Source organism: Corallococcus terminator (assembly GCF_049194865.1).
Lineage (GTDB): Bacteria > Myxococcota > Myxococcia > Myxococcales > Myxococcaceae > Myxococcus > Myxococcus terminator_A.
Genome location: NZ_JBLZWL010000093.1, coordinates 1 through 43,187, shown reverse-complemented (window position 1 = coordinate 43,187; position 43,187 = coordinate 1). Strand labels below are relative to the sequence as shown.

The 43,187-nt window shown below is 69.1% G+C and carries 35 protein-coding genes and 1 pseudogene; 27 read left to right on the top strand and 9 right to left on the bottom strand.

All coding sequences use genetic code 11. The annotated features are described in order from the left end of the window. From ACN469_RS29030 to ACN469_RS29000, 7 genes are all read left to right on the top strand, one after another. The coding region (locus ACN469_RS29030; protein ID WP_498772986.1) for a hypothetical protein at positions 1–1,049 on the top strand (1,049 nt) is incomplete at its 5' end. A gap of 33 nt (positions 1,050–1,082) precedes the next feature. After that, positions 1,083–2,195 (top strand): XdhC family protein, encoded by a 1,113-nt coding sequence (locus ACN469_RS29025; RefSeq protein ID WP_498772984.1) that lies wholly within the window; start codon positions 1,083–1,085, stop codon positions 2,193–2,195. Between the two features lie 107 nt (positions 2,196–2,302). Further along, positions 2,303–2,884 (top strand): nucleotidyltransferase family protein, encoded by a 582-nt coding sequence (locus tag ACN469_RS29020; protein WP_498772982.1) that lies wholly within the window; start codon positions 2,303–2,305, stop codon positions 2,882–2,884. A gap of 94 nt (positions 2,885–2,978) precedes the next feature. Next, positions 2,979–3,209: a hypothetical protein gene (locus tag ACN469_RS29015; RefSeq protein ID WP_498772980.1), complete on the top strand. Its 231-nt coding sequence runs from the start codon at positions 2,979–2,981 to the stop codon at positions 3,207–3,209. A gap of 61 nt (positions 3,210–3,270) precedes the next feature. After that, positions 3,271–3,846 (top strand): YqgE/AlgH family protein, encoded by a 576-nt coding sequence (locus ACN469_RS29010; RefSeq protein WP_498772978.1) that lies wholly within the window; start codon positions 3,271–3,273, stop codon positions 3,844–3,846. A 183-nt stretch (positions 3,847–4,029) separates the two neighbouring features. Next, positions 4,030–5,292, top strand: coding sequence for a hypothetical protein (locus tag ACN469_RS29005; RefSeq protein ID WP_498772976.1), 1,263 nt, complete (start codon positions 4,030–4,032; stop codon positions 5,290–5,292). Between the two features lie 119 nt (positions 5,293–5,411). Continuing rightward, entirely contained in the window at positions 5,412–6,995 is a 1,584-nt protein-coding gene (locus tag ACN469_RS29000) for a sensor histidine kinase (protein WP_498772974.1), read from the top strand. Here ACN469_RS29000 and ACN469_RS28995 read toward each other — a convergent pair. Then, the gene (locus tag ACN469_RS28995; RefSeq protein WP_498772972.1) at positions 6,992–9,745 is read right to left on the bottom strand and encodes a winged helix-turn-helix domain-containing protein; all 2,754 of its coding nucleotides are present in this window, start codon (positions 9,743–9,745) and stop codon (positions 6,992–6,994) included. The genes ACN469_RS29000 and ACN469_RS28995 overlap by 4 nt on opposite strands. 407 nt (positions 9,746–10,152) lie before the next feature. On the opposite strand from ACN469_RS28995, the gene ACN469_RS28990 reads away from it, so the two are divergent. Further along, positions 10,153–10,521 carry a hypothetical protein gene (locus tag ACN469_RS28990; RefSeq protein ID WP_498772970.1) on the top strand — a complete coding sequence of 123 codons (369 nt, stop codon included), beginning with the start codon at positions 10,153–10,155 and terminating at the stop codon, positions 10,519–10,521. A 30-nt stretch (positions 10,522–10,551) separates the two neighbouring features. Here ACN469_RS28990 and ACN469_RS28985 read toward each other — a convergent pair whose 3' ends face one another. The 3 genes from ACN469_RS28985 to ACN469_RS28975 form a co-directional block, all read right to left on the bottom strand. Beyond that, on the bottom strand, positions 10,552–11,400 hold the full coding sequence (locus ACN469_RS28985; protein ID WP_498772968.1) for a hypothetical protein: 849 nt from the start codon (positions 11,398–11,400) through the stop codon (positions 10,552–10,554). A gap of 137 nt (positions 11,401–11,537) precedes the next feature. Then, entirely contained in the window at positions 11,538–12,359 is an 822-nt protein-coding gene (locus ACN469_RS28980; RefSeq protein WP_498772966.1) for a TIGR02452 family protein, read from the bottom strand. Positions 12,360–12,513: 154 nt separating this feature from the next. Further along, a complete protein-coding gene (locus ACN469_RS28975) occupies positions 12,514–13,365 on the bottom strand; it encodes a hypothetical protein (RefSeq protein ID WP_498772964.1) in 852 nt (283 codons plus the stop codon). 193 nt (positions 13,366–13,558) lie between these two features. Between ACN469_RS28975 and gstA the strand changes: the two genes are divergently transcribed. From gstA to ACN469_RS28940, 7 genes are all read left to right on the top strand, one after another. Beyond that, positions 13,559–14,167: a glutathione transferase GstA gene (gstA, locus tag ACN469_RS28970; protein WP_498772962.1), complete on the top strand. Its 609-nt coding sequence runs from the start codon at positions 13,559–13,561 to the stop codon at positions 14,165–14,167. Beyond that, positions 14,164–14,523, top strand: coding sequence for a VOC family protein (locus ACN469_RS28965; RefSeq protein ID WP_163870362.1), 360 nt, complete (start codon positions 14,164–14,166; stop codon positions 14,521–14,523). The genes gstA and ACN469_RS28965 overlap by 4 nt, the downstream gene beginning before the upstream one ends. A 229-nt stretch (positions 14,524–14,752) precedes the next feature. Beyond that, on the top strand, positions 14,753–15,811 hold the full coding sequence (locus tag ACN469_RS28960) for a UvrB/UvrC motif-containing protein (RefSeq protein ID WP_498772959.1): 1,059 nt from the start codon (positions 14,753–14,755) through the stop codon (positions 15,809–15,811). Between the two features lie 151 nt (positions 15,812–15,962). After that, positions 15,963–16,247: a hypothetical protein gene (locus ACN469_RS28955; protein WP_498772957.1), complete on the top strand. Its 285-nt coding sequence runs from the start codon at positions 15,963–15,965 to the stop codon at positions 16,245–16,247. 150 nt (positions 16,248–16,397) lie between these two features. Next, positions 16,398–17,792, top strand: a complete 1,395-nt coding sequence (locus ACN469_RS28950) for an ammonium transporter (protein ID WP_498772955.1) — start codon at positions 16,398–16,400, stop codon at positions 17,790–17,792. Between the two features lie 221 nt (positions 17,793–18,013). Next, the gene (locus ACN469_RS28945) at positions 18,014–20,554 is read left to right on the top strand and encodes a hypothetical protein (RefSeq protein WP_498772953.1); all 2,541 of its coding nucleotides are present in this window, start codon (positions 18,014–18,016) and stop codon (positions 20,552–20,554) included. A gap of 78 nt (positions 20,555–20,632) precedes the next feature. Continuing rightward, entirely contained in the window at positions 20,633–21,673 is a 1,041-nt protein-coding gene (locus ACN469_RS28940; RefSeq protein ID WP_498772951.1) for an alpha/beta hydrolase family protein, read from the top strand. A 3-nt stretch (positions 21,674–21,676) separates the two neighbouring features. On the opposite strand, the gene ACN469_RS28935 is transcribed toward ACN469_RS28940, so the two are convergent. Next, complete coding sequence (locus tag ACN469_RS28935) at positions 21,677–22,354, bottom strand: GNAT family N-acetyltransferase (protein WP_498772949.1); 678 nt, start codon at positions 22,352–22,354, stop codon at positions 21,677–21,679. A gap of 162 nt (positions 22,355–22,516) precedes the next feature. Between ACN469_RS28935 and ACN469_RS28930 the strand changes: the two genes are divergently transcribed. The 8 genes from ACN469_RS28930 (at position 22,517) to ACN469_RS28895 (ending at position 33,059) form a co-directional block, all read left to right on the top strand. Further along, positions 22,517–24,547, top strand: a complete 2,031-nt coding sequence (locus ACN469_RS28930; RefSeq protein WP_498772947.1) for a serine/threonine-protein kinase — start codon at positions 22,517–22,519, stop codon at positions 24,545–24,547. A 60-nt stretch (positions 24,548–24,607) separates the two neighbouring features. After that, positions 24,608–25,411 (top strand): hypothetical protein, encoded by an 804-nt coding sequence (locus tag ACN469_RS28925; RefSeq protein WP_498772945.1) that lies wholly within the window; start codon positions 24,608–24,610, stop codon positions 25,409–25,411. Between the two features lie 17 nt (positions 25,412–25,428). Continuing rightward, a complete protein-coding gene (locus tag ACN469_RS28920; RefSeq protein ID WP_498772943.1) occupies positions 25,429–26,253 on the top strand; it encodes a hypothetical protein in 825 nt (274 codons plus the stop codon). Positions 26,254–26,397: 144 nt separating this feature from the next. Further along, positions 26,398–26,865 carry a nucleoside deaminase gene (locus tag ACN469_RS28915; protein WP_498772941.1) on the top strand — a complete coding sequence of 156 codons (468 nt, stop codon included), beginning with the start codon at positions 26,398–26,400 and terminating at the stop codon, positions 26,863–26,865. Between the two features lie 60 nt (positions 26,866–26,925). Beyond that, a complete protein-coding gene (locus ACN469_RS28910) occupies positions 26,926–28,242 on the top strand; it encodes a hypothetical protein (protein ID WP_498772939.1) in 1,317 nt (438 codons plus the stop codon). Positions 28,243–28,316: 74 nt separating this feature from the next. Beyond that, positions 28,317–29,252, top strand: coding sequence for a vWA domain-containing protein (locus ACN469_RS28905; protein ID WP_498772937.1), 936 nt, complete (start codon positions 28,317–28,319; stop codon positions 29,250–29,252). Continuing rightward, complete coding sequence (locus ACN469_RS28900) at positions 29,252–30,223, top strand: vWA domain-containing protein (protein WP_498772935.1); 972 nt, start codon at positions 29,252–29,254, stop codon at positions 30,221–30,223. Before ACN469_RS28905 ends, ACN469_RS28900 begins: the two co-directional genes overlap by 1 nt. Positions 30,224–30,248: 25 nt before the next feature. Then, positions 30,249–33,059: a heavy metal translocating P-type ATPase gene (locus tag ACN469_RS28895; protein ID WP_498772933.1), complete on the top strand. Its 2,811-nt coding sequence runs from the start codon at positions 30,249–30,251 to the stop codon at positions 33,057–33,059. Between the two features lie 471 nt (positions 33,060–33,530). Here ACN469_RS28895 and ACN469_RS28890 read toward each other — a convergent pair whose 3' ends face one another. The 4 genes from ACN469_RS28890 to ACN469_RS28875 form a co-directional block, all read right to left on the bottom strand. Further along, entirely contained in the window at positions 33,531–33,869 is a 339-nt protein-coding gene (locus ACN469_RS28890) for a hypothetical protein (protein WP_498772931.1), read from the bottom strand. Positions 33,870–34,543: 674 nt separating this feature from the next. Continuing rightward, positions 34,544–34,921: a hypothetical protein gene (locus tag ACN469_RS28885; protein ID WP_498772929.1), complete on the bottom strand. Its 378-nt coding sequence runs from the start codon at positions 34,919–34,921 to the stop codon at positions 34,544–34,546. Positions 34,922–34,938: 17 nt separating this feature from the next. Next, positions 34,939–35,190 (bottom strand): hypothetical protein, encoded by a 252-nt coding sequence (locus ACN469_RS28880; protein WP_498772927.1) that lies wholly within the window; start codon positions 35,188–35,190, stop codon positions 34,939–34,941. A gap of 91 nt (positions 35,191–35,281) precedes the next feature. Beyond that, a complete protein-coding gene (locus ACN469_RS28875; RefSeq protein WP_498772925.1) occupies positions 35,282–36,031 on the bottom strand; it encodes a DUF5953 family protein in 750 nt (249 codons plus the stop codon). Positions 36,032–36,354: 323 nt separating this feature from the next. Between ACN469_RS28875 and ACN469_RS28870 the strand changes: the two genes are divergently transcribed. The 4 genes and pseudogenes from ACN469_RS28870 to ACN469_RS28855 form a co-directional block, all read left to right on the top strand. Beyond that, entirely contained in the window at positions 36,355–37,968 is a 1,614-nt protein-coding gene (locus tag ACN469_RS28870) for an SNIPE associated domain-containing protein (RefSeq protein ID WP_498772923.1), read from the top strand. A gap of 285 nt (positions 37,969–38,253) precedes the next feature. Continuing rightward, positions 38,254–39,666, top strand: a complete 1,413-nt coding sequence (locus ACN469_RS28865) for an L-serine ammonia-lyase (RefSeq protein WP_498772921.1) — start codon at positions 38,254–38,256, stop codon at positions 39,664–39,666. A 123-nt stretch (positions 39,667–39,789) separates the two neighbouring features. Continuing rightward, positions 39,790–42,549, top strand: a complete 2,760-nt coding sequence (locus ACN469_RS28860) for a TonB-dependent receptor domain-containing protein (RefSeq protein WP_498772919.1) — start codon at positions 39,790–39,792, stop codon at positions 42,547–42,549. Between the two features lies 1 nt (position 42,550). After that, a pseudogene (locus ACN469_RS28855) lies at positions 42,551–43,187 on the top strand (hypothetical protein); the annotation flags it as partial.

The following is a 43,187-nucleotide window of genomic DNA, read 5'->3' as shown; positions in this document are numbered from 1 at the left end:
CGGCGACGGTGACGCTCGTCTTCACCTGGGTGTATCGGCTGGCGGGCAGGACGGCCGCCATCATCGGCGCGGTGGTCGCGGCGCTGCACCCAGGGGCCCTCGCCTTCGCCACCCTGCTGGACAGCACGGCGGCCAGCGCGCTCGCCTTCCTCTGGTTCTGCTTCGAGCTGTGGCGACTTCAGCGGGAGGAAGGCTCCATCGCCCGGCTCGCCGCCGCGTCGCTCCTCCTCTTCTTCGTGCGCTCCATCTTCCAGTGGCCCTTCTTCCTGCTCGTGGCCCTGTGCCTCGCGCTGAGGAGCGTCCCCCTGCGGCGCGTGGGAAGGTACCTCGCGGTGGTGGCGCTCTTCGCGGGCCCCTACGTCGCCAAGCAGGTGGCGCTGTTCGGCACGTCGATGACGTCCACCTTCGACGGACTCAACTTCTGTCGAGCCATCGGCCAGGGCGAGCCCGACCTCGGCGGCGTGCGCCTGCCTCCGAACGTGATGCCCACCTCCCTGCCCTCTCCATCGAGCGCCGCCGTGCTGCGCCAGGACGAGAAGCTGGGGGGGTACTACAACTACAACCACCTGGATGCCCTGCGCTACTCGGTGGGCTTGAAGTACGTGTGTCGCCGGGCGCTGCTCGAGCAACCCCTCTCCACGACGCTCGCTTCCTTCGCGGAGAATGCCTCGCTGTATGGCGAGCCCTCCAGTCGCTACCAGCCCCACGTCCTGGTGGACCGGCTGCCGTGGCGCGAGCCGCTCGACTTCGTCTTCTCCTCGCCCGTGCTCTGGTTGCTGCTGCTCGTCACCGGGGTGCCAGCCTTGAGGAGACTCGAAGACCGGGCTGCGTGGCTCCGCGTAACCGGGCTGGTGCTTCCCGTGCTGTTCGTCGTCACGGTGAGCATCCTGTTCGAGAAGGGCGAGAACATGCGGTTCAAGTACTTCATCGAGCCGGTGCTCTTCGTCTTCCTCTGCGTGGAAGGCTCTCGACTCGCCGCGCGGGTTCTCGCACGGTTCTCGACAGACTCCGTGCCGGTGAAGCCCCACGACAGCTCCGCGGTCCGTTGACGCCCGCGCCTCTGCTAGGATGAGCGGCGGAACATGAAGGACCTGGACGCCATCCTCCGCGCCCGCGCGCACTCGCGAGGCCCCTGGGTACTGGCCACGGTGGTCGCCGTGTCCGGTTCGTCGTACCGCAAGCCCGGCGCCCGGATGTTGATGGGCGAGGACGGCTGGCTCGCCGGTGGCGTGAGCGGCGGCTGCCTGGAGGCCGACATCGTCCGCAAGGCGTTCTTCTGGACGAGCACCGGGCCGCGCGTGCTGCGCTACGACTCCACGGGCGAGAGCCCCGAGGACGAAGGAAGCCTGTCCTTCGCGCTCGGCTGCAATGGGGTCGTGGACGTCCTGCTGGAGCGCAGCGAGCCGGGCCCCGTGGATGCGCTCGCGTTCGCGGCCGAGGCCCGGAACCTGGGGCGCCGCGCCGTCGTGGCCACCGTGTACCAGGGACCGACCCATGCCGTGGGTGCTCGACTGCTGCTGCGCGATGACGGGCTGGAGGCCGGGCACCTCGCTGGCACCCTGGGTGAGGCCGTTCGCGAGGCCGCTCGCGAGGCGCTGGACGCAGGACGCACCTGGAGCGGTCCGTGCGGAGGAGCCGACGTGCTGGTGGAGGTGGTGGAGCCACCCCATGCGCTGGTGCTCTTCGGCAGCGGCTTCGATGTGGCCCCTGTCGTCGCCCAGGCCGCGGGGCTGGGCTGGCAGGTGACGGTGGTCGCGGACCGTCCCACGGAGACGTTGCGGCGTCGCTTCCCGCTGGCGCACGCGGTGGTGTCCGCGAAGGCGCGCGAGGCCGCGACGACGGTGCCGCTGTCGCCCCGCACGCTGGCGGTGTTGATGACGCACAGCCTGCCCCAGGACCAGGAGCTGCTGGCGGGCCTGCTGCCCCGGTCCTTGCCCTACCTGGGTGTGCTGGGGCCTCGCTCTCGCACGGACAGGCTGCTCGCGGCGCTCTCCCCTGCGCCCAGCGCGGCGATGTTGGAGAAGCTCCACGCGCCGGTGGGCTTGGACCTGGGCGCGGAGGGCGCGGAGGAGATTGCCTTGTCCATCGTCGCCGAGCTCCAGGCCGTCGTCGCCGACCGCGAGGGTGGGAAGCTGCGCGAGCGACAGGCCCCCATCCACACGGCGGCGACGCCTCCCGTGCGGAAGCTCGCGTGACAGGTCCGGAGCGAGAGGCTTCACCCGACGCTCGTGACTCGGCCTCACTCCCGGATGTCTGTGTAACCGGACAGGTTGAGCGCGCCGACTCGGGTGTAACCGTCGGTGTGGTGTTGCTGGCGGCGGGCGGCTCCTCTCGCCTCGGGCACCCCAAGCAGCTCGTCGTCCATCGAGGCCAGACGCTGATTCGCCGCGCCGCGGAGGCAGCGCTCTCCCTCGGCGGGCCCGTGGTCGTCGTCCTGGGGGCTCACCGAGAGGCCATCGCCTCGGAGCTCACGGGGCTCCCCGTCCAAAGCGTGACGCATCCGGACTGGGCGCTCGGGCCGGGCGGCTCCCTGACGGCGGGGCTCGCCGCGCTGCTCGCTACACCCGACACCCACGCGCCGCCCGCCGTGGACGCCGTGCTCGTCATGCTGTGCGATCAACTGCGCGTCGAGGCCGCGCACCTGGAAGCGCTCGTGGCCACGTGGCGAAGCACCGGTGCTCCCGTCGTCGCCTCCGAGTACGACGGGACACGCGGCGTGCCCGCCTTGTTCGCTGGCTCCGTGTTCGACGAACTGGCGTCACTCTCCCCCGAGCAAGGTGCGCGTGGTGTGATTGCCCATGAGCCCTCTCGCGTCGTCACCGTCCCACTGCCGGGCGGCGACGAGGACGTGGACACGCCCATGGACCTGGCCCGACTGAAGTAACCGGTCTTACAGTCGCCCGCCGTTCAACCTATGCTGTCCCGTCACGGTACGCGGAGCGCGGCTCGCGTTCGCTGTCGGCACTGGGGGAGGCTTCATGGAGCGGAAGGACAAGGAGACACTCGTCAAGGTGGGCGTCGGAGCGCTCGCCTTCAAGTGGCTGTCGGGAGAGTTCATCTTCCTCCTCTCCGTTGGCATCCTGCTCGCCATTGCCACCATCGGCATCCTCATCGGACTGGCCGTTGACCCCGCCGTGGCCCTGGCCCGCTTCAAGGCGGAGCATCTGGCGGAGCTGCCACAGCCCACCCCACCACCTCGCAAGCCGTGAAGATGGACGCCGCGACAGCCCCGCTCCCGCGTCCACACGTCACCCGCGCGAGTGCGGCGTCGTGAGGACCCTGGTCCGAAGACATGCGGCGCTGTTGTGGCTCCTCGCCGCGCTGTCGATGCTCGTGCTCTTTCCCCGCTTCATCGACGTGCTCAAGGCGCTAGAGCACGAGCCCGTGGAGCTGAAGCCGGGCTCACTCCTCGTCTCCAGACCCGGTCGCGTGTCGGGCGCCTTCGACGAGACGGTGGTGTTGCTGCTGGATGCGGGGCCGGCGCGGAGCACCTGGGGACTGGTGCTCAACCGCGTGCGCACCCACCAGGACCAGCGACTTCCCGAAGGCGTGGACCGCTGGGGTGGCCCCGTCACTCCCGGACACCGCACCACGCTCACGCTGGACAGCCCACCACCCGGAGGAGCCCACCCCCTGCTCACTGGCCTGTCCTGGTACGAGGGGAGCCGGGAGCCCCGAATGCCCGTCGGCAGCTCGCTCACCTTCGAGGGCCTGTCGGTCTGGTCGCCTGGACAGCTCGAGGAGGAGCTTGCCCAAGGAAGCTGGTGGGTCACGGAGGCACACGCGACAGATGTCTTCACCGCGCCCGGCTCGCTGTGGGTGGAGCACGCCGCCAGACACCTGTGAGGGCTGACGCACCCACGCCTGCTCTCGCGCGACAGCCCCGCTCATGGCCCGCATGGGCATCACACGGCCCGGATTCGTCGTCCTCCGGACACTGATGCAATGCGGCGAAGCCAGTATGGCTTGGAAGATCCTGGACAGTGACTACCTCCCCAGGGCCCCACACCTGTCCCCGCCGGTGTCCCCATGCGCCTCCTCCGCTTTTCTTCTTCGTCCCGCCTCTTCTCCGTCCTGGCGCTGGTCACCACACTGACGTCCATGTCGACCCAGGCTCAGCCCGCGGCCACGCCGCTGGAGGACAACCGCCGCATCACCCTGGGCTACATCGCCCTCGCCTATGAAGTGGGCGCGGTGCTGGACCCGACGCTCCAGCCCGGTGGCGCCAGCGCCGTGCGCCCCAACTGGTTCGCCTTCGCGCCCCATGCCTCGCAGACCGGCGGCGAGGGCCTGTTGGGCACGGCGCTCGCCCGACGCGTCATCGCCGCCGCGCGCGGACAACCTTCCTTGTCGGTGCTCCATGCGCTCCAGCGCGTGGGGCTCGACGCCCAGCTCCGCGTCGCGCCCGAGCAGCTGGGGCTGGAGCTGGTGCTGCGTGGACTCCCCACCGACGTGGCCGCCTCGCTCGGCGCGCTCATCACCTCCCTCAACGGCGCGGCGCTGCTGGACGTGCGCACGCTGGCCGCCACCGCCACGCGCTTCGCCGCGCTCTACGCGAGCGCCCCGGGCTTCTGGCCACTCGACAAGGCGGAGAGCATCGTCTTGACGCTGGAGCACACGCTCCACGAGGGAAACCTCGCCATCTTCACGGACATCGGCGGCTCGGGCCGGCTGTACATGGACTGGCGCCAGGGCGCGGGCGCGGTGACGCCGGAGCGCGTGCTGGCGGAGTTCACGCTGGTGGGCGCGGTGCCCGCGCAGTCCTCGCAGGCGTATGCCTATGCGCTGGCGCACGTGAACGACGTCCCGCGGCCCTACCTGTTCGACCAGGTCTTCCCGGGCATGCACTACAAGAGCCTGCTGGTGGCCGCCTTCGCCCTCTACGAGAAGGCCCGCGTGGCCCCGACGGCGACCGAGCGCGACGCGCTGGTGGCCCTGGGCAACAACTACATCGCCTGGCGCGAACAGCACGACATGGCCCAGCCTGTCTTCTCGCCCTCGGTGCAGCGGCCGGACGAGGTGTCGCGTGTCGCGCTGCTCCAGATTGTCACCCCGCTGCTCCGCACGGAGTTCGGCACGGTGGTCTGGAACTACGCCGACTATGCGTACAGCCAGCCGGACCGTGATGGAAATCCCCTGACGTCTCCGCCCACGGAGTACAACTGGGCCGTCTTCCTGGACCGGTGGAACGGCATCCTCTACGCCTTCGACCAGGCGTACCTCCAGCCCACGGGCCTGTGGGTCATGCCGACACCCATCGAAGACCCGACCGCGCTTTCAGGCGGGCCCTGAGTCGCATGTCCCGTCCTCGTCGCGGAGCCAGCCGGAAGAGGGGCCGAGGCAAGGGCCGGTGGATGGCCCGGCGCGCGGACGCAGGGCCGCGTCATGATTCTCCAACCGGAGGAGGCGACTTGACGCATTTGGAGCGTCAGGGGACGGTTCAGGTCTACATGAACTCCGCGCCGTCCCCCGTGTCCGGCCCCCCGCAAGACACCTCCCACGACACGCGAGTGTTGCCTGCTGTCGCCGCCGACGAAGCAGGGCTCTCCGCCGACGCGCGCCTGTGTGTCCTGCGGGAGATGATGAGCGAGGCGTTTCTCTCCCTCGATGCCCAGGGGCGCATTCGCGAGGTCAATGGCCGCGCCGCCGCGCTGCTGGGCCTCCCCGCCGACGAGCTCCGAGGCCAGGAGCCCTGGGTGGCGGAGCCCGCGCTGGCGGGCACCTCGCTGCATGAGCGGCTGATGGCCGCGCTCGCCACCCGCGAGGGAGGACGCTTCCTGGCGGAGCTGCCCTCGCGCACCTGGCTGGATGTGAATGTCCAGGTCGTGGGCGAGGAGACGTGGGTGCTCGCCGCCGACATCACCCGCCGCCAGCGCGCGGAGAACGAGGTGGCCCGGACCGAGGAGCGCTTCCGTCAGCTCGGCGAGCGCTTCCAGGTGGCCCTGGACTCGGCGCAGATGGCCGTCTGGGAGACGAACCTCGCCACCGGGCAGGTGTTCCGCTCGGAGGGGCATGACCGGCTCTACGGCTACCCCCATCCGCTGGCGGAGTGGACCCACGAGCGCTTCATCGAATCACTGCATCCCGACGACCGCCCGGGTGTCCAGGCGCAACTGGATGACATCTTCGCGGGCAAGATGGATGCGTACACCTCTACCTTCCGGACGTACTGGCCGGACGGCTCGTGGCACTGGCTCACCAGCCGGGCCCGGGTGTTGCGCGACGCGACGGGCAAGGTGGTGGTCTTCCGAGGCGCCATCCTGGACATCACCGCGCTGAAGGAGACGGAGTCCGCGCTCCAGGAGGCGGTGCGCACGCGCGACGACTTCCTCTCGCTGGCCAGCCACGAGCTGCGCACACCGCTGACGTCGCTGCGCCTCCAGGCCCAGTTGCTGCAACGCATGGGGGAGAACACGCCCATGGAGACGCTCGGCTCCCCCAGGGTCCAGGCGAAGCTGGAGGCCACCGAGCGCCAGCTGCGTCGGCTGAGCGCGCTGGTGGACAACCTGCTGGACGTCAGCCGCATCCGCACGGGCAAGCTGGACTTCCACTTCACCGAGGGAGACCTCGCGGCCGTCGTCGCCGACCTCGTCGCGCGCTTCAGCGATGAGGCTCGTCACATGGGCGTGCAGCTCCACTCCTCGATGGAGGGGCCGATGATGGGCCGCTTCGACCGGCTGCGGATGGAGCAGGTGGTGAGCAACCTGCTGTCCAATGCCCTGCGCTACGGCTCCGGCAATCCGGTGCACCTCTCGCTCACGCGCTACGGCGGCACCCTGCGACTCCAAGTCAGGGACAGCGGCCAGGGCGTCCCCGAGAAGGACCGCGAGCGCATCTTCGAGCGCTTCACCCAGGGCGACAACGCGCAGCGCAGCGGGGGCATGGGGCTGGGCCTCTACATCGTCCGGCAGATTGTCGAGGCGCACGGCGGACACATCCGCGTGGAGGAATCACCCGGCGGTGGCGCGACTTTCGTGGTGGACCTGCCGCTCTAGGTCGCGCCGGGCTCGTCGCGCACGAAGGCGAAGCCCCGAGGCACCTCGAGCCGATAGCCCGGGTCCTCGAACACGAGGCGCGCGCCGGTGCTCTCCAGCATCTCCCGCAGGTGGCGCACGTGGACGCGCAGCGCGTTGTCATGCAGGCGGGGGTCATAGTCCGCCTCCCACATGGCCCGCACGCACGCCTCCTTCGACAGCGTGCGCCCTGGCTGCCGGGCCAGCGCATACAGCAGGCGGCGCGGCAGCACGCGCTTGGCCAGCGAGACGGTGTGGCCTCCCGCGCGCAGCGCATGGTCTCTTGCGTCCAGCACCACTCCGTCGGACGCGGAGGACGGAGCCTCGGCGGCGAGCCGGGAGCCGTCGGACGTGACCACCCGCAGCGAGGCGAGCGTGCGCGCCAGCGCGGGAATCAGCTCCGGGTCCGCCGAGCCCTCCGACGCGGAGCGCGCCGCCGCCTCCAGTGAACCCCGGGCCTCGTTCGCGCGCTCGGAGAGCCGGTGCAGCAGGGCCCGGGACAGGTGGGCCAGCGCACGCTCCAGCGCGAAGTCCTCTCCTCGCGCGAGGGGCTCCAGCGACGCCAGCAGCCCCTCCGCGCGCACGCTGTCGCCCGCCGTCGCCGCCGCCAGCGCCGCCAGCGCACGCTGTCGAGCCGCCACGCCCGGACGCACCTCGCGAGGCTCCACGGCGGAGGGCCGCTCCACCTGCCGCAGCACGTCCGAGGCACAGGCCGCCTCGGCCGCGCGGGCCAGCCCCTCGGCGCCACGAGCGCGCGCGGCGGCGGCCGCAGCCTCCAGCAGCGCCAGTCCCTCCGCGCGCCGCCCCAGCTCCAGCAGCATGCGGCCCGCGCCGACGCGGGAGAGGTGGTGGACGAAGAGATAGCCACCCTGCTCCGCCCGCGCGGCCACCTCTCGCAGTCCGGCCAGCGCGGCGCGCCGCTCACCCCGCTCTCCGAGCACCAGCGCGGCGATGCAGTCCAGCTCCAGCGCGAGCCTCGGCGCGCCCAGCTCTCCCAGCCGCTCGCGCGCGCCATCCAGCGCGGCCTGCGCCTGCGTGAAGCGCCCCAGTCGACTGAGGATGCCCGCGGACATCGCGGCCACCAGCGGCCCGCGCGAGTTGAGCGGCGCGCCTTCCAGCAAGGACAGACACTGGCTCAGCGGCTCCTCGAGCCCCTCGTCCCGGCCTTCAATCCAGCACATCAGCGCGCGGGCATAGGCGCACCAGCCGAGCACGCGCTTGTCCTCGGACGCGGCGCCCGCGGCGTCGAGCATCTCCAGGGACTCGTCCAGCCGGCCCTGGAAGAAGCGCAGCGCGGCCCAGGCGAGCAGCTGCTGGAGGAAGACCTCCGCGTCGCGCGGCATGGGCATGGCCCCCAGCGTCCGCTCGCACGCGTCCAGCTCCAGCGAGAAGAGGGCCACCCGCACCAGCACCGTGCCCACCTGCTCGCGCAGCGCCGCGTCCTCCCCGTCCCCGAGCGAGGCCCGCAGCTCCAGCAGCTCCGAGTAGGCACGGCGCAAGTCCAACAGCCGCACCTGGGCCCGCGCCCGGGCCAGCCCCACGTCCGGCGTGCGCGGCGCGGGCGGCAGCGAGCCCAGCAACGTCAGCAGCTCACCCGCCGCGCCCTGCCGCACGAGCGCCTCCGCCTGCTCCACGATGAAGGCCCGGCGCTGCTCATGGCGCCCCAGGGCCTGGAGATGGCGGCACATCGCGCGCACCCGCACCACCTCTGGCAGCGGCTCGCGCTCGAGCAGTCGCAGGAGCGCCTCGTGCGCGGCGCGCGCCTCGTCCGCGTTCAGCAGCGTCTGGAACGCCTCGCGCACCAGGTCATGCACGCCGTGGCGGCCCCGCGCATCCGTCTCGACGAGGAGCCGCGCGCCCAGCCTCCGCAGCGCCTCGCCCGCGGCCTCTCCAGGCAGCACGTCGCGAAGGGCGGAAGCCGGCAGCGGCAGCTCCGACAGGGCCAGCACCGCGGCCACGTGCCGCTCATCCGGAGGCAGCGCGGCGAGGGCCGCTCGCACAGGCTCTTCCACGTCCGCGTCATTCGCATGGGCGCGGCGCAGGAGGAACGGCGCACCTCTCGAACGAGCCCACGCCGCGGCGAAGCCCTCCCGAGCGCCATACAGCGTGTCCAACTGCCGCCACAGCAGCTTCGCCGCGGCCTCCGGCAGCCCGTCCAGCCGCAGCTCGAAGCGGTCCGGGCTCGCGGCATGGCGCGGCACCTCCTCGCGTGAGGTGGCCAGCAGCGCGCCGTGGCGCAGCCGCCCGCCGAGTCCCTCCACCAGCGCCAGCCGCTCCTCCGGCCGCAGCACGTGGAGGTCATCCAGGACGAACAAGGCCCGGCGCGCTTCCAGCTCCCGCGCCAGGTCCTCCAGGCGCGAGTCGTCCGACAAGGCCTGGGCCACCGGCGCCTCGCGAAGGAGGCGGCGCGCGTCGTCGACCACCGCGTCCAGCGTGTCGCCAGGAGCGATGCGGCGGTGGACGACGGGTCCCCGGTGGCGCGACGCCACGGCCGCCACCAGCGCGGACTTGCCCACGCCCGGCAGGCCATAGACGACGCCGGTGCGCACCTTGCGCAGCAGCGTGCTCAGCCGCTGAAGCTCCTGCTTGCGCCCCACGAAGACGGCGGGCGGCCCCAGCCCTCGCGGCGTGGCGACCCGCACGCCCTCCTCACGCGACACGCGGCCCGCTCGCACGGGGGTGCCCGTGGCGCGCCTGCGACGACTGCGGGGAGAGGGCGTTCCGGTGGGCATGATCGACCTCGGACCGACTCAGGAAACGCACCCCGCGCACCGCGCCCGCTCGCCCTCACGCGGGGTGAGAAGCGTCGGAGTCAGCGTCTCGGGCGTCACCGGGCGGGCAGGTCTCATGTGCCCCAGCCTGACATACCCTCCTGTCGTATCCCTATGTCCGCCCGTGGACAGGTGAGGGCTTGCACCTACGCGGAATCCACCCACCCCGTGGGACAAACACAGACATCGTGTGTTTCAGGGTCACTCCGATTTTTCACAATTTGTCGCCCTCCGAGAAGGAATTGGCGCGCGAAGAGAAACAACTCGAAGTGAAATCGCGCATCATTCTCCAGCTTCCCGATGGCCAGAGAGCAAGCAACCTCACCTGGTCAGCGCGCCATTGGGTTTTCCGTCCGGAGGGCGCTCCGATGTGGATTGAGACCATCATCATGCCCCGGGAAGAGCGGGGGCCTCGAGCGGCCCCGCCCCCCCGAGACAGGCGGGCTGTCCTGCAGGCCGCGGGAGAGGAGAACCGTGCCTTGCGGGACGCGGTGACGGGCTTCTTGAGCGCACATCACCTGCTGGGTGCGGTGAAGTGGATGAGCGAGCCGGGCTTCCTTCCCCTCATCACGCTCCACTGTACGGAGCGAGCGCTGGAGAAGCTTCGCGAGGCCGCGGAGTTCGTCGTCGGATGCGCATCACCCGTGGATGCCTATCAGCCGCTCACCAGCACTGAGCCGGAGCTGTCCACGGATTCAGTGTCCATGGCCGTGCCCGTCTTCGCTCGCTATCCCTGACGTCGCGGCGCCGTCTCCGGCGCCCACCCCTTACGCCTGGGCCGTCGCCGCGTCCGACTCCAGGAGGAACGCTCTCAGCTCCAGCACGCGCTCCGCCACCCGCGCCGCATCGCTCGCGGAGGTGAAGAGCCAGGTGACGGCCTCCTCGGAGGACTCCGCGCCGGCCAGCCGCCGCACCCACTCGGGCGTGCCATCCTCACCGGGCGGGTGTCCTTCCTCCGCGGCCTGCACCCAATCACGAGCGCCCTGACGAAGCCGCTCGGCCTCATCCGCCGTGAAGATGAGCACCGCCGTGTCGCCATGCGCCGCCGTCCTCGGGTGCACCCGGCGCAGCGCCTGCACGAGCTGATGGGCCACACCCGTCAACGTGACTTCATGAATCTGGCTGCTCGTGTCTCCCACCTCACCCCGGCTGCGCAGGACGAGGTTGCCCAGGAGCGCGGTGTAGTGGAAGCCCTCGCGCCCGGTCTTCTCGTCGGTGGTGAAGACACTGGCCTCCTGGCCGAGCCACGTCTCCGTGCGCTCCGCGCCCACGAAGCGGGCCTCCCCCACCGCGACCTGAAGCGTCGCCATGGAGACGCCGCGCGCCTCGCACACCGCTTCCGAGAGCGCTCCGGTGGAGAGGAACTGGTGGTACGCCGCCAGCCCCTCGCGCTGGGTGACATCGAAGTCCACCTGCCATCCCGACCAGCGCAGGACGTCTCCCACGATGCCCGGACTCGCGGCGGCGCCCCCCACGCCGCGCGCGAAGTCCTCGAGCACCGACAGCATCCTCGTGGGGCCGACGAGGACACGAACGGTGCGAGCATCCCGCTCGCGAGAGACCCATGACAGCCCTCTCGCGTGCGCGGCGACGTCCGACGCCCTCGCCACACCCACCGACGATTCCCCCGGATCGCCCCAATCCCCTCGCATCGGCTTCCCCCTGAAGTGAACGCTTGGGGAGTTGTCGTCCAAACCGGGGCGGAGGTGGAATTAAACCGAGTTAAATCCGCGCTCGCGCCCCGGGCTCCGCGTCACGCGAAGTGCTCGCGGAAGGCGCGCAGGTTGGGCCCGTCTCCGCCCCGCTCGTACACCGCGAACACCACGCGCTTGAAGGCGCCGGGCAGCGCCGCCAGCGCGAGCGAGAAGGCGCGGGCCGCCTCCACCGGTTCGTTGCGAAAGACGCCGCAGCCCCACGCGCCCAGGACGAGGACCTCGTGGCCCTGGTGCGCCGCCACCTGGAGCACCTTCAGCGCCCGCGCTCGCAGCACCGCGTGGACCTGGGGCCGCACGAGAGGGTCCGCGCGGAGCGCCTCGCCGGCGTTGGGCGCGGGCGCGGTGAGCACGGAGAGGCAGAAGGGCCGCTCCAGCAGCTCCAGCGAGTCGTCCCGGAAGAACGGCACGTCCGGCGAGTAGATGAGGTGGTCGGTGTACAGCATCGAGCGCTCGGCCCGGTTCGTGTCGTAGTAATCCCGCTGCGACATCAGGCACGGATAGAGCGCCGAGCAACGCGCCAGGTCCTCCTCCTGCGCCTTCGCGCCACCCAGGAAGCCTCCTCCGGGGTTCTTCGCGGAGGCGAAGTTGAGCGCGGCGACCCGCGTCTCTCCTTCCTCTTCCACCAGGCGCCGCGCGGCCTGCCCCGTCTTCTCGCCTGTGACTTCCAGGCGAAGCGCGGGAAGCTCCAGGCCCCGCTCGCGGGGAACGAGCCGCTCGAAGTCGCCGGGGCGATACAGCACCGTCCCGCTCACGGCGCGCTCCACAAGGCTCCCCAGCGAGACGTGCCGCCCCGAGGGCGCCACATACGTCCCCTGCTCCGTGATTCGCACCGTTTGCCGCGCCAGCTCCTTCAACGACATGACCCGCTCCTGACAGACCGCCACCGCGAGAAAGCGGTGAGGCTTCGTGTCTAAATAACACGAACACTGCCAGCCGGTCCTGACATCCGTCGCGTGGAGGAGTCAGGCGAGCCGCCGGCCCAGGGAGCACCCGGGCCGGCGGGGACGACGAGCGCTACTCGCAGCCGACGCGCTGGGTGCGGCTGACCACCAGGTTGTCGATCCACGTCTCGGAGGCGGACGGCCCCTGGGGGTGCACGAAGCCGTAGCCCACCCAGAAGTTGTTGAAGGAGCGCATGCCGATGCTGGTGAAGTCGTGGGCCAGCGCGCCGTCCACGTAGACGCGCGTGTTGCCGTGGGTGCTGGTCGCGGTGGGGCGGCGCACCTCCCACTCCAGGCAGACCCAGCGGCCGGTGGACATGCCCAGGTTGACGGGCGGCCCCTGCCGATTCCAGCCCTGCCCGTTACGCGCGGACCAGTCATCGAGCGCGAACCCCGCGTCGCTGATGACCTGAAGCTCGATGCCGCCGAAGTCCGAGTTCGTGTCGGAGAAGAGCACGAAGTAGGTGCCCATCTGCCCGAACAACCCGGGGAAGGACTTCATGAACACATGCGCGCGCACGAAGAGCTGGGTCTCGAACGGGGGCATGCTCTTCATCCACCGCGCGATGGCATCGACGTCGGCGGTGGCCTCGTTGACTCCGTCCTCCGTCACCACATGCAGCGAGCGCGCGCCGGTGTGCGGCTTGGTGCCGTCCGCCTCGATGGTGGAGTGCTCGTGCCCGACATCCCAGCCCGCGGAGCCGTTCTCGAACGTCTCACAGATGAGGGCGCCGGACGGACAGGACGCGTTGCCCGTGCCGCCGTCGCCCGGGGTGCCACCGGCGTCGGTGCCCGAGTCGGTGGGGTTGGAGCCGCCATCCTCGGTGCCGGAGTCGGGCTTGTCGTCGGCATCACCGGAGCACGCTGGCATCACGCCCCACGTCAGCAACGCGACGGGCAGCAACAGAGCGACTTTGAAACGCATGGAGGTCCTTCCAGGTCGAGCCCAAGGCCCGGCCATGTCTGAGCGAAAGAACTACCACTCCAAGCAAGCCCCCGGCAGCGGGGCCCCCCGGACCCAGGAGCCAGGCGGCCTGCCCGCTCGAAACGGTGGAATCCCTCCTCGGGAAGGTGCAGAACTGCGCGCCTCGAACCCCACACGTGAGGAATACGCTCCCATGAAGCTCTTCTACTCGTCCGGTGCCTGTTCCCTGTCTCCGCACATCATCCTGCGTGAGGCGGGCCTGAAGTTCGACTTCGAGAAGGTCGACCTGCGCTCGAAGAAGACGGAGACCGGCGCGGACTTCTTCGCCGTGAACCCGAAGGGCTATGTCCCCGCCCTCCAACTCGACAACGGCGCGGTGCTGACGGAGGGCCCCGCCATCGTCCAGTACATCGCGGACCAGGCGCCCGAGGCGAAGCTGGCCCCGGCCAACGGCACCCTGGAGCGCTACCAGCTCCAGGAGATGCTCAACTTCATCGGCACCGAAATCCACAAGTCCTTCAGCCCCCTCTTCAACCCGGCGTTTCCGGACGAAGGGAAGAAGATCTACAAGGACCGGCTCGCGACGCGCTTCAAGACGCTGGACGCGCTGCTCTCCAAGCAGTCCTTCCTCCTGGGTGAGCAGTTCACCGTCGCGGACGCGTACCTCTTCACCGTGCTGAACTGGGCGAAGCCCATGCAGCTGGACATGGAGCCGTTCCCGGCGGTGCGGGCCTACCACGCGCGCGTCGGTGCTCGCCCGCACGTGCAGGCCGCGCTGGCCGCCGAAGGCCTCACGAAGTGATTCCCGCCTTCGTCAAGCTGCTCGTCTCGGACCTGACGCGCTCGCTCGCGTTCTACGAGGCGCTCGGCTTCGAGCGAACCCAGGCGGAGCCGCCCTTCGTCCGCCTCCAGTGGGCGGGCGCGGTGGACGTCTACCTCGTCGCGCCTCCGACCCAGTTGCAGTTGGAAGGCCGACGGGGGCTGGGCGTGCTCGTGGGCTTCCGCGTCGAGGGCCAGAGCGGCCTGGACGAGCTGCTCCTGCGGGCGCAGGCGCAGGGGGCCGTGGTGGAGGGCCCCGCCATCCAGCCCTGGCACACCCGGGAGGTCATCGTCACCGACCCGGACGGCTACCGGCTCAACTTCATCGAGCCCGCGTAGCACCGCCTGACCTGGAGGGTCCGCGAAGGCCCTCCAGGCTCGGGGCGAGCAGCTCCGTCATGGCCAGCGAGGTGCGCGCCACGAGCCCTCTCTTGCTCGCCTGCGTCGTGCTTCCTGGCAGGCCCGTCAGCTCCCCGGTCAGGCACGGAGCGAGTGCGGCATGGCGCCCTCCCCCAGGTGTACGGTGGGCTGTCGTCCGGCGCGCTCAGGGCCGGGCCTTCGCTTCACGATGTCCTCCCGCGTCGCCTCACTCCTCGACCACGTCCGCGCGAACGCGGAGAACCGGCCCGGCATCTACCGGATGCTGGGGCCCTCGGGCGAAGTGCTCTACGTGGGCAAGTCCGTGCGGGTGCGCTCGCGGCTGCTCTCCTACTTTCGCGCGGAGCCCGGCGACAAGGCGGCGGACATCATCGCCCATGCGCATCAGGTGGAGTGGGAGCACACGCCCAGCGAGTTCGCCGCGCTGCTGCGCGAGCTGCGCCTCATCAAGTTCCACCGCCCGCTCTACAACGTGGAGCACAAGCGGGACCGCGGCCAATGCTTCCTCCACCTCACCAAGGAGGCCGTGCCCCGACTGCACGTCGTGGGGCGCGTCACCGGCGCGAGCGGCGACTACTACGGCCCCTTCCAGGGACAGGGCGCTGTCTCCGACGTGGTGCGCGCGGTGAATGATTTGCTCGAGCTGCGCGACTGCGCGGCGGACACGCCCATGCGCCTGGCCAACCAGGGACAGCTCTTCCCGCTGAAGCAGGAGCCCCTGTGCATGCGCGGCCAGCTCTCCCGCTGCCTCGCGCCCTGCGCTGGTGGCTGCACCCACGCCGAGTACCACGCGCGCATCGCCCAGGCCCGCGCCTTCCTGGAAGGCACCTCCGACGCGCCCCTCACCCTGCTGCACGAGCGCATGGCGCTGGCCGCGCGGCGCCTCCAGTTCGAGTACGCGGCGGAGCTGAGAGACCGCGCGGAGCGCCTGAAGAACCTCCGTGAGTGGATGGTCTCCCTGGGCCGGACGATGAAGCGACTATCCTTCGTGTACACGGTGCCGGGCCACGCCGGAGAGGACCGCGTCTACGTCCTGCGCCGAGGCAGCGTGCGCGACGAGCGACCCGCGCCGCGCACGTCCGAGGAGCGCGAGGCCCTGGAAGCTCGTGCCCGCGAAATCTTCGAGCGCCCGGAGCCCGAGACGCTCGGCCTGCGCGCCCACGAGGCCCAGGAGGTGATGCTCATCGCCCGCTGGTTCCACCTCCACCCCGAAGAGCTGGAGCAGTCCACGCCAGCGCCGCCCGCGTGAGCCGCGCGCACGCGCTGACTCGTATGTCCGCGTAGGACTCCACGCGGGGACGAAGCGTGCCGCGTCGGCGGGTACGTCCGTCGCGCATGACGAGCGCGCGTCAGTGCCACCGGGTATGACTGCGCCCATTTCCTTCAAGGGAGGATGGGACATGAAAGCCAGGCTCTCGATAGCCACCCTCGCGGCCGGCCTGCTCGCGTCGTCGGCCGCGTGGGCCGCCGTCACCGTGCGCTACTACAACCGCGACTCGCGCGACTACACCTGGACAGCGGTGTGCAGCGGCGTGAGGACCACCGTCTCGTTCGGCAAGAGCCAGACGGCCTCCGTCACCATCCAGGGCTCACGCCCCTGCACCATCCAGGCGGACGGCGGCGACGTCATCCTCAAGGGCGGCGAGGACCTGGACATCAAGGATGGCCGCATCATCGTGAAGTAGACGAACCTACACAGAGGCCAGATTTATCAAGCTTTAGCTCAATTCCTCCTGTTTTTAACCCTGGCGACCGACCATTAAGACCCCAGGGCGTTGAATCTGGCCCACACCGGCCCCATACTGCATTGCGTCAGTCTTCCTTGGGGTGACGTGATGAAGAAGTGGTTGGCACTGGCCCTGCTGGTGGGAGTGGGCGTGGCGGGCATGTTCGTGACGCCGGCGGCGCAGGTGAAGCAAGGGGGGCCCATCAACCCAGCGGACACGGCGTGGATTCTCACCGCGACGGCGCTGGTGCTGCTGATGACGCCCGGCTTGTCGTTCTTCTACGGCGGCATGGTGCGGCTGAAGAACGTCGTGTCCACGCTGCTCCAGAGCTACATCGCCATGGCGGTCATCAGCCTGCTCTGGGTGGTGGTGGGCTTCAGCCTCTGCTTCGGTGACAGCTTCCACGGCCTCATTGGCGACCCGCGGACGTTCTTCATGTTCAGCGGCGTGGGTGGGGAGACGCACCCGGACCTGGCGCCCACCATTCCCCTGCTGCTGTTCGCGCTGTTCCAGCTCAAGTTCGCCATCATCACCCCGGCGCTCATCACCGGCGCCTTCGCGGAGCGGGTGCGCTTCAAGGCGTATGTGCTCTTCATGGTGCTCTTCACGCTGGTCATCTACGCGCCGCTCGCGCACTGGACGTGGCACCCGGAGGGCTTCCTGCGCCAGCTGGGCGTGCTGGACTTCGCGGGCGGCACGGTGGTGCACATGTCCGCGGGCTTCGCGGCGCTGGCGGGCGCGCTGGTGCTGGGGCGTCGGCAGGTGCATCTGGAGAACACGTCGCACACTCCCGCCAACCTGCCCTTCGTGATGCTGGGCACGGGCATGCTGTGGTTCGGCTGGTTCGGCTTCAACGCGGGCTCGGCGCTGTCGGCCTCGTCGCTGGCCACGCTGGCCTTCGCCACCACGAACACGGCGTCCGCGGCGGCGATGCTGGGCTGGATTGCCTTCGACTGGCTGCGCAATCGCAAGCCGAGCGCCATGGGCGCGTGCGTGGGCGCGGTGGTGGGTCTGGTCGCGGTGACGCCGGCCGCGGGCTTCATCACCGTGGGGCAGAGCATCATGGTGGGCCTGGTCGCCAGCTTCGTGAGCAACGCGGCGGTGCACTTCAAGAGCCGCACCTCCATCGACGACACGCTGGACGTCTTCCCCTGCCACGGCCTGGGCGGCGTGGTGGGCATGGTGCTCACCGGCGTGCTGGCCAAGGACGTGGGGCTCATCCACGGCCAGACGAAGACGTTCTTCATGCACATGGTGGCGCTCGCGCTGGTGTCCGCCTTCTCGTTCATCGGCTCGTACCTGCTCTACAAGCTGGTGGACCGCATCGTCCCGCTGCGCGTCACCCGCGAGCAGGAGGAGCAGGGGCTCGACTTGAGCCAGCACGGCGAGACGATGGGCGAGTCGACCATTGCCCCCGCGCCCCACGCCACCGCCAGCGCGGCGCCGGCCACGCCTCCCGCGACCGCGACGACACAGTCCTCCACGGAGCCGTTGCCCGCTTGAGCGGAGCAAGCGCGCGGACCCACCGAGGCGGGCACGCGCCGCGACTGTTGACCACCGGGTGCGCCGGGGTGAGTTGCTCCCCCGTCCACCCGGGCATCCGTACGGTGTCCGACGCTCCCCGCACGTCCCCTGGGATGGCGTGGGAGCGCGCCTCCTAGGCTCCCCGCATCGCGAGCGCCCCATGAGATGAGGCACGGCGCCGCGAGTCCCGGGGGGACACCATGCACCAGGGTATCGCGGTCCACGCCGCGCGGGTTGTGGTGCTCGTGGTCCTGCTGACGGGCTCCGGCGACGCGAGCGCCTCCGGGCCCCCGACGCGCGAGGAGTACTTCCGCTACGTGCCCCTGGCCTACCCGCGCATCGTCCGGCAGACGACCGCGAGCCAGACGCTCACGCTCTACGGCGACACGGCGGACCCGTCCTACCGCGACGAGGCTCCACGCGACGGAATGGACGACCAGCGGTTCCGCGTGCTGCAGGCGCTCGCGGTGCGCTTCGCGCCCATCCTGGTGAAGAACACGTACACCTTCCCCATGGACCACAAGGCGTTCCGGAACCTGCCCGGAGGCCTGCTGCTGAGCCTGGACACGTGGGACCTGGCGAAGCCGGGCTCGGTGTTGATGCGCAGCGACTCCATCAACTTCTCCTCGCTCGGCCATCAATGCCCCGAGGATGGCGCACCCGAAGTCGCGCTCCAGACGGAGCAGTCCGGGAGGGATGCGCGCGACGACTGCCGCCTCATCGGGCTGCTGCGGGAGTTCCACCCGGACCACCCCACCATCCCCCGACTTCGCCAGGACGCGGTGGCCGCCGAGCAGGCGCCCTTCACGGTGATGTACTTCGACTTCCCGGGCTTCGACCCCTCCTCGTGGCACGAGGCATACGCCAGCCCGATTCCAGACGAGATTGCCCGCCGCTACCTGGGCACGGAGAAGGTCTACGCGCATCCCTTCCTCGCGGAGGTGCGCGACGCGGAGCGCGGACTGCGCGGCTACGAGCTGCTCATCCAGTATTGGTTCTTCTATCCATTCAACGCCGGAGGCAACAACCACGAGGGCGACTGGGAGCACGTGAGCGCCGTCATCTCCCCGCTGTCCGCCGTGGAGCGCGCGCTCACCGAGGACGAGGTGCGGCGCATCCTCGATGGCGGCCAGGCCGCCGACGGCCCCGACCCCCTGGTCCTCAAGCGCACCGAGTACTTCTTCCACCGCAACTCCATGGTCTTCGACTTCGCGCACCCCAACGCGTACCTGCCCCGCGAGCGCTGGGAGGAGCTGCTGGAGCTGCGCGGCGAGGACCACCCCGGCGAGAAGAAGCTGCTGGCGCGGGTGCGCAGCTACGTCTGGGCGGACGAGAAGGAGACGCGCATCAACACGCATCCCATCGGCTACATCGGCGCGGACTCGAAGGGACTGGAGCAGCTGCTCGCCTCGCCCGGCCCTCACGCGCGCGAATCCCACGCCACGTATCCCTTGCCCGGCGTCTTCAAGGGCGTGGGCCCGGCGGGCTCCACGGAGGCGGTGCCCAAGCACTTCGACCACCAGGAGTACCTGTCGGACCCGACGCGGCCCCTGCCCGAGGACGTGGTGCGCTACGACATGGCGGAGCGCATCGACCTGGTGCCGGACTGGGAGCGCGTCTACGACCTGGCCATCGAAGACCCCCACGTGCGGCGTGAGTGGTCCTGGCTCATCCTTCCGCTGCGCTGGGGCTACCCTTCCGCCGCCTCGCCGCTGGCGGGCATCGTCGCGCACTCGGACATGGGCAACCTGTCCATCACCGGCCCCGCCTTCAGCGAGGGCTGGAACCGGCCCGCGCCCAACGCGGGCTTCGTCCGCTACGCCCCCGGAGAGCTGCCCTGGTTCTTCCCGCTGGACGTGCAGGACAACTTCTCCAACAACCTGGGCTTCCTCAACGGCCCGGTGGCCATCATCATCAGCCTGCCTCCGTTCGACTTCCTCTACCGGGTGGTGGGGCTGCCCATCCGCGCGCTGGTGGAGAAACACGAGCCCGTCTACACGCCCCAGAAAGAGCTGCCCCGGCGACGCGCGAGCGTGGAGGCGGGCATCAGCATCGGGCTGCTCGACAAGGACTTCGCCGCGCTGCTGCTCAACGACAGGCAGTTCGCCGAGTGGCAGCCGCAGCTGCTCGCCATGGACCCGACCATCAGCGAGCAGCCGTCCCGGTTCATCCAGCCGGTGGTGGACACGGCCATCTCCCCCACGCTGAAGGTGAGCTTCTACCTGGGCAACCGCTTCACGTCGGAGAACACCCTGCTGCACTCGCGCAGTGACGTGGGCCTCGACGTGCCGCTGGCGGGCGAGACGACCCTCTTCCAGCTCCGCGCGAAGCTCAACCTGTGGGAGTACGCGGGCAGCATCCGCTACAACATCCTGCCCGGCGGCTTCCAGCCGTACGTCAAGGTCGGCTACGGGCTGACGTGGTACCGGCTGGAGGAAGGCAACATCAACGGCGTGGGGATGGCCAATCCCAACTCGTACTGGATTCGCCTGCCCGGCTTCTTCCGCAACCTGTGGCCCAACACGCTGCACCTGGGCGCGGGCCTGGATGTCATCCTCGTGAAGGGCTTCTTCCCCGGGCTGCGCGGCCTCGACGGCGGGCTGCGCGCCGGCTACGTGTTGTCCCGCCACGAGCTGGGCATCCGGGACCTCACCACGCCCGGCTCGCTGGAGGGCGCGGTCAGCGAGCCCGTGCACGTCTACCGCAACACCTTCGAGCTGCTCGGCACGCTGAGCTTCTGACGGCGCTACCGGGCGCGTGTCGTCCAGCGTCATCCTCGGGCCGTGCAATCGAAGCCCGGCTCGGACGATAAGGATGCCATGAAGACTTCCGGACGACCCGGCACCGCGCTTCCCAGGGCCCTCGCGCTCGCCACCCTGCTCGTGGCGGCCTCGGCTTCCGCGTCCACCAGCATCCGAGGCGTGGGCTACCGCGAGCTCGCCATGAAGGACCCGGTGAATGGCGGGCCCCTGCGCGGCGTGGTGCTCTATCCCTCCACCCAGCCCTCCAAGCCCGTCCCCATGGACCTGCTCCAGCTCGACGCGGGCAAGGACCTGCCGCCCGTCTCCGGACGCCATCCGCTGGTGCTCATCTCTCACGGCCACATGGGCACGCGCTGGGGACACAGTGATTTGGCCTCGGCGCTCGCGCGCAAGGGCTTCGTCGTCGCCTCGTTGGACCACGCGGGCAACACGCACAACGACGGCGCCCGCTCGGGCACGGACGAGGTGTTCCTGGGACGCGCGTGGCAGGTGCGGACGCTGCTCGACTCGGTGCTCGCGGACCCGACGCTCGGCCCGCTCGTGGACCCGGCGCGCGTGGGCGCCATGGGCTTCTCCCTGGGCGGCTACACGGTGCTCCTGCTCGGGGGCGCGTCACCGGACTTCGACAAGCTCGCGCCGTATTGCGCGGAGGCCGCGCACCAGCAGAGCGTCCTGTGCACCGAGATGAAGGCCGTGCGCGCCGTCCGTCCCGAGCTGCGCGGTGGCACCCAGGAGCCGCGCATCCGCTCCCTCTTCGTCATGGCGCCCGTGGGCGTCTTCTTCGACGGGGCCGGGCTCAAGGACGTGAAGGTGCCCGTCCGGCTGTACTCGGCGGAGAAGGACGAGGTGCTCGACGGCGCCGCCCAGGCCCTCCAGGTTCGCGACGCCCTGCCCCAGCAACCCGAGTACACGCAGGTGCCCAAAGCCGGGCACTTCGTGTTCCTCGCGCCATGCCGACCGGAGATGGCGAAGCACACCCCCGAGATTTGCGTGGATCCACCGGGGGTCGACCGCGTGAAGCTGCACCGCCAGCTCAGCCAGGACGCCGAGCGCTTCTTCAGCCGCACCCTCGCGAGCCCCACCGCGAAGGCGCCGTGACGCTCAGCTGCCCTTCTTCGCCGCGGGAGAGCGGCCCTTGCGCGCGCCACCGCGCGTCGCGGGGGTCTCCGGCATGGGCCCGGTGTTCGGCGAGGTGGCCTCGCCGTCAGTCGCCTTCGTCCGGCGTTTGATGCGACGCGGCGGAAGCAGGTCCGGCTCTCCCGGCACCTTCTGCGCGAGGAAGATGGCGGCGTCGAGCTTGTAGAACGTCCTCGCCCGGTACCACGCCAGCGCGGCCTCGTTGTTCTCCGCCACCTCGAGCACCAGGTGGGTGCAACCCCGGGTGCGGGCCAGGTGCTGGAGCTGATCCAACATGAAGCTGCCCACCCCGCGCCCCTGGTAATCCGGGTGCACCGCGAGCTCCTCCACGAAGAGGGGCCGCATGCCGCGCTTCTCGAACCAGCGGGGGTTCACCCAGTTGTCATCGCCGGTGGCCTCGAAGGCGCACTCGGAGTAGCCGACGATGACCCCGTCCACCTCGTAGACCAGCTGCTCTATCCACTCGGAGGTGTAGACCTCCATGAAGCGGCGCTTGGAGCGGGGGCGCTGGTATTCCACCGTCTCGCGGTTGACGTCGCGGAAGACGAGTTTGAGGAACTCCCAGGTCCGGTTGAGGTCCCGGCGATGGATGCGGCGGACGCGGACCTCGAGCAAGTCCTTGGGCGGCGCGACTTTCGTCATACAGGCTGCCTCCTTAGCAGGCTGGCGGAAAGCCACCAGGGGTTCTCACCGCTCAAGACAGCCTCCGTCCGGAATCCCGCCTCGGAAAGGTTGCCTCATGGTGGGGTGGGAGGATGGAATGGGGAGGAACACCCCTGAGAATCCCGTGCGAGCCACAGCCCCATGAATCGACCGTCCGACGGTGACCTGTCCATCGATACGGTCCTGCGCAATACCTACAAGGTCCTGTCCATCCTGGGGCGAGGAGGAATGGGCTCGGTGTACCTGGCCCAGCACCTGCGCCTCCCGGGCAAGCAGGTCGCGGTGAAGGTGCTGCGCGGTGGAGACCACCTCACCGCCGAAATCTTCGCGCGCTTCCGTCGTGAGGCGGAGATCGCCTCGCGGCTGGGCCACCCCAACATCGTCGAGGTGCTCGACTACGACACGCTGGAGGACGGCACCCCGTTCCTGGTGCTGGAGTTCCTGCGCGGAGAGAGCCTCCAGTCGCGACTGGAGCGCGGGCGGCTGCCGCTGCACGACGTCTACTCCTTCACGCGACAGATGGGCTCCGCGCTCCAGGCCGCCCACGGCGCGGGCATCGTCCACCGTGACTTGAAGCCGGCCAACGTCTTCCTCGTTCCCACCGACTCCGGGGGCGTGGTGGGCGAGCGGCTCAAGCTGCTCGACTTCGGCATCTCCAAGGTCCTCGACTCCGCCACCGTGCAGACGCAGGAGGCGATGCTCATCGGCACGCCGCAGTACATGTCGCCCGAGCAGGCCCAGGGCCGCAACCGTGAGATTGACGCGCGCACGGACATCTTCGCGCTCGGCTGCATCGTCTACGAGATGATGACGGGCATGCCCGCCTTCGGCGCGGGAGGCATCGCGCAGATGATCTTCCGCGTCGTCTACGAGCCAGCGGCGCCGCTCGCCCCGCTGTGTCCGGAGGCCCCGGCCCACGCCATCGCCGCCGTGGACAAGGCCCTGTCCAAGCGCATCGAGGACCGCTACCCGGACGTCGCCTCCTTCGTGGAGGCCCTCACCGGTAGCCCCCTGCACACGCTCAGCCCGGCCGCGGGCTCATACGCCGGGCAGCCACGTCCCACCGGCTTGCCGTCCGGCATCGCCCTGCCCTCCGAGGGCCCGCCCTCGCTGTCCAACACGCTGGCGCCGGGCAGCGGTCGCAAGGGCCCCGACACGGGCCGCATGGGCTTCGAGGACACGATGGCGCCGGGCAGCAGCGGGAGCATGGGCGTCGTCCAGCCCGCCGCGCCGTTCGCCTCCGGAGGCACCGGGCAGATGGGCGTCGTCCATGCCTCGGCGCCGTCGGGCGCGTTCGCCTCGGGAGGCACCGGGCAGATGGGGCTCGTCCAGCCCGCGTCGCCTCGGGCCGCGCCCTTGATGGACCCACCGGGGTTGGACCCCACGCTCATCTCCCAGCAGACGCCGTCCCTGCCGCCGCCCGTCGCGCCCCAGAGCTACCTCACGCCGTCCCCCACCCTGCAGCCCGGGGCGGCCGTCCAGCCCGCGAGCGCCGCCGCCGTGGTCCACCCCGTGGCCACGCAGCCCGCGCTGGCGCCCAGGAGCCGCGCGCCGGTGGCCGCGCTCATCGTGGTGGCGCTCGTCGCCGTGGCCGGTGGCGGCTGGTGGCTGACGCGGCCCAAGGTGCCGACCCCGGGCACCACGCCCCCGCCGGTACAGCCCGTCGCCACGGGCAACCAGGGCACCGCCGGAACCACGGGCACGCCTCCGACCGTCGTCGCCACGGGCACCCCTCCGACCGTCGTCGCCACGGGCAACCAGGGCACCACGGGGACCCCGGTGGTCCCTCCGCCCAATGGGACGCAGACGCCCACGCCGGTGGACCCGCCTCCGGACGACCCGGCCGGTGTGGCGACGAAGAATCCGCCCCCCTCCACGCGTCCTTCCACCCGACCCGAGCCTTCCGAAAAGCTGTCTGACGAGGTGCGGCAGCTTTTGGCGGACGCGGAGCGCGCTTTAAACGGGGGAGACACCCTGGAGGCCATCCGTCTGGCGCGCAGCAGCCAGCGGCGGGAACCCAAGGTCATCCCTCTGGCGTCTTATTCGCTGCTCACCCGGGCCTTCTGCCGGCAGGGGGACTTGAGCAACGCCAAGGCCCAGTGGCCCAAGGTCCCCCGGCTGGAGCAGGCCCGGGTCCGGAAGTTTTGCAAGCAGCACGACATCGAGTTCTGACACATGGCGCCGTCCAGATGGGACGGGCCCCTGCCTCATGAGGTGAATCGCTTGAGAAACATGGTCGCGGTATTCGTCACCACGCTGCTGCTGGGGGCCACCTCCAGCCTCGCGGCGGCCCCCGTTGAAGCCGGCAAGGTCTACTCCGGCGCCGAGGGCGAGGAAGTGGCCGTCGTCCCCCTCTCCCCGCGCTCGTCCAAGAAGTACATCCTGCGCGTGCAGGGCACGGGCTCCGAGATTGACGGCAAGGTGCTGCCCTTCGATTTGAAGGACTGGAGCACCAACAGCAGCGAGCAGCACAACTACGTGACCCAGTGGAAGGGCCGTGGCTACACCGTGCTGTACATGCGCAACTCGAACTACGAGATGTACGTGCCGGGGCGCGGCAAGGAGATTCGCGTCTCCTTCGACGAGAAGCGCACCAAGGCCCTCAAGTCCGAGGAGGTCTACGAGCAGCACCAGAAGCAGCAGAAGGACGGCACGCTGACGAAGCTGATGGCGTTCGACCGCAAGGGCGAGATGGCGCGCCACGACAAGGACTACGGCGACCTGCTCCAGGAGATGAACAAGGCCTGTGGCACCTCCGTGGCGGCGAGCATCGACTGGAGCAGCATCAACGACGACCTGCTCAAGGAGCTGAGCATCAGCGGCTACTGTGAGCCCTCGCTCAGCGTCCTGAAGGACCTGTGCGCCGTCTCCAACGTCGCCAAGCAGACCGTGAAGGAGAAGGTGAAGCAGGTGAGCTGCCGCCTGGGCGAGAGCCTGGAGCCGAAGCTCGACGCCCAGCGCCTCATCTGGACCACCTCGAAGGACGCCTCCAATCAGGAAGCGTTCGCCAAGAAGTTCTACAAGACGACCCTCTAGTCCCGAGAGACCCTCAGATGAACTTCCAGCGTATCGCCGCCGTGGCGGCGTCACTCGCCTGTAGCGCGCCCTTCGCCGCCGAGACCCTCCAGCCCCCCTGGGGCAAGGAGGAGAACCTGGGCCAGAAGATGATCATGGAGGCCACCACCGTCTGCACCGACGGCAAGGGCCACTACTCCGTCGTGAGTCCCGACGACGATGGGCGCGGCAGGGACGTGCTCTATTACGGCGACGGGAAGGCCTTCTTCGAGGTGCCCGCGCTGCCGTTCACCTCCGGCACCAGCTTCCTGGAGCCGCGCTTCTTCCGGAAGGACTCCAACCCCAACTTCCGGGGCCAGGACTGGCGCGTCGTCTCCGAGGTGGACTTCGACCGCAAGGAGAAGACCTGCGCGGTGCGGTGCGGCGAGAAGAACGTGCCGCTCACCATCATGGAGCCTGGCCAGGCCGCGGAGCTGCTGCGCAAGGCCACGTACTCCCCCAGCCCGCAGCAGTTCGCGCCGTACGCGCTGCTGCGTGACACCAAGGGCAACTACTACTTCGTGGACAAGGGCATCAGCACGACGGACCAGAAGAACTACCGCGTCTTCATCGGTCCGCGTGGCGCGCTCAAGCCGCAGAAGATGACCAACGTCATCTCCGACTCGGAAGGCGAAATCTTCTCCACCAAGAAGGGCGACCTCCGGCTGGTGCTGGACAAGGCGAAGTCGTCCGTGTGGATTGAGAACACGAAGAAGTCGCTCGAGCTGCGTCAGGTGCCCGTCGAGGAGAACCTGCCGCTCATCTACAACGACCTGGGAGTGTACGAGGGCATCCGCCTGGGCACCCCCTGCGACGACCAGTAACCGCTGAACGTGCCCGGGCAGCTGGACTCGCTTCCAGGTGCCCGGGACACGGCGCGGGTCGAGGAGCCGACGTTCCTCCCCGTGGAGCCTTGGCGCTGTCCCGGGTGCATCGTTAGGTTGCCTCCCCGAACCGGAGGCTGGCCCATGCGTCCCGAGGAAACCCGATTCCTGCTGCGGTCCATCGAAGCGGCGCGTCGTGCCAGGGCGCGCGGGGACCAGCCCTTCGGCGCGGTGCTGGTGGACGCCCAGGGCAACGTGCTGCTGGAGGGCGAGAACACGGTGGCGACGCAGCGCGACTGCACGGGCCACGCGGAGTCCAACCTGATGCGGGACGCGACGAAGCGCTTCACGCCGGAGGTCCTCGCGGGCTGCACGATGTACGCGAGCACGGAGCCGTGCGCCATGTGCGCGGGCGCCATCTTCTGGGGCGGCGTGCGGCGGGTGGTGTTCTCGCTGTCGTCCGCGGAGTTCGCGAAGCGGGTGGGGACGGCCCGGGGCGGGCTCGCCATGTCGTGCCGGGAGGTCTTCGCGCGGGGCAGCAGCCCCACCGAGGTGGAGGGCCCCATCGCCTTGCAGGAGGCGCTCGACGTCCACGAGGGCGCCTGGGACTGACTCGGGGCCCGTGCCGAGCTTGCGTGGTCCGCGCGGTTGCGGGAGCCTGACGCCGCCGCCGTGAACCTGCCCCGCTACTTCATCCCCCACGCCGCCACGCCACCGGAGCCCGTCCAGTCGGACGCCTCCGAGATTGCGCACGTGGTGGACGCCTTCCGGCTGGACTCGAACCACGTCCTGGAGCCGGAGTGGCTGGTGGGCCTGGACGCGCTGGGTGGGGTTCACGTCGTGCCCGCGAGCGACCGGGGCCTGCTGCCCGCCACCGCGCGCGCGCAACTCACGCACCACGAAGTCGCCTCCGGCCGCACACCTCGGCGCATCGCCGCGTCGGAGCTGTTCTTCTTCTCAATCGAGCTCGTCGAGCACCCCGCCGACGCCGAGGGCTTCAACGACCCGGTGTACCTCTACGGGCACCTGTCCGGTCCGTGGCCGAGCACCTCGCCCCAGCGCGTGCCGGGGCAGCTCACGGTGACTCGCGGAGACGTGCTCGCGGGGCTGACGCACGGCGCGGTGGATGCGTTCCACTACGTGCAGACGCCGGAGAGCGCCACCGCGCCGCGTGGCTACGTCGCGCTGTTGCCGGGGGACCGGCCGGACGTCATCGCGCAGGGACAGGGGATGGTGCTCGCGTGGCCCTCGGTGCCACCGGAGCTGCAGATGGGCAATGCCTCCAACGGCCCCATGGTGGCGCGGATGCTCCACGACGTGCTCACCCAGCTCCAGGAGGACGCGGGGGCGAACCGTGGGCCGGCGGCGCTGGCCGGGATGGAGCTGCCCGTGCCCAGCCGCGCCATGGCCATCGCCGAGCTGGAGCTGCGCGGCTACGAGGTGAAGGGCGACGTGGCCATCCTGCGCCGTCAGCACCCGGGCCTGCTCACGCGCATGGCGGAGTGGCTGCGCGCGGAGAAGGTGAAGATTCCACCGGAGGCCGCGGCGCCCGCGTTCCTGGAGCTGGCGCGTCAGGCCCTGGCCGCGCTGCCGGGCTGGCCCACGGAAGCGGAGCGCGCGCTTCGCTCACGGGTCCGCGTGGGTGGAGGCACGCCCGTCGTCTCCGCGCCGCGAGTGACGAGCCCCGCGCCCCAGCGTCCCCTGCCCCCGCGCGCGCCGCCCAAGCCGCCGCGCCCGAGCGACTGGATGCAGGACTTCCTGAACGCGCACGCCGAGGCGCATCCGGAAGCGGCGAAGCCCCGGCTCACCCGGGCGAAGCCGTCCGCGCCACCGCCTCCCTCGAAGCCCGGGACGCCCTCCTGGATGGAGGACTTCGGAGCAAGGCCACGCCCGGCGGCTCCCTCGGCGCGGACTCCGCGTGAGGCGTCGACGCCCTCGTCGCCTGGGCCCGCGAAGAAGCCCGACTGGATGACCGACTTCGAGGACTGAGGGCGCCTCGCGCGAGGGCGTGGAACCCCGTCGGAAGGTGATAGCCTCGCCCCCCTAACCTGGCAGGGGGAACGATGGGTCACGAGAAGCCGGTCGAGCCATTTTCGGATCTTCACGTCGAGGAGGGGAAGGTACGTGCGGTGCTGCTGCACGACCCCACCGTCGAGGGCCTGGACGTCGCCATCTACATGGACGCGTCCGGCAGCATGCAGGAGGAGTACAAGTACGAGAGGCCCAATCGCTCCTTCCTGGAGTGGCTGCGCGGCGCGCCCCTGAAGGACCCCGCCAACCAGGTGGAGCCGCAGGTGCAGTGGATGTTGGAGTACCTGGCCACCAAGGACCGCAACGGCATGCTCCGCGTCGCGTACTGGGCCAGCGGCGCCTCCGGCAAGGACGTGGAGGTGGTGGGCGAGCTCAAGGGCGTGGACGTCCAGCAGTACAAGTTCCCCGGCGCGAAGAAGCTCGGCAGCCACACCTTCATGGCGCCGGCGCTGAAGGACTACGTGCGCTACCTCAAGGAGCAGGTGCCGCTGGGCGCGCGTCGCGGCTGCGCGGTCATCGTCACGGACGGCCAGCTCCATGACGCGGACGAGGTGGAGGCGTTCTCCGCGAAGGTGGCGAAGGACATCGCGGCGGGACGGCTGCCCCGGCTGAACTTCGTGCTGGTGGGCGTGGGTGACGCCATCGACGAGGAGCAGCTCGAGAAGATCGCCCACATGGAATATCCGGGCGTGGGGCACCTGTGGTGTCACCGCATCGCGAAGGAGATCAACCAGGTCGCCGAGCTGGTGGCGGTGCTGGTGGACGAGAACATGACGGTGGCCGCGGGCGGCACCATCTACGACGACAAGGGCAAGGTGCTGAAGACGTACGAGGGCCGCCTGCCCGCGGTGCTGGAGTTCGACGTGCCCGAGGGCGCGGAGAGCTTCACGCTGGAAGTGAACGGCCAGCGCTACACCCAGCCGCTGCCGGACGAGGACCACCACGAGGAAGACGAGGACCATCACTGATGGCCGGGCACGAAGTCATCGTGCGTCCGTTCTCGGACGTGCATCGGATGGGGAACAAGGTGGTGGCCACGCTGCTGCATGACCCCACGGTGGAGGGGTTGGACGTGGCCCTCTACATGGATGGCTCGGCGAGCATGGAGGACGAGTACGGTCCTCGCGGCGTGCTGGCCAAGCTGGCGCCGGTGAAGAACCTGGTCGAGCCGCAGATGCGGTGGATGCTGGAGTATCTGGCCAGCAAGGACCGCGACGGACAGGTGCGCGTGGCGTACTGGGCCACCGGGGATGGCAGTCAGCTGGAGGAGCTGGGGCTGCTGTCGGCGGTGCAGGCCAAGGACTTCCGCTTCCCGGGGCCGAGGGCCTACGGCAAGGCCACGGTGATGCTGCCGGTGCTGCGCGACTTCGTGGCGCACATGAAGCAGCAGGTGCAGACGGGCGCGCGGCGGGGGCTGGCGGTCATCATCACCGACTCACAGCTCTCCGACGGCAACGACGTGCGGGCCTATGCCACGCAGGTGGCGAAGGAAATCGCGGCGGGCCGGCTGCCCCGGATGAGCTTCGTCTTCGTCGGCGTGGGCGACCAGGTGGACGAGGAGCAGATGGAGGAGATTTCCCACGAGACGTATCCGGGCGTGGGCCACCTGTGGTGCCACCGCATCGCCGACCGCATGGAGGAGATGGCGGAGCTGGTGGCGGTGCTGGTGGACGAGACGATGACGGTGGCCGCGGGTGGAACCGTCTACGACGAGCAGGGCAAGACGCTGAAGTCGTACGAGGGTCGGCTCCCCGCGGTGCTGGAGTTCGACGTTCCTCCGGAGTGCAAGGCGTTCACCCTGGAAGTCGCGGGGCAGCGCTTCACGCAGCCGATTCCGGAGGAGCACGAGGACGAGGACCACCACGAGGAGGAGGAGCCGGTGCGTGCCGCGACTCCCGCTCCCGCCCCTGCCCGCAAGCACGGCGGACACCGCCACTAGGTTTCAGCTTCAGGAAGAAGACGCCATGTCCGAGCAGAAGAAGACCGATGCCCAGGCCGACCACGTCCACGGACCGGACTGCAAGCATGACCACGGACATGGCCACGGGCCGTCCCTCGCGGCGGTGAAGCCGGCCGCCGCGAAGCCCGTGTTGAAGGGACTGAAGATCATCGGCCCCAAGCGCGAGGAGAAGCACGTCCACGGGCCTGGGTGCACGCATGACCACGGTGGCGACGCGCATCAGCACGGGCATGACCACGCGCACGGTGGCGATGCGCATCAGCACGGTCCCGACTGCAAGCACGACCACGGTCCTGCCGCCACGCATGAACACGGGGCCGGGTGCGACCACGACCACGGCGACCACGGGCATCACCATCATCACCCGAAGCCGAAGCGCGTCCGTCCGCCGGGGTACCGCGCGGCGGAGGGCGGAGGCGTGGCGTTGCAGCTCGACCTGGAGGACGCGCTGCCGGGTGAGACGGACGACGCGGGGCGATTCCAGAAGTTCGAGGCCGCGCTTGAGGCACACCACGGTGTCATCGACGCGCACCTGCGCCGGGACCAGGGCTATGCGGAGGTCTGCCTCCACTACAACCCCGGGCTGGTGAACGCGGCGGCGCTGCTCGCGACGGTGAAGCGCACAGGCGAGCAGGTGGCGAAGCGGTACAAGAGCCACACGTGGTTCGTGCGAGGGATGACCTCGGCCGACTCGGCGACCGCCATCGAGCACGGGCTCGGCAAGCTCACGGGCGTGCTGTCCGCGAACGTGGCGTATGCCAGCGAGCGGCTCGTCGTGGAGTACGACAGCGAGGACATCTCGCTGAAGGGCATTGAGACGGGGGCGAAGAAGCTCGGCTACACGCTGGAGGTGCCGAGCCACGGCCATGCGTGTTCGCACCACGCGCACGGGGGTGGGCTGGCGCCGCTCCTGGAGATGCCGTTGGTGGTGGCCTCGGGCGTGCTGCTCGTCGCGGGGTGGCTGCTGGAGCGCTTCGCGCCCGTGCCGGCGTTGGTACCCACCGTGGTGTGGGCGCTGTCCATCCTGAGTGGGGGGTTCTTCGCCATCCGGGGCTCGGTGAAGTCGCTGCTTCAGCTGCGCATCGACATCGAGACGATGATGGTGGTGGCCGCGCTGGGAGCGGCGGTGCTGGGCTCCTGGTTCGAGGGCGCCTTTCTCCTCTTCCTGTTCAGCGCGGGCCACGCGCTGGAGCACCGGGCGATGGACCGTGCGCGGCGCTCCATCGAGTCGCTCGGTGCGCTGCGTCCCGAAGTGGCCCGGGTGCGCCGGGGTGGCGAGCTGGTGGAAGTGCCCGTAGCGCAGGTGCTGCGAGGAGACCGCGTCGTCGTCCGTCCGGGTGACCGCGTTCCGCTCGACGGCATCATCCGCGAGGGAAAGAGCTCACTGGAGCAGGCCGCCATCACCGGCGAGTCCATGCCCGTCCCGAAGAAGCCTGGGGACGAGGTGTTCTCCGGAACGGTCAACTGCGAGGCGCTGTTGGAGGTGGAAGTCACGCGACTCTCCTCGGAGTCGGTGCTCGCGCGCGTGGTGGACATGGTGGCCGAGGCCGAGGCCCAGAAGGGTCCGAATCAGCGCTTCGCGCAGCGACTGGAGCGCACGTTCGCGCCGCTGGTGATGATTGGCGCGGTGGTGTTCCCCGTGGTGCTCGTGCTGATGGGGATGCCGCTGAAGGAGGCGATTCTGCGCGCGGTGTCACTGCTCGTCGCCGCGTCTCCGTGTGCCCTGGCCATCTCCACGCCGTCCGCCGTGCTGTCCGCGGTGGCGGCGGCGGCGCGAGGTGGAGTGCTCATCAAGGGTGGCATCTACCTGGAGCTGCTCGGGAAGGTGAATGCCATGGCCTTCGACAAGACAGGCACGCTCACGGTGGGCAAGCCGAAGCTGCTCAGCACTGCGCCGGTGGAGGGCGTGACGGACGAGGAGCTGCTCGGAACGGCGGCGGCAGTGGAAGCGCTCTCGGCACATCCGTTGGCGCACGCCGTGGTGGAAGCCGCGTCCGCGAGGGGTATCCAGGCACCGGCGGGGAGCGACATGGAGGCCATCCACGGCAAGGGCCTGCGAGCGAAGGTCGGTGACGCGCTGGTGGACGTGGGAAGCCTGGCGCTGTTCGAGGGTGACGCTGTTCCCTCCGACATCCAGGCCCAGGTGGACCGGCTGGAGGCGGCGGGCCAGACGACGATGGTGGTGCGCAAGGCGGGGCGCTATCTCGGCGTGCTTGGAGTCGCGGACACGGTGCGCGCGGGAGCGCGGCATGTCATCGAAACGCTCAAGCAGCAGGGCATCACCCGGACGGTCATGCTGTCTGGAGACAACGCACGGGTGGCAAAGTCCATCGCCGCTCAGGTGGGGCTCGACGAGGCGCGCGCGCCGATGATGCCCGCCGACAAAGTGACAGCCGTGCGTGAGATGGGGCGTCAGGGTTCCGTGGCCATGGTGGGCGACGGAGTCAACGACGCGCCCGCGCTGGCGGCTGCGGCGGTGGGCGTTGCGATGGGTGGAGCGGGCTCGGACGCGGCGCTGGAGACGGCGGATGTGGTGCTGATGAGCGATGACCTGTCTCGTCTGCCCTTCGCGTTGGGGCTGGCGCGTCAAGCCACGGCGGTGATGAAGCAGAACCTGGTCATCGCACTGGGCATCAGCGCGATACTCATCATCGCAACCCTCTTTGGCCTGACGCAGATCAGCCACGCGGTGGTGTTGCACGAGGGAAGTACGTTGCTCGTCGTGGCCAACGGCCTGCGATTGCTCGCCGTCAGGCCCAAGGTGATGGGTTCAACGCCCCTGCCGTCGATGGGAATCCAGCCCGCGCCCCGGTGAGCCCTGCGTCACAGGTTCTCCGTCGACTTCATTGCTAGACGGAGGACCGCTGCCCCACCACGTGATGTAGCGCTCTCCACCACCAGCTCTACGAACGACCTCTCCGTTGTCGCGTCCACCGTGCCGGACTGAAGTCCGAGCACATGGCCCGTCAAGCGATGCAGGGCCTCATTGCAGTACCGGGCAAGCATCGGATTCGAGCCGTCATTCGCATCCCGAGCAGAAAGGGTGAGCTGATGAGCATACGAAAGATACGTCAGGATTCTTCGATCCTTCGGCATCTCCACTAACAACCTCGTGCAGTCATCGACTTCGCTCATCACTGCCACACAGTTGAAGCCGCAGTCGCACCCACGCCTCACCTCGCTCATGCGACATCGACATCGACATCGACATTGATGCGCGCGGCCGCGCACAGGCGTGGTGAACAAGCAGAAGTCGAAGTGGAGAACGGGGGAGTGTAGAGAAACGTCAGCGCTCCGGTCGCCTTTTCGTTCTCTTCGCTGATTCCTTGATGCGGGCATGCAAGTCCACACTGTTCATCGTTTTGCCCCATTCCCAGAGATGGTCAATACACCCACCCTTGATCTCTATTGGATAAGCATGGATGGATTCGAATCGATGTTCCCTGACGTACTCTCGTGCCACTGCCAAACACGTCAAACACAGCAGGCAGGCGTCGCCAAAGTCATCGAAAACAAAGTCCATATCCGGCTCACACGCAACGCCTTCCCTCAGGCATCCATCGACATGAGGGCAATAGAAAGCAGCTTCTACCAACCCGTGGACCTCGCAGTCGACCATCGGCATGGCTCACTCCAGAACTCCAATCAAAGGAACCTTCTTGGTGCCCGGATACCTGTATCGGCGCACAATCGTCAAATCAGTTCCGCCCATGAAGCGGACATCCACGCCCTTGCTACGAAGAAGACTCACCGCTTCCGCTGCCATCACAGGGGCTCTCCAGGGCTACAGCCCGAGTCCAGCGACATCTTCCCTCGTCGCGGGAAGGACACGCCTCACCCGAGTCTCCACACGGCTACTGTCCTGCCATTCCTCATGGGAGCAGTCGCGACAACTCAAGAAGAGTCGTCGCTCATCACCCGACAAAGCTACCATGACACGCATCGGCCCTTCGCAGTTTGGACAGCCCCTGGCGGACCACACAGTCACCATGTCCAGCAGCGTGTCGCGGAGAACTATGGCAACAGACTCCATGGACTTCGGCGCGACGGAAGACAGCCGAGCCAGTTCCTGGTCCAAGCAGATCTCTGGACTCGTCGGCAGGTAGCCACTCGGGTCCAGACGAGCCAGCATCGACAGTCCGCTCTGCTCCATCAACTCAGCCCCGAAGTCCCGCGTATGTCCGATGACCCATGAGGACAGGCGCCGATAGTAGTCGTCAAAATCCACGTTCGCGGAAGAGCGGACCACCTCTTCGAGGAGTTTTTTCCAAAAGCGAGAGGCTCTTTGCGCACTGGCCTTCATTCATCCCCTTGGTGACCAAGAAAGCCCTCGAAGCTCACGTCGTAGTCTTCTACTGGCCCGCGAGCGAGCGCCACATCCCGGCAACACAAGCGGAAACCGGCCGCTGCATCCTGTATCAGGCCCCCTTCGCTACTTCCCGCTTCGCGCGCCGAGTCCCCAGCGAGAACCCTCAGGGCGGATGGCCCCCAGGCCAATGGCCCCTGAATCTGGTGGCATCCGATGCCGACAACGTAGAGGTCCTCCGACATCCTGGGATGCGACAATCGGATCGCCATCAGTCGATGGCCAGCGTGGTACATCCAGACCACGACCTCCCCGCCTCGCCATTGGCTGAGCGCCGTTGCCCAATCTTCTGGCTGAATGATGGTCTTCATACTCAACTCACGAGCACTCACCGTCCCAACCATGGGCGCAACAACTCGTTGAATTGCTCATCGGATCCACGTCCATTGCTCACACGCCACCAGACGCCCGCCTCCAAGATGACGCGTAGCGGGATGGCGGGAAACGCCCTCTTGAAGTAGCTCACGATCATGCTGTGAGAGAGCTGACCTGTGAGTCGTTCCAACAACTCGGCCAACTCCACCGCTGTGAGCCCCTGTCCCTCGGCGCGAAGAACCGCCAGGATCTCCTCATCCGTCATGACGTAACCTCCTCAACAGCCCGAACGAGGCAACTCCTCGTTCGAGCAAAGACTTCATCGTAGGCGCCCCAGATGATTCTCCTCTGAGGAGTCATGGTGCTGAGCGACCACCGATCTCCGGGAAGCGCTCATAAGCACGCAGGAGCGCGTCCAGATGAACAGGGTTGTCGAGATCGAGCGGAGCCTCCGTGAGCCGCACGACCCAACCACCCGACGCCGTGCGCAGCGCTCGTGAAAGCAGCGCCGCGTCCCGGGCCGGGTCCGGAAACCCGAGGGCATCCGCAGAAGCAGACGACCAGTAATTCAACCACCCAAGATAGTGCGGAGTCTCCGGCGCACGGTTGTACCGTGGACGAAGGAGCCAGGGTAATCCGTGGGAAGTCGCAGGGGGCGCTTCTCCCGGACCACGAAACTGCTGCGCCACGACCTCATGATAGCCCGACGGCGATACATGCCCCCAGACCACGCGGGCCCCCTCGCCTATCTCCCCCAGCACAGCGGGTGCCGCCGCGAGGCCACCTGCGTCCAGCGGCAACGTCGCGTGGACGGCGAGTCGTGGCGGACTCCCTACGGCAAGGCCGCTTGGGTTTTCCCATGCGGTAAGCGTCACTGGCTGGTTTTCGTCATTGTTGCAAAGGAATGGAAACCCACCGTCGACCCTGTCTGCCGCAATCCATTCGTCGCGGTGGGCCAATGCAACGAACCCCCCTTTTTCAGAAAGCGTCCACGCGAGCTGCAAGCCAGGAAACGTACGTTCCATCCCATGAACGATGGTGAGCGGTCGTTTGTCGTCGCTCACCAGCGCAGGCGCGTACACGTTGAGATTGAGGGTTCCTTGCATCGCCCTCACGGCAGCGATGCCGCTCTCTGAAGGTTGGCGACCCTTGTGTCCCGGGGCTCATGCTCTTTCGGATTCGGTGCCGACGTAGCGCACGCCGAGAGGATGAGCAGAAGTACCGTGCAGGCGAGGAGTCGCATCGCTACGTCCTTTCGATCCAGCGAGCCGGATTATGCATCGAGCCATGCCTCCAGATGAGCAATAGGTGACACGGGGACGATACAATACCCCTTGGGGGTGATTCCCCGGCAAACCTCCCCGGGCGCACAGTGTTCCTCCTCCACGCCGCCGTCCGACGGTGGGGACACTTCACGGGGGAGACCTCCATGCAGCCTGCCGTCCTGGCCCTGGCGATTTCGAGCCTGCTGTTGACCGGGCTCCTGGTGCGCACCTCCCTCCAACTCCGCGCCGTCCGGGCCCGCTTCAAACCCGTGCTCGACGTGGAAGCCGAACGACAGCGAGTCCTCTCCTCCCTGGAACGCGTCAAGGCCGAGTCCGAGCACATGCTCGCCACCGAGCGCAACCGCGTGGCCTCGGACCTCGCCCGGGAACGCGAGCTCGCGGACGCCGCCATCCGGGGCGCCAAGGCAGACCTCGAACAGGTCAGGATCTCCACCGACCAGGCCATCCGCCTCGAACGCTCCCGCGTCGCCTCGGAGCTCACCCAGGCCCGCGAACAGGCCCAGACAGAACTCACCCGTGCCCGCGAGCAAGGCCGCACGGAGCTCGCCCGCGCCAGGGAGCAAGCAGACGCGGCCGTCCGCGAAGTCGAGGCCCGACGCAATCAAGCCCGCGAGGAACAGGCCAAGCTCGAACCGCTCATCCGCAAGCTGCGCGCCGAGCTCCGCCCCCTCGAAGAAGAGACCATCCTCCGCGCCTACGGGTTCTACAAACCCATCTACAACCTCTCCTCCTCGGAGAAGTACGAGCACCGTCTCGACACCCTCCGCGCACGACAGAAGACCATGCTCAAGGGCAAGCAAGCCGCCTCCTGCAAGATTCAGTGGGAGGTCAATGGCAGCAAGGCCGAAGGCAAGAAACAGACGGAGCGCACCCTCAAGCTGATGCTCCGCGCCTTCAACGGCGAAGCAGACGCCTGCGTGGCCAAGGTCACCTACAAGAACATCAAGGCCATGGAGGCCCGCATCCAGAAGTCCGCCGAGGCCATCAGCGGCCTCACCGAGATTCAGCAGTGCTTCATCTCCACCGACTACGTCGACCTGAAGCTGGAGGAGCTGCGCCTCGCCCACGAATACGAAGAGAAGCGCCAGGAGGAGAAGGAAGAACAGCGCCGCATCCGCGAGCAGATGCGCGAGGAGGAGACCGCGCAGCGAGAACTCGAACGCGCGAAGCTGGAGGCCGAGCGCGAAGCCCAGCGCGACGAAGAAGCCCTGCGCAAGGCCCGCGGGGAGCTGGAGCGCAGCAAGGGCGCTGAACAGTCCAAGCTCCTCGAACGCATCGCCGAACTGGAGCGCCGCGTCGCCGAGGACCAGGAGCGCCAGCGCGCCATCTCCCAGGCCCAGCTCACGCGCACCGGCCACGTCTACGTCATCTCCAACATCGGCTCCTTCGGAGAGGACGTCTACAAGGTCGGCATGACGCGACGACTCGTCCCCCAGGACCGCATCGACGAGCTGGGCGACGCCTCCGTCCCCTTCGAGTTCGACGTCCACGCCATCATCCGCACCGCCGACGCACCGTCGCTCGAAGCCGCGCTGCACCGCACCTTCGCCCAGCGCCGCGTCAACCGCATCAACGAGCGCAAGGAGTTCTTCCGCGTCACCCTCGACGAAGTCGCCCGTGCCGTGCGCGAACACCACGGCGAGTTCGAGCTGACCCGCATCGCCGAGGCCGCCGAGTACCGCAAGTCACTCGCCCTCTCCGACGAGGAGCGTCGCGACAGTCCCACCCCACTGCACCCCGAGCGCGCCGTCGCCTGAGCTGTCGCCCCGCCACCGTGCTCCACCGAACACCCCGCACGCTCAACCCGGCTCGCGAGCCTTCGCCCCATGCATTCCAGTCCCCGAAGAGAAGAACACCCCGCCGCTCGCGACGCAGTGCGTTCGCCATGGCGTCCCGCGGCACGTCCACCCGTCGTGCTCGCTCGACACCTCTCCGAGCTTCAGCTCCTTGGCACGCCAAGAAGTCGCGCGCTTCACATGGAGCAGGAACGTCACGCCGCGAGGCGCTGGGACAAAAGCGGAAACGTGGCATGTTGCGCCGCGATGGCCGTCAGCGTTTTCGACCTCTTCAAGATTGGTATCGGTCCCTCGAGCTCCCACACGGTGGGGCCCATGCGAGCCGCGCGCTCGTTCGTGCTGCGAATGGTGGAGCGCGGGCACCTGGAGAAGCTCACGCGCCTGAAGGTGGAGCTGTTCGGCTCGCTCGGCGCTACGGGCAAGGGCCACGGCAGCGACAAGGCGATAGTGCTCGGCCTTCGCGGTGACACGCCGGAGGCCGTGGACGTCGAGGCCATCCCCGCCATCGTCACGCGCTGGCGCACCGAGGGCCGCATCAGCGTGCTCGGCCAGCGCGACATCGTCTTCAAGGACGGCGAGCACCTGGTGATGCACCGCCGCCGCAGCCTGCCCTTCCACCCCAACGGGATGCGCTTCTCCGCCTTCGGCGCGGACGGCGTGGAGCTGGACGCGTGCGTCTACTACTCCGTGGGCGGCGGCTTCGTCGTCGATGAGTCCGCGACCACCGGCCAGGACCCGCTGCGCAAGGACACCACTCCCCTGCCCTTCCCCTTCCAGTCCGCGGCGACACTGCTGGAGTTGTGCGAGCGGGAGCGCATGCCCTTCAGCGCCCTGATGATGGCGAACGAGAAGACGCTGCGCTCCGAGCAGGACATCCGCGCCGGCCTCTTGCGCATCTGGGACGTCATGCAGGCCTGCGTGCGTCGCGGCTGCGCGTCCAGCGGCATCCTCCCCGGTGGACTCAAGGTGGAGCGCCGCGCGGCGGCCATGTACCAGCGCCTGCTCAGCCGCCCCGAGGCCGGCCTCACCAACCCGCTCACCGTGCTCGACTGGGTCAACCTCTACGCGCTCGCCGTCAACGAGGAGAACGCCGCGGGAGGCCGCGTCGTCACCGCGCCCACCAACGGCGCCGCTGGCATCATCCCCGCCGTGCTGCACTACTACTGGCGCTTCTGGCCCGGCGCGAACGAGGACGGCGTGGTGCGCTTCCTCCTCACGGCCGGCGCCATCGGCGTGCTCTACAAGGAGAACGCCTCCATCAGCGGCGCCGAGGTCGGCTGCCAGGGCGAAGTCGGCAGCGCGTGCTCCATGGCCGCCGGGGCGCTCACCGAGGTGCTCGGGGGCACGCCACTCCAGGTGGAGAACGCCGCCGAAATCGCCATGGAGCACAACCTGGGCCTCACCTGCGACCCCATTGGCGGCCTGGTGCAGGTGCCCTGCATCGAGCGCAACGCCATGGCCTCCGTGAAGGCCATCAACGCCTCGCGCATGGCGCTCTCCGGCGACGGCCGCCACTTCGTCAGCCTGGACAAGGTCATCCGGACCATGCGCGACACCGGCCGCGACATGAAGGACAAGTACAAGGAGACCGCGCGCGGCGGGCTCGCCGTCAACGTGCTCGAGGTCGCCAACCTCAGCGTCGGCCTGCCGGAGTGTTGAGCCGGGCCCGGCCCCCGAGCCGGACCCGCCCCCTTGGGTAGACAGTTTCGCCTGCATGTGCATGCGCCGCCATCGGCGGTCGCCTGAGCCAGAGCCGGGAGGTGCCCTCGTATACGTCGAACCATGGGCTCCCCCCGACCCGTCCTCGTCCTGCTCCTGCTCTGGGCCGTCTGCCTTCCAGCTCCCGCTCGCGGACAAGCCGCCCCTGCCGCCACCAGTGAGCCCCGCGCGGTGGAGGTCGACGTCCAGGCCACGGACGCGGGGACGTCCGTCTCCGCCGAGGATGCCGCGCGGCTGAAGCTGGCGTCGGATGGCGGCGGCGTCGCGCTCCTGACGCCCCAGCTCGTGACGGAGTCTCCCGCCTCCTGGCCCGAGGGCCTGGAGGGCGCCCCGGACGAGGTGAAGCTCATCCTCCAGATTGACGAGCAGGGCCTCGTCGTGGACGTGACGGTGCGGGAAGCGGCCTCGCTCCCCCCGCTCACCGAGGCCGCCATCCTCGCCGCGCGCGGGCTGCGCTTCACGCCCGCGAGCCTGGGCGGCCGGCCGGTGTCGGTGCGCATGCCGTATGACTATCGCCTCGAGCCCCCGGCGGCCCTGCGCTTCACCCGCTCCCGGCTGCGCGGTGAGGTCCGTGCCATGGGCACCCGCGTGCCGCTGGCGGACGCGGCCCTGTTCCTGGAGGGCGGCGAGGAGCCCGTCGCGGTGACGGGCGTGGACGGGCGCTTCGAACTGGAGCTGGCTCCGGGCGTCCACCGGCTGCTCGTTCGCGCCCCGGCCCACCCGCCCACGACGTTCGAGGAGTCGCTCCAACCGGGCCAGTCGCTCGACGTCGTCTACCGGCTCCAGCCCACCCGCGTGAATCCCTACGAGACGGTGGTGAGAGATGACCGCCCCCGCACGGAGGTCAATCGCATCACCCTGCATGAGCAGGAGCTGCGCGAGGTGCCCGGCACGCAGGGCGACCCGTTCCGCGTCATCATGCTGATGCCGGGCGTGGGCAGCGTCGCCTCCGGCCTGGGCTATCCCGTGGTGCGCGGCGGCCAGCCCGGCGCCACCGGCTACTACCTGGATGGCGTGCGGGTCCCCATGCTGTACCACCTGCTGCTCGGGCCCGCGGTGGTGCATCCGGACTTCATCGACACCATCGACTTCCATCCCGGCGCACCGCCGGTGCAGTACGGACGACTGCTGGGCGGCGCGGTGGAAGGGCGGCTGAGCAAACCACGCGAGGACAAGCCGCACTTCGCCGCCTACGCGGACCTCATCAACGCGGGCGGCTTCATCGAGGTGCCCTTCGACAAGACAGGCACCTCCGTCACCGTGGCGGGGCGCTACAGCTACACCGGGCTGCTCATCCCCCTGGCGTACGCCCTGCTCAAGCCACACGAGGACAATCCCATCCACGCGGCCTTCTGGGACTACCAGGCCCGGGTGGAGCAGAAGGTGGGCCAGGGGCGGCTGCGCCTGTTCGCGCTCGGCAGCTCCGACGACGCGGGCGAGGCCACCGACACCTACGAGGACAGCATGGGGGCCACCATCGTCTCCCGCTTCCACCGCGTGGACCTGCGCGGCACCCATCCCCTGGCGGGCGGAGAGGGCGAGCTGGGCGTCACCGTGGGCCTGGACGAGGTGGGGTTGCTGGGCTACCGACGCGTGATTCAGGTGCCAGGAAAGGCGCCCGAAGAGGTGCTCGCGGGGAAGTATGCGCTGGAGCAGCTCAGCTTCGCCGCCCGGGCCGGCTGGAAACGACAGCTGACGAAGACGCTGGATGTCCAGGTGGGGACGGACGTGGAGCACCGGCGCGTCGCCACGGGCATCACCGGCTCCGCGCGGCCTCCGGGTTGGCGACCGACGGATGACGGCCATCCGCTCAAGCAGCCCTCGGCCCTGGCCACCTTCGTCGGAGGCTTCGCCGGAGCGACGTGGCGCCCCTCGGAGACGTGGGTGGTGTCGCCCGGCGTGCGCGTGGATGGCTACCACCTGGTGCCCGGCATCCAGCATGTCGTCGTGGAGCCCCGGCTGGCCGTGCGCCACCAGCTCACGCAGTCGCTCGTCCTCAAGGGGGGCGGCGGCCTCTACCACCAGTCCCCCACCGTGCTGCTCCACCTGCCGGCGCTGGACGTGTCAGGCCTGCGCTACGGCGTCCAGGAGGGAGCCCAGTTCGACGTGGGCGCGGAGTGGAAGGCCACCGAGGGGCTCGAGGTGACGGCGGACGTCTACTTCAACCCGCTGTTCCGCACGGTGGAGTTCGACGTGCAGGACATCCTGGAGAACCGCAAGCGGCGCGGTCAGCGCCAGGAGGACCCCGCGGCCCGGGGGTATGCGTATGGCCTGGACCTGATGGCGCGACACCCGCTGGGACGCGACTGGTTCGGCTGGGTCAGCTACAGCTTCCTCCAGAGCAAGCGCCACCGGCGCTTCGCGCGCTACGCCGATGACAACTCCATCCGGGAGATGACGGAGGGAGAGCTGCCCTTCGCCTTCGAGCAGGCGCACGTCTTCAACGCCGCCATCAGCTACAAGCTCGAGAACAACTGGACGGTGGGCGCGGTGTTGCACTTCAACACCGGCCGCCCGGAGTCCGGAGAGGTCTCCTCCGTCACCCAGCGCCCGGTCGTCAACGAGGATGGCTTTCGCACCTGGGCACGACAGGACGCGGACCGCGTGGAGCGACTGGCGCCTTTCTTTCGCGTGGACTTCCGCGCCGCGAAGTCCTGGGCCTACGAGGACTTCAACCTCGAGGCCTACCTGGACATCCTCAACCTCTCCCTCCAGCAGGAGGTCTTCGCCTACGAATACGACCGAAGGGCCGGGAAGCTTCACCGTGAGGCCATGGGGTTGCCCGTCATCCTGCCGATGTTCGGCCTGAAAGGGAGCTACTGAGATGCGCCACCCATCCTGTCTGGGATTGTTCTTCCTCCTGCTGCTGTCCTCGGGGTGCGACCGGCTGCAGGACGAGCCCGTCTTCGTCTATGGACGGCTCGAGCGGCGCGACGGAACCCCTGTCAGCGGCGGAGTCCTTCCCTACGCGCGAACCCTCCACAAGGGCCCCAAGGGCGAGACGAACCTGGTGTATGAGCTGCCGGACTTCTCTCCCTATGGGGAAGCCACCACCGAGGCGAGCGGCGACTTCTTCCTGGAGATGCGCTACGGGGACGTGGAGTCTGTCATCACCCCCAACCTCGGACTCCAGCCCTATCGCTTTCGCACATCATGGAGGGACGAGGTCGGTGCGGCTGTCTTCGCGTCCTTCGTCTTTAACGACGACGTGGAGCTCCCCACGCTGCGCATCTGGGACTCCCAGCTCGCCGTGACGCCGCACGCGGAGGGTGCCGTGGTGACGTTTGGCGCGCCGCCCCCCACCCCAGAGGAACCGCTCAACGGCGAGTACGTCCCGGATGTCGGCCCCGATGGGAACTTCATCCCCCTGCTCCCATCGATGCCCGAAGCCGCGCTCTTCATCGAAAGTGGTGGACAGCCGCTGTTCCGCGTCTGGCTCCCGAGCTCACCGTTGATGGTGA

What these genes read in the sequence shown, in the direction of transcription:
- ACN469_RS28975 (WP_498772964.1), bottom strand. Translation starts at nt 13,365, where the DNA reads ATGCGTTTCAAAGTCGCTCTGTTGCTGCCCGTCGCGTTGCTGACGTGG.
- ACN469_RS28925 (WP_498772945.1), top strand. Translation starts at nt 24,608, where the DNA reads ATGGTCGCGGTATTCGTCACCACGCTGCTGCTGGGGGCCACCTCCAGC.
- ACN469_RS28900 (WP_498772935.1), top strand. Translation starts at nt 29,252, where the DNA reads ATGGCCGGGCACGAAGTCATCGTGCGTCCGTTCTCGGACGTGCATCGG.
- ACN469_RS28955 (WP_498772957.1), top strand. Translation starts at nt 15,963, where the DNA reads ATGAAAGCCAGGCTCTCGATAGCCACCCTCGCGGCCGGCCTGCTCGCG.
- ACN469_RS29025 (WP_498772984.1), top strand. Translation starts at nt 1,083, where the DNA reads ATGAAGGACCTGGACGCCATCCTCCGCGCCCGCGCGCACTCGCGAGGC.
- ACN469_RS28960 (WP_498772959.1), top strand. Translation starts at nt 14,753, where the DNA reads ATGTCCTCCCGCGTCGCCTCACTCCTCGACCACGTCCGCGCGAACGCG.
- ACN469_RS28930 (WP_498772947.1), top strand. Translation starts at nt 22,517, where the DNA reads ATGAATCGACCGTCCGACGGTGACCTGTCCATCGATACGGTCCTGCGC.
- ACN469_RS28885 (WP_498772929.1), bottom strand. Translation starts at nt 34,921, where the DNA reads ATGAAGACCATCATTCAGCCAGAAGATTGGGCAACGGCGCTCAGCCAA.
- ACN469_RS28880 (WP_498772927.1), bottom strand. Translation starts at nt 35,190, where the DNA reads ATGACGGATGAGGAGATCCTGGCGGTTCTTCGCGCCGAGGGACAGGGG.
- ACN469_RS28895 (WP_498772933.1), top strand. Translation starts at nt 30,249, where the DNA reads ATGTCCGAGCAGAAGAAGACCGATGCCCAGGCCGACCACGTCCACGGA.
- ACN469_RS28990 (WP_498772970.1), top strand. Translation starts at nt 10,153, where the DNA reads ATGTGGATTGAGACCATCATCATGCCCCGGGAAGAGCGGGGGCCTCGA.
- ACN469_RS28995 (WP_498772972.1), bottom strand. Translation starts at nt 9,745, where the DNA reads ATGCCCACCGGAACGCCCTCTCCCCGCAGTCGTCGCAGGCGCGCCACG.
- ACN469_RS28980 (WP_498772966.1), bottom strand. Translation starts at nt 12,359, where the DNA reads ATGTCGTTGAAGGAGCTGGCGCGGCAAACGGTGCGAATCACGGAGCAG.
- ACN469_RS28860 (WP_498772919.1), top strand. Translation starts at nt 39,790, where the DNA reads ATGGGCTCCCCCCGACCCGTCCTCGTCCTGCTCCTGCTCTGGGCCGTC.
- ACN469_RS28870 (WP_498772923.1), top strand. Translation starts at nt 36,355, where the DNA reads ATGCAGCCTGCCGTCCTGGCCCTGGCGATTTCGAGCCTGCTGTTGACC.
- ACN469_RS29015 (WP_498772980.1), top strand. Translation starts at nt 2,979, where the DNA reads ATGGAGCGGAAGGACAAGGAGACACTCGTCAAGGTGGGCGTCGGAGCG.
- ACN469_RS28890 (WP_498772931.1), bottom strand. Translation starts at nt 33,869, where the DNA reads ATGCCGATGGTCGACTGCGAGGTCCACGGGTTGGTAGAAGCTGCTTTC.
- ACN469_RS28940 (WP_498772951.1), top strand. Translation starts at nt 20,633, where the DNA reads ATGAAGACTTCCGGACGACCCGGCACCGCGCTTCCCAGGGCCCTCGCG.
- ACN469_RS28865 (WP_498772921.1), top strand. Translation starts at nt 38,254, where the DNA reads ATGGCCGTCAGCGTTTTCGACCTCTTCAAGATTGGTATCGGTCCCTCG.
- ACN469_RS28875 (WP_498772925.1), bottom strand. Translation starts at nt 36,031, where the DNA reads ATGCAAGGAACCCTCAATCTCAACGTGTACGCGCCTGCGCTGGTGAGC.
- ACN469_RS28920 (WP_498772943.1), top strand. Translation starts at nt 25,429, where the DNA reads ATGAACTTCCAGCGTATCGCCGCCGTGGCGGCGTCACTCGCCTGTAGC.
- ACN469_RS29005 (WP_498772976.1), top strand. Translation starts at nt 4,030, where the DNA reads ATGCGCCTCCTCCGCTTTTCTTCTTCGTCCCGCCTCTTCTCCGTCCTG.
- ACN469_RS28935 (WP_498772949.1), bottom strand. Translation starts at nt 22,354, where the DNA reads ATGACGAAAGTCGCGCCGCCCAAGGACTTGCTCGAGGTCCGCGTCCGC.
- gstA (WP_498772962.1), top strand. Translation starts at nt 13,559, where the DNA reads ATGAAGCTCTTCTACTCGTCCGGTGCCTGTTCCCTGTCTCCGCACATC.
- ACN469_RS28945 (WP_498772953.1), top strand. Translation starts at nt 18,014, where the DNA reads ATGCACCAGGGTATCGCGGTCCACGCCGCGCGGGTTGTGGTGCTCGTG.
- ACN469_RS28905 (WP_498772937.1), top strand. Translation starts at nt 28,317, where the DNA reads ATGGGTCACGAGAAGCCGGTCGAGCCATTTTCGGATCTTCACGTCGAG.
- ACN469_RS28950 (WP_498772955.1), top strand. Translation starts at nt 16,398, where the DNA reads ATGAAGAAGTGGTTGGCACTGGCCCTGCTGGTGGGAGTGGGCGTGGCG.
- ACN469_RS28915 (WP_498772941.1), top strand. Translation starts at nt 26,398, where the DNA reads ATGCGTCCCGAGGAAACCCGATTCCTGCTGCGGTCCATCGAAGCGGCG.